The sequence below is a fragment of the Plantibacter sp. AC185 genome, from assembly GCF_979258065.1.
Genome location: NZ_OZ409831.1, coordinates 2,536,215 through 2,593,885, shown reverse-complemented (window position 1 = coordinate 2,593,885; position 57,671 = coordinate 2,536,215). Strand labels below are relative to the sequence as shown.

Annotated in this window: 42 protein-coding genes (2 of these 42 cut by a window edge); 29 read left to right on the top strand and 13 right to left on the bottom strand. The window is 62.6% G+C overall.

Annotated features, from left to right (window positions below; all coding sequences use genetic code 11):
* Together ACZZZB_RS12295 and ACZZZB_RS12290 are read right to left on the bottom strand one after the other, a co-directional pair.
* Positions 1–881, bottom strand: partial view of an NAD(P)/FAD-dependent oxidoreductase gene (locus tag ACZZZB_RS12295; RefSeq protein WP_463529821.1) — the 5' portion only. It extends 376 nt beyond the left edge of the window; the window shows 881 of its 1,257 coding nt (coding positions 1–881); the start codon lies at positions 879–881; its stop codon lies off the left edge, out of view.
* 14 nt (positions 882–895) lie between these two features.
* The gene (locus tag ACZZZB_RS12290; protein WP_079706423.1) at positions 896–1,201 is read right to left on the bottom strand and encodes a DUF3072 domain-containing protein; all 306 of its coding nucleotides are present in this window, start codon (positions 1,199–1,201) and stop codon (positions 896–898) included.
* Positions 1,202–1,337: 136 nt separating this feature from the next.
* Here ACZZZB_RS12290 and ACZZZB_RS12285 point away from each other — a divergent pair, with 136 nt between their 5' ends.
* The gene (locus ACZZZB_RS12285; protein ID WP_137244162.1) at positions 1,338–2,054 is read left to right on the top strand and encodes an NADPH-dependent F420 reductase; all 717 of its coding nucleotides are present in this window, start codon (positions 1,338–1,340) and stop codon (positions 2,052–2,054) included.
* On the opposite strand, the gene ACZZZB_RS12280 is transcribed toward ACZZZB_RS12285, so the two are convergent.
* Positions 2,051–2,836, bottom strand: coding sequence for an alpha/beta fold hydrolase (locus ACZZZB_RS12280; protein ID WP_191941989.1), 786 nt, complete (start codon positions 2,834–2,836; stop codon positions 2,051–2,053). The two genes, ACZZZB_RS12285 and ACZZZB_RS12280, sit on opposite strands and share 4 nt — an antisense overlap.
* Before the next feature lie 1,087 nt (positions 2,837–3,923).
* On the opposite strand from ACZZZB_RS12280, the gene ACZZZB_RS12275 reads away from it, so the two are divergent.
* From ACZZZB_RS12275 to ACZZZB_RS12230, 10 genes are all read left to right on the top strand, one after another.
* Positions 3,924–5,966: a Mu transposase C-terminal domain-containing protein gene (locus ACZZZB_RS12275; protein ID WP_463529820.1), complete on the top strand. Its 2,043-nt coding sequence runs from the start codon at positions 3,924–3,926 to the stop codon at positions 5,964–5,966.
* On the top strand, positions 5,963–7,012 hold the full coding sequence (locus ACZZZB_RS12270) for a TniB family NTP-binding protein (protein ID WP_463529819.1): 1,050 nt from the start codon (positions 5,963–5,965) through the stop codon (positions 7,010–7,012). The genes ACZZZB_RS12275 and ACZZZB_RS12270 overlap by 4 nt, the downstream gene beginning before the upstream one ends.
* The gene (locus ACZZZB_RS12265) at positions 7,009–8,979 is read left to right on the top strand and encodes a zinc-ribbon domain-containing protein (protein WP_463529818.1); all 1,971 of its coding nucleotides are present in this window, start codon (positions 7,009–7,011) and stop codon (positions 8,977–8,979) included. Before ACZZZB_RS12270 ends, ACZZZB_RS12265 begins: the two co-directional genes overlap by 4 nt.
* A gap of 949 nt (positions 8,980–9,928) precedes the next feature.
* Positions 9,929–10,444, top strand: a complete 516-nt coding sequence (locus tag ACZZZB_RS12260; RefSeq protein ID WP_463529817.1) for a hypothetical protein — start codon at positions 9,929–9,931, stop codon at positions 10,442–10,444.
* A gap of 708 nt (positions 10,445–11,152) precedes the next feature.
* Positions 11,153–11,290, top strand: coding sequence for a hypothetical protein (locus ACZZZB_RS12255; RefSeq protein ID WP_463529816.1), 138 nt, complete (start codon positions 11,153–11,155; stop codon positions 11,288–11,290).
* A gap of 544 nt (positions 11,291–11,834) precedes the next feature.
* The gene (locus ACZZZB_RS12250; protein WP_463529815.1) at positions 11,835–13,826 is read left to right on the top strand and encodes a GNAT family N-acetyltransferase; all 1,992 of its coding nucleotides are present in this window, start codon (positions 11,835–11,837) and stop codon (positions 13,824–13,826) included.
* A gap of 659 nt (positions 13,827–14,485) precedes the next feature.
* Positions 14,486–15,784, top strand: coding sequence for a hypothetical protein (locus ACZZZB_RS12245; RefSeq protein ID WP_463529814.1), 1,299 nt, complete (start codon positions 14,486–14,488; stop codon positions 15,782–15,784).
* A gap of 98 nt (positions 15,785–15,882) precedes the next feature.
* A complete protein-coding gene (locus ACZZZB_RS12240; protein WP_463529813.1) occupies positions 15,883–17,631 on the top strand; it encodes a hypothetical protein in 1,749 nt (582 codons plus the stop codon).
* 239 nt (positions 17,632–17,870) lie between these two features.
* Complete coding sequence (locus tag ACZZZB_RS12235) at positions 17,871–20,216, top strand: hypothetical protein (protein ID WP_463529812.1); 2,346 nt, start codon at positions 17,871–17,873, stop codon at positions 20,214–20,216.
* Between the two features lie 332 nt (positions 20,217–20,548).
* Positions 20,549–21,052, top strand: coding sequence for a hypothetical protein (locus ACZZZB_RS12230; RefSeq protein ID WP_463529811.1), 504 nt, complete (start codon positions 20,549–20,551; stop codon positions 21,050–21,052).
* A 1,086-nt stretch (positions 21,053–22,138) separates the two neighbouring features.
* Here ACZZZB_RS12230 and ACZZZB_RS12225 read toward each other — a convergent pair.
* Entirely contained in the window at positions 22,139–24,130 is a 1,992-nt protein-coding gene (locus ACZZZB_RS12225) for a hypothetical protein (protein WP_463529810.1), read from the bottom strand.
* A 463-nt stretch (positions 24,131–24,593) separates the two neighbouring features.
* Between ACZZZB_RS12225 and ACZZZB_RS12220 the strand changes: the two genes are divergently transcribed.
* From ACZZZB_RS12220 to ACZZZB_RS12210, 3 genes are all read left to right on the top strand, one after another.
* A complete protein-coding gene (locus ACZZZB_RS12220; protein ID WP_463529809.1) occupies positions 24,594–24,722 on the top strand; it encodes a hypothetical protein in 129 nt (42 codons plus the stop codon).
* A gap of 198 nt (positions 24,723–24,920) precedes the next feature.
* Positions 24,921–25,796 (top strand): DUF4238 domain-containing protein, encoded by an 876-nt coding sequence (locus tag ACZZZB_RS12215; protein ID WP_463529808.1) that lies wholly within the window; start codon positions 24,921–24,923, stop codon positions 25,794–25,796.
* A 418-nt stretch (positions 25,797–26,214) separates the two neighbouring features.
* Entirely contained in the window at positions 26,215–27,180 is a 966-nt protein-coding gene (locus tag ACZZZB_RS12210) for a hypothetical protein (protein WP_463529807.1), read from the top strand.
* 175 nt (positions 27,181–27,355) lie between these two features.
* On the opposite strand, the gene ACZZZB_RS12205 is transcribed toward ACZZZB_RS12210, so the two are convergent.
* A complete protein-coding gene (locus tag ACZZZB_RS12205; protein ID WP_463529806.1) occupies positions 27,356–28,258 on the bottom strand; it encodes a hypothetical protein in 903 nt (300 codons plus the stop codon).
* A 427-nt stretch (positions 28,259–28,685) separates the two neighbouring features.
* Between ACZZZB_RS12205 and ACZZZB_RS12200 the strand changes: the two genes are divergently transcribed.
* The 5 genes from ACZZZB_RS12200 (at position 28,686) to ACZZZB_RS12180 (ending at position 31,763) form a co-directional block, all read left to right on the top strand.
* Entirely contained in the window at positions 28,686–28,835 is a 150-nt protein-coding gene (locus ACZZZB_RS12200; protein WP_463529805.1) for a hypothetical protein, read from the top strand.
* Positions 28,801–29,196 (top strand): hypothetical protein, encoded by a 396-nt coding sequence (locus ACZZZB_RS12195; protein ID WP_463529804.1) that lies wholly within the window; start codon positions 28,801–28,803, stop codon positions 29,194–29,196. The genes ACZZZB_RS12200 and ACZZZB_RS12195 overlap by 35 nt, the downstream gene beginning before the upstream one ends.
* A 383-nt stretch (positions 29,197–29,579) precedes the next feature.
* Complete coding sequence (locus tag ACZZZB_RS12190) at positions 29,580–29,798, top strand: hypothetical protein (RefSeq protein WP_463529803.1); 219 nt, start codon at positions 29,580–29,582, stop codon at positions 29,796–29,798.
* 116 nt (positions 29,799–29,914) lie between these two features.
* Positions 29,915–31,279, top strand: coding sequence for an O-antigen ligase family protein (locus tag ACZZZB_RS12185; RefSeq protein WP_463529802.1), 1,365 nt, complete (start codon positions 29,915–29,917; stop codon positions 31,277–31,279).
* Complete coding sequence (locus tag ACZZZB_RS12180; protein WP_463529801.1) at positions 31,218–31,763, top strand: recombinase family protein; 546 nt, start codon at positions 31,218–31,220, stop codon at positions 31,761–31,763. Before ACZZZB_RS12185 ends, ACZZZB_RS12180 begins: the two co-directional genes overlap by 62 nt.
* A gap of 201 nt (positions 31,764–31,964) precedes the next feature.
* Here the strand turns inward: ACZZZB_RS12180 and ACZZZB_RS12175 are convergent, their stop codons facing one another.
* Positions 31,965–33,446 carry an ApeA N-terminal domain 1-containing protein gene (locus ACZZZB_RS12175; protein WP_463529800.1) on the bottom strand — a complete coding sequence of 494 codons (1,482 nt, stop codon included), beginning with the start codon at positions 33,444–33,446 and terminating at the stop codon, positions 31,965–31,967.
* A gap of 154 nt (positions 33,447–33,600) precedes the next feature.
* Between ACZZZB_RS12175 and ACZZZB_RS12170 the strand changes: the two genes are divergently transcribed.
* Positions 33,601–34,329, top strand: coding sequence for a potassium channel family protein (locus ACZZZB_RS12170; protein ID WP_463529799.1), 729 nt, complete (start codon positions 33,601–33,603; stop codon positions 34,327–34,329).
* 32 nt (positions 34,330–34,361) lie between these two features.
* On the opposite strand, the gene ACZZZB_RS12165 is transcribed toward ACZZZB_RS12170, so the two are convergent.
* Positions 34,362–35,699 (bottom strand): ApeA N-terminal domain 1-containing protein, encoded by a 1,338-nt coding sequence (locus ACZZZB_RS12165; protein WP_463529798.1) that lies wholly within the window; start codon positions 35,697–35,699, stop codon positions 34,362–34,364.
* A gap of 375 nt (positions 35,700–36,074) precedes the next feature.
* Between ACZZZB_RS12165 and ACZZZB_RS12160 the strand changes: the two genes are divergently transcribed.
* The 3 genes from ACZZZB_RS12160 to ACZZZB_RS12150 all read left to right on the top strand — a co-directional run bounded on the left by ACZZZB_RS12160 (position 36,075) and on the right by ACZZZB_RS12150 (position 39,479).
* Positions 36,075–37,361, top strand: coding sequence for an RES family NAD+ phosphorylase (locus ACZZZB_RS12160; RefSeq protein WP_463529797.1), 1,287 nt, complete (start codon positions 36,075–36,077; stop codon positions 37,359–37,361).
* A 393-nt stretch (positions 37,362–37,754) separates the two neighbouring features.
* Positions 37,755–38,636: a hypothetical protein gene (locus ACZZZB_RS12155; protein WP_463529796.1), complete on the top strand. Its 882-nt coding sequence runs from the start codon at positions 37,755–37,757 to the stop codon at positions 38,634–38,636.
* A gap of 465 nt (positions 38,637–39,101) precedes the next feature.
* Positions 39,102–39,479 (top strand): hypothetical protein, encoded by a 378-nt coding sequence (locus ACZZZB_RS12150; RefSeq protein WP_463529795.1) that lies wholly within the window; start codon positions 39,102–39,104, stop codon positions 39,477–39,479.
* Positions 39,480–40,828: 1,349 nt separating this feature from the next.
* On the opposite strand, the gene ACZZZB_RS12145 is transcribed toward ACZZZB_RS12150, so the two are convergent.
* Positions 40,829–41,530, bottom strand: coding sequence for a hypothetical protein (locus ACZZZB_RS12145; protein ID WP_463529794.1), 702 nt, complete (start codon positions 41,528–41,530; stop codon positions 40,829–40,831).
* Between the two features lie 216 nt (positions 41,531–41,746).
* On the opposite strand from ACZZZB_RS12145, the gene ACZZZB_RS12140 reads away from it, so the two are divergent.
* The 3 genes from ACZZZB_RS12140 to ACZZZB_RS12130 all read left to right on the top strand — a co-directional run bounded on the left by ACZZZB_RS12140 (position 41,747) and on the right by ACZZZB_RS12130 (position 44,899).
* Positions 41,747–42,187 carry a hypothetical protein gene (locus ACZZZB_RS12140; RefSeq protein WP_463529793.1) on the top strand — a complete coding sequence of 147 codons (441 nt, stop codon included), beginning with the start codon at positions 41,747–41,749 and terminating at the stop codon, positions 42,185–42,187.
* 347 nt (positions 42,188–42,534) lie between these two features.
* Positions 42,535–43,365 (top strand): phosphatase PAP2 family protein, encoded by an 831-nt coding sequence (locus ACZZZB_RS12135; protein ID WP_463529792.1) that lies wholly within the window; start codon positions 42,535–42,537, stop codon positions 43,363–43,365.
* Between the two features lie 73 nt (positions 43,366–43,438).
* Entirely contained in the window at positions 43,439–44,899 is a 1,461-nt protein-coding gene (locus tag ACZZZB_RS12130; RefSeq protein WP_463529791.1) for a peptidoglycan D,D-transpeptidase FtsI family protein, read from the top strand.
* Between the two features lie 128 nt (positions 44,900–45,027).
* Here the strand turns inward: ACZZZB_RS12130 and ACZZZB_RS12125 are convergent, their stop codons facing one another.
* Positions 45,028–46,173 carry an MFS transporter gene (locus ACZZZB_RS12125; protein WP_463529790.1) on the bottom strand — a complete coding sequence of 382 codons (1,146 nt, stop codon included), beginning with the start codon at positions 46,171–46,173 and terminating at the stop codon, positions 45,028–45,030.
* A 107-nt stretch (positions 46,174–46,280) separates the two neighbouring features.
* On the opposite strand from ACZZZB_RS12125, the gene ACZZZB_RS12120 reads away from it, so the two are divergent.
* Positions 46,281–46,955 (top strand): FadR/GntR family transcriptional regulator, encoded by a 675-nt coding sequence (locus ACZZZB_RS12120; RefSeq protein WP_463529789.1) that lies wholly within the window; start codon positions 46,281–46,283, stop codon positions 46,953–46,955.
* Positions 46,956–47,395: 440 nt separating this feature from the next.
* Positions 47,396–50,908, top strand: a complete 3,513-nt coding sequence (locus ACZZZB_RS12115) for an efflux RND transporter permease subunit (RefSeq protein ID WP_463529788.1) — start codon at positions 47,396–47,398, stop codon at positions 50,906–50,908.
* Positions 50,909–51,703: 795 nt separating this feature from the next.
* Here ACZZZB_RS12115 and ACZZZB_RS12110 read toward each other — a convergent pair.
* Positions 51,704–52,831 (bottom strand): LCP family protein, encoded by a 1,128-nt coding sequence (locus ACZZZB_RS12110; protein WP_463529787.1) that lies wholly within the window; start codon positions 52,829–52,831, stop codon positions 51,704–51,706.
* 698 nt (positions 52,832–53,529) lie between these two features.
* On the opposite strand from ACZZZB_RS12110, the gene ACZZZB_RS12105 reads away from it, so the two are divergent.
* Positions 53,530–53,949: a hypothetical protein gene (locus tag ACZZZB_RS12105; RefSeq protein ID WP_463529786.1), complete on the top strand. Its 420-nt coding sequence runs from the start codon at positions 53,530–53,532 to the stop codon at positions 53,947–53,949.
* 286 nt (positions 53,950–54,235) lie between these two features.
* On the opposite strand, the gene ACZZZB_RS12100 is transcribed toward ACZZZB_RS12105, so the two are convergent.
* The 3 genes from ACZZZB_RS12100 to ACZZZB_RS12090 form a co-directional block, all read right to left on the bottom strand.
* On the bottom strand, positions 54,236–54,679 hold the full coding sequence (locus ACZZZB_RS12100; protein ID WP_463530560.1) for an N-acetyltransferase family protein: 444 nt from the start codon (positions 54,677–54,679) through the stop codon (positions 54,236–54,238).
* 60 nt (positions 54,680–54,739) lie between these two features.
* On the bottom strand, positions 54,740–55,882 hold the full coding sequence (locus tag ACZZZB_RS12095) for a hypothetical protein (RefSeq protein ID WP_463529785.1): 1,143 nt from the start codon (positions 55,880–55,882) through the stop codon (positions 54,740–54,742).
* 704 nt (positions 55,883–56,586) lie between these two features.
* Positions 56,587–57,671 carry the 3' portion of a heparan-alpha-glucosaminide N-acetyltransferase domain-containing protein gene (locus tag ACZZZB_RS12090; RefSeq protein ID WP_463529784.1) on the bottom strand. Its footprint extends 265 nt past the window's final position, so only the last 1,085 of its 1,350 coding nucleotides appear in the window; the start codon falls outside the window, past its right edge — the gene reads right to left on this strand; its stop codon occupies positions 56,587–56,589.

The following is a 57,671-nucleotide window of genomic DNA, read 5'->3' as shown; positions in this document are numbered from 1 at the left end:
CCAGGGTTGCCGGGATCGGCGAGCGCCGTGGCCGCGAGCCAGTCGGGTGCGGACTGCGGCGGCACGGCGTGGAGGACGTCGTAGGGGATCTCCTCCCGGAGTCCGCCCGTCACGCCGTCCTGCCCGCGATCCGGCCCGTCCTGCGGGTCGGTCTGCGCGATGGCCACCACGCTCCGCTCCGGATCCACCGCGACGAGCTCGCGCGAGAACCGCACCTCGATGCCGTACTCGGCGACCTTGCGGTCGAGTTCGGCGTCGATCATCGGCATGCCGAACATCGTGGGTGTGGGCACGACGAGCACCACACGGATGTCGTCGAGGACGCCCGTCTGCCGCCAGTAGTCGCACGCGAGGTACATCGGCTTCTGTGCGGCACCCGAGCAGCTCGCGGGGCCGGCGGGCTGCGTGAACACGACGGTACCGGAGCGGACCGACCGGAGCACCCGCGAGGCCTTCTGCGCGTACTCGAACGTGTAGTTGGAGATCCCCACCGGCGACGCCATCGCCTCGGTGAGTCCGGGCACGGCGTCCCAGTCCTGCTGGATGCCCGGAGCGACGATGAGCTGGTCGTACTCGACGGCGGTGCCGGATTCGAGCGTCACCGTCTTCGCGACCGGGTCGATGGACCGGACCCGATCCTGGATCCAGGTCACGCCCTTCGGCGTCACGGCGTGCTGTGGCCTCGTGGCGACCGACGCGGACGCGGTCCCTCCGGCGACGTGCGAGAACATCGGCTGGTACCGGTGGTGCTCCCGCGGTTCGATGACCGCGACGTCATCCACGCCGTATCGCCGGAGCCTCCCGGCGACGGAGAGACCGGCGTTGCCGCCACCGATGACGACCACCTCGTGATGGAGCTGTGCCGTCCTGGGATCGGTCACGGTGGCGGCGGCGCTCAGGATCCGGACTGACCGCGACCGGTGGCGTTCTGCAGCCGGTCGATGTGCTCGGAGGCCTGCGCCTTCGTCAGGTCGGCGGGGAGCTCCTCGCCGGCCTCGCGCGCCAGGGTGTCGAGGTAGCTGCGCTGCGGGCCGGTCATCGGCTCGTCTCCGGTGACCCAGTCCTCGGGGTCCTTGCTCGCGCTCGTCGAGCTGTCGTCGCCCCGGGCTCCGAGGGTCTCCTCGGTGGCGCCGATCGTCTCGGGTGCTCCGGAGGTCGTGGCGTCAGGGGTCGTTGCATCGGTCTGTTCTGCGTCAGTCATGCGGCAACGGTACGTCGAGTGGGCGATCGGGCAGGAGGGGTTGCGCGGCCCGCGCGATCGGTGTCGGAATAGCGACGGACGACCCCCGGTTGACCCAGGCGACCGCGTGCGGCCGCACCGTCCACGAAGGAGACCCATGTCCGACACCGCTTCCGGAACCGACCGATCCGCCGACGAGCCGACTCCGTCGCAGGGCATCACCATCGGCATCCTCGGCGCCGGCAAGGTCGGCACGGTCCTGGGACGACTCGCGGTCGCCGCCGGATACCGGGTGCTCATCAGCGGATCACGCGACGCCGCCCGGATCGCCCTGACGATCGACGTCCTCGCTCCGGGTGCCGTCGCCACGACCGCCGCCGAGGCAGCGGCCCAGGCCGACCTCGTCATCCTCGCGCTGCCCCTCGGCAAGCACCGGTCGGTGCCCGTCGACGAGCTGCGCGGCAAGCTCGTCATCGACGCCATGAACTACTGGTGGGAGGTCGACGGACATCGCGACGACCTCAGCGCGCCGGAGACCTCGACGAGCGAGCTGGTCGCCGCCTTCCTGCCGGAGTCACGGGTCGTGAAGGCGTTCAACCACATGGGGTACCACGACCTCGACGGGGAGCCGCGTCCGGCCGGCACGCCGGGCCGCAAGGGTATCGCGATCGCCGGCGACGCCCCCGCGGACCGGGCAGCCGCCTCGGCCGTGGTCGACGCCCTCGGGTTCGACCCCGTCGAGATCGGACCGTTGCGCGCGGGCGTCGTCCTCGAACCCGGACACGAGCTCTTCGGGGCGAACATCGGGGCCGACGAGATCCGCGAGGTCGCCGAGGTGCGGGCATTGGCCGAAGCCGAGGCGGGCGTCCGCTAGGCGACGCGGCGGGTTCCAGCGTCAGATCGGTCTCGACCGTTCGGTCGCGGGGTGAGCGCCGCTGAGCGGATCACCTCCGCGAGCTCGCCGGCACGGCTCCACATCGGCCAGTGACCTGTCGGGAGGTCGACGACCTCGACCGTCTCGAGCCCCGCGACCTCGGCGAACATGGGGTGTCCGCCTCGGGCCAGGTCCAGCACTTGCGCGCTCGGGATCGAACAGCACACCAGGGTGGTCGGGACGGCGGCGCGGGCCTCGTTGGTCAGCTCGACAGCCTGTCGGAGGACGGACCCCGGCTCGGGGACCGCCCGGGCGCGGAACCGGTCGAGGACCTCGGCGCTCAAGCCGTCGAGGCTCGCCTGCTGGGCGAGGACGTCGAAGGCCGGGAGCGGAAGCTCGTCCACGTCGTCCGGGAGGTCCGGCGCGAAGACCGTTCCGGACGCCAGCGGGCCGGAGTCCACCCAGACCACCCGGCGGACGAGCTCCGGATGCCGGTCGAGGAGCAGGCTGACGGGCGCGTTGGCGCCGCTGTGCGCGACGATGACCGCTGGGTCGTCCGCGGAGACGTCCCGCCGGGCGAGGACCTCCGTGATCGCGGCCACTTGGTCGTCGAGGGTCCTGCTGGACCGGTCGGGATCGGCGTCGTCGAGGCCGGGCAGGGTGATCGCGACGGCGCGCGAGCGGTCGGGGTCGAGATGGTCGATGACGTCGTCCCAGGCCCAGGCGCCCAGCCAGTGGCCGGCGATGAGGATGATGGTCGGGGTGTCGTTCTGTGTGTTCATGACTCCAGCCTGAAGCGCACTCCAGGCAGCTGTGTGTCACTATTTCTGTCATGAATCTCGAACTCGTGAGCCGATGAAGCGGGCGGAGCGGCTCCACGCCTGTCGGAATCGGTGATCAATGACACACGCTCTAGGTTCATGACACTCCTGGCGGCTCAATGACACTCAGTGTCACGAAACGCCGCTCGGTTGACCTGCGCATCCGCGTTCTAACAGGAGGATCTTCGAGGGGCCACGTTGTTGCCAAAGTGACGACCCACCGGAGGCAGCATGAAACCAAGGTCTTCCGCCAAAAAAATCAGTCCGCGTCGAGCGCTCACGCAGACTGAACTGCAGTGGGTCTCTCGCAGAGGCGCCGAGACGGCGCGGGGTCACTCCGTAGGTGACGAGTGGGCCGTAGCAGACCTTGCACTCGGTGCCCGCGATTGGGCCGAGGTTGACCCTCAGCCAGTGCGATCCTCACTCGGAGTCGCCGGTTCTTTGACGCCCGCCCTGTATTACTGGCAGCGGACTGGGACGCACATTTGGTGCGAGTCCCAAGAGGAGCGCTGGCAGGTCCTCTGGCTGGATTACGGAGGACAGGTTGAGCGATTGTGGTCTCAACCCATGAGCATAAACTTCGGGATCGACTCCCAGCTATCTGGTCATTCTCATGTCCCAGACCACTTCGGTATCTTGGAGGACGGCAGTTATGCCCTGTTTGATACGAAGCACCCCGATCGTGTGGACGCCGAGGCGGAGCTTCAGTTCGGTGAAACCGCAGAGGTCTGCCGCCGGCTCGGGTGGCACTATCAGGTCCTCGCCGGCCGGAACGTCAGAGCGACCAGGAATCTGAACTGTCTATCGGCATCGAGGCATGAGCGCTGCAGGCCCACCGCCGCGATCGAGGAACAGATACTCAACGCCGCTCTCGCCGGGCGATCACGTGATGAGCTCTGCCATGTCGCATCGCCATCTCTGCCGGCACTGGCGTGTGCATGGGTGGACAACCTCGCATGGCGGCGGTTGCTTCAGGTTGATCTCACTGCAGTGATTAGCAGCGCAACTGTTTATACGACATCGGCCATCGTTCAATCGGAACGAGCCAATGTCTAAGGCCAACTCGCTGCACTTCGGCGACACCGTCACAATCGATGGAAAGACCTGGGTGCTGGAGAGCATTCGTCGCGGTACGGAGGCCAAGCTACGACTTCGGGACTCCCCGGACGACTGGATTGTCATGTCGGTGCGGGAGCTGTTGCGCCATGCGGGTACCGCACGACGCTCTTCCGCCTCTGCTCTCCGCCCGGAAGGGAGTGACTGGCCGCGAGACGTGCGAGACATGGAATCTCATCTGCTCGAGGCCTTCCGAGGTGTCCCGATGGGCGATACCGCGACAGGGCCACGGCCGCAATTCGATGCATCGACGACAACCCAGGAGCGACGTATCGCCGCAAAGATCGCTGAACTTTCCGGGACGTCGCTGCAGAGGTCTCGCAAGGCGCTTTTCGAGCTCTGGAAGGCCTACCAGTCGGACGGTATGGGCGGGCTTGACGCGCGCATGCACCGCCGTCGCTCTCAGCGGCTTGTCGCCTCAAAAATCGATCCTCGCGTGGTGGAGGTCATCGACAGCATCCTCGACACTCGACGAGACCTTGCCACGTCCAGCCGCACTCATTTCGCCGCCTTGCTGACAATTGAGCTTCAGAAGAGGTACCCCGGAGACCAAGTGTGCGACATCGCTCCCACCACGTTGATGGGTTACATCAACGAGCGGGATGCCGGGAGATACGGCTTCGACAAGGGGACGACACGTCGTACCGCGGCTAACAGCCCAGACCGCCAGTTCAACTCTGGCGATGCGAGTCAGCTAGGCGAGCGTTGCGAGATCGATTCGACAACCCTCGATGTTCAGGTGTGGGGCGAGAACGGCACTGTGCTCCGTCCCACGCTGACCGTGCTGCTCGACGTTGCAAGTCGCGTTCCCATCGCCTGGGCCATCCACGCCGACGCTCCGAATGGTTTCGATCATGCGTTGCTGCTCGCTCGCGCCATTGTGGGAAGGAAGGCCATCCCAGGCTCGGATGCTGCATTGCTGTCAGCCTCCGCGACGTTGCCGATCACGCTGATGAAGGAGGTGAACGCCTATCTTGATGACGACTCTCTCGCTGTTCCATGGATATTCCCACAATCGATAACCCTGGACGCTGGTGCAGACTTCCGCTCGTCTGTCTTCGCGAATGCGTGCTGCAGCTTTGGAATCACAATGGTCCCGGTCGCACCGGGCGACCCGACATCGAAGCCCCACGTGGAGCGCTTCTTTGGCACGGTATCCTCCACGTTCGCCACATGGCTCAAGGGATCAACAGGCAACTCCGTCGCAAACAGAGGCCGGCGCGACACGCCGACAATGACCCTCGACTCGCTGCGCATCGCCTTCGACGTATGGGTGACCAAGATCTATCTTGATACGGCACACGGTGGCCTCAAATCATCGAGGGACCCAGCTCGTCGATGGACGCCAAATCAGATGTATTCGGTCTTGTTCCAATTGGGGCCGGGGGTGCAAGTACCGTTCGGACGCGAGGAGTACTTCTCGCTGCTTCCCACCGAGCGGCGAATCATCAGCGACAGTGGAATCGAACTCCATAACCGCAGATACGACTCACCCCTGCTCAGTGATTTGCGCAACCGATCGTTGACCGGGGCAGCTCCAGGATCCAAACACGCTCGAAAGTTCCCAGTCAGCTTCGATCCGTACAACCCCGCATGTATCTGGGTTCAACACCCCGAGACCCGGACATGGATCGAATGCTGGGACACCGCCCTCGAACACGCCGCGGCGTGGATGGCGGCGGAAGCAGAGGTGCGCCTGACGGAGACCTTCGGCTCCGAAGGATCGATCACGAGAGCAAGGCAGATCCAGTTCATCGACGACGTGGAAAAGCGGGAGCGGAGACATCCCCCAACCTCCCGCAACACCTCTCAGATCGAGACAGATCGGATGGCGCTGGAGGGCAAGCTGTCCATCACGGAGCCAGCACCCGCACCGATCAAACTCAATGCCCCAGCACCGCCGATTTCCATCGATGACATTGACTGGGACTCTCCCGAGTACGACATCGTGACGCTTAGGGATCTGAACACATGAACCTTCGCCCCGCCATCTTCCACCACAACCGCAAGACGACCCTGCCGGGACTTCGGGAAGCACTCAACGCCGACCCGCCAGAGCCACCGAGGCTCTCGTTCGCGCAGTACAGGGCTCTGGAGCCGACTGAGCGTGAACTGTTCGATCAAGTCCGCGAGGACTACGTCCGCCTGAAGCTGCGAGTAGAAACGCCCGAACAAGTGCGGTGCGCTCGAATCCTCCGTCGTCTCATCGGGTCGAATCCACGACGGCAGAACTCGCGCCGCGGCCTGATGATCTCCGGACCGATGTTCTACGGGAAGACCGAGCTCGCGATGCTCCTCGCGCGGTCCGTCGAGAACCATCACGCCGGACAATACCCCGACTACATGCGCGACGGACACGTTCCTGTCGTGTGGCTCGAAATGACCGAACATTCCACGGGAAAGGCACTCCTCGCTCAGATCGTAGAATTCCTGTGCCCGACCATCGAAATCTCGCGTGCGATCACAACGGATCGCCTCCGAAAGATGGCGTTAGAGTTACTTCAGCGCCACGCTACGAAGCTCCTGATCATCGATGAAGCGCACAAGCTCGGCGGCAGTGAGCCATCCAGCATCATCAAGGCGTTGCAGAACGAGTCATCCGCAACTGTGCTGCTTGTTGGAATCGACCTACTGGGCGGTCGAGCTTTCGGAGGCGGAGACGCAAGCCAAGTGACAATGCGATGTGACGTCGTCGAACTCCGCAAGGTAGATATTCGAGACGCCCCTGGCATGGAGTTATGGCTGAGATGGACCGCCATCTTCGACCGAAATCTGCCTCTGTGTGACCACGCGCGCGGCATCCTCACCCGCAATGCTCGAGCGCTTCATACCGTCAGCGACGGACAACTCGCAGTCTTGGCTCTCATCGTCGAACGCCTCGTCGCAGAGATCCTCGATGATCCCGATCGTACAGACGAGAAGGTCGACCGTACGCGCCTCTTCGCGGTCCTAGAAAACCTGCGGCTCTCAACACCCATACGCCATCGTGTGAGGCTCGACGACCTGTACGACGCGGCATGAGCTCCGATCAAGCATGGGCCACGCGACCGAAGTGGCACCGGTTCGAGTCACTACGATCGTATGCCACCCGGCAATGCCAAGCCGCGGGGCTCCCTCTCGACATCGTGGCGCTCGGATTGACCTCGAAGGAGCAGAGATACGCCAGCCGGGTATGGCAGAACGACCTCAGAATCGCACCGATCATCGAGTCGGCCGCGGGGCGCCCAACCGGACACTACGAGCGTCTTCGACGACTCGCACAGCCCGACCCGGATCAAACCTACCCAGACAGATTCCTATGCAGGCTCTGTAGCGCTGGCGATGTGGTTACGCAAATCTCGCACGACCGAGAAAATTGGTGTCTGCGCCATCCAGGCCAACTGGTCTGGGTCGGGGCAGGAACGACGCCCGCGACTCAGCAAATCATCCCCTTCGACCATGCGCAAATGGCCGCTGAAGTCCGCTTTCGCGCACTTACTTCCGCCGGCCGCATTGACGTTCGACTACACACGGACGCCTGGGCAATGGTTCGCGACAACGCCACCCTGTCAAGGGGGTTCGAATGGAGCACATCTCTCGGCCGCCGTGATAGCACCCGAGAGCTTCACGGGCGTGCGGAACACTACCCCGAGACTGTTGTCGTCCTCGATGCACTATCCAACCCAGAAACGCTCACGCTCTGGCGGCACACATCTCCCGAAACGCTCCGTACCGTAATCGCGGGATCGTTGTCCGAAATCCATGAGCCATGCGACGTGCTCATCGAACGAATCGTACTCTGGCTACGCCCCAGCCGCCGCAGGTCTGTCGAGACCCGGCTCGAGCCTTTGAACGTTCCACTCGACTTCGTCGATGCCCAAGCCATCTTTGATCTCACCGCACCTTATCCAACTTGGATACTAAGACACCCGCAGGCAGTGTCGGAATGGGACTGGGAAAAGAACCCTCGCACTCGCGACCCTTGGGGCTCACACAAAGTCACCGCGAAAGCATGGTGGGTATGCAATCACGGGCACTCCTGGCAAGCCATTCCCGACACTCGCGGGCGTACCAGGTGTAACTGTCCGTGCTGCGCGTCGATGGCAGTGTGGCCGGGGCAAACAGACCTGATGACTCTCTACCCAGACATCGCCGCCGAGTGGGACACCACCCCAAGGGCGAACGTCGGCGACCCTAGCCACGTCAGCGCCACCGCGACGCGAACGGCCTCCTGGAGATGCCGGGACGGTCATCGGTGGCGCACGTACATTAACCAGCGAACAAGGAAAGGGACACGCTGCCCGTACTGCACAGGTCGTCGCGCAGTCCCGGAACGAACGGATATTGCGACCATCCGTCCCGATCTTGCCGCCGAATGGGACTATGACAAGAATCCATTCGCTCTGTCACCGGCAACGCTGGGCCCCGGTTCCGGCAAGCTCGTCTGGTGGAAGGGAGCGAACTGCGGCCACACGTGGAAGTCCACCATACTCAACAGAGCCGGAGGGCGCGGATGCCCGTATTGCGCGGGCAAAAGGGTGCTGCGCGGTTTCAATGATCTTTCCACCCTTCGCCCTGCTCTCGCGCACGAATGGGGCAGCGGAAACTCCCGAAACAGCCACGAGGTCACCATCGGATCCGGATATCGCGCATCATGGGTCTGCCCGCTCGGACACGAATGGGAAGCAACGGTGCAGAGCCGCGCAATCGGCAACAGTGGATGTCCCACCTGCTCCAACCGGCGGGTGCATGCGGGCTTCAACGATCTTGGTACCATAAACCCGAGACTCGCCGCTGAGTGGGATGCGCGCGATGGCGCGAACGACCGAAAGCCCATCGAGGTTACTCCGAACAGTGGATACCGCGCCAAATGGGTCTGTGCAAGGAATCATCGATGGCAGGCTACGGTGAGCAACCGAGCCTCAGGTACCGGATGCCCGACGTGCAGCAGATTCAACCCCCGCGCGATAAGAGGTTCCGCGCTCAATGACCTGTCAAGTCAGGGATAGGACTCGGGGGACCTTCATCGGCGGACACCTTCGATACGTGCGCGACTACGATCACTGAACGCAAGGTCGGTTCTGCCCCTCTCGTCCCGCTGAAGGAACCGGCTGAGGACGAACCGATACGGTACGTCGTGGCGGCACGGCAAAGGGTGCAGCAATCGGCGAGGAAGAGTGACCACGCCAGGGCGCCAACGGAGTAAGGCTTGCAGCGGGATGAAGCTAGCCAGAGCCCGACCCGTCCAGCCCAAGCCGACGCACAGGATTCGACGCGACCGGTGTCGAACATGCACCTCTCCCCTACTTGGCTCCGCGAGGACCGAGCCCTGAGTCACTTTGGGCGGCTGACGTTCAACATCTCTACCCATCCCCCTCAGCCGAATAGGCGTCAGGCCGTGAAGTCGCGACTCCCATCAATGCCCATTGCCCTGCCATGACGCTCGCGCCCAATGCGAATGACTAAGGCTGTTCGCTGAACGGATCGACGTCCGCTTCAGCCCCGGAGCGATCGCCGCAGATGAGCTCATGAAATCGAACACCTAATCAGCCAAAATGCGGTCAATCGCTCACTGAGCATCGAAGAAGTCGCGAGGCGGCTCGGCGTAGATAGTGACGAGATCGATCGCGCCTGCGCACACGAGATCTATTCGCAGTTGTCTCCGACGGGCAGCGGCACTACCCGACATGGCCGTTCACTGACAACCCACTGCAGCCTGTTCAGCCGGGGCTGGCCCAATGCATCCCGCAACCCCTGCTGTCATGCCCCCGGACTATTCTGGGCTTCATGACCTCACCGCAGGAGGATGTTCGTGTCGACGGTCAGCCTGGGATTCCCCCAGACTGGCTGCGCAACGGGGGCGACCCGCAGGTTGTCCGCGATGCTCTTGACAGCCGCCTCCAGTGGTAATCCGCTGCCGTCTCTGCACGCCGGCCACTCCCATCGATGGAGGCTTCCATGACTGACCGGCCAGCCTCTCGCGACGGGGCGCTCTCTGACGAACAGATCGCATTCCTCACTGAATCCGGTGCTTTTACGGCCGAACGACTCGCAGAGGTCTCAGCGAGAGTCGCGCGAGGCGACCTCGAAGCACGCGAGCGCAAAGCACGCGAAGACACGATCGACGCATCTTTGACGTCAAACCAGGTGGCCAAACGGCTCGGACTCGAACTGGCGGAGGTTCGACGGCGGACAGCTGAGGGTCAGCTCTACGCGTTCACCGCACAGGACGAGATGCGGTACCCGACATGGCAGTTCTCCGATGACCCGACAGCTTCAGTCCTGCCCGGGCTCGTGACCGTGATTGCGGCGTTTCCCGCTGGAATGCATCCGGCGACGATTCGGGGGTTCATGGGCACACCACAGCGACTCACGCTTGTGGATGGCGTCCGGGTCACGCCAGTGGGCTGGCTCCAGCGTGGCCGCGATCCGCAGGTCCTCGTAGACATCTTGGAGAGCTTCCTGCTGGGGTAGTTGCGTCAGCGTTCATGGACCCTCATCGACGATGTACTCGAAACTGCAGCTGCAACTGCGTCGCCCTCCGGCGATGGCCTAGCGTGCAGCTCTGGACAGCGCGTAGAGGGGGCGTCAGGTAGACGATTCCTGTAGTGGTCGGCCGAACTTACCCTAGAGTGGGCCACTAAAATATACACATCAAGACTGATTTATTCTGAAACGGTCATTACTACGTTGGAGGCGGACCCAAATGGGCCCGCATGAGCGAAGGAGACCCCTGGACGCGTTACACCGAATCAGCGTCAAGACGGTAACCGCCCCCATCGTCATCGGAGCTCTGCCATTCACGGGTTCCACTGGTGCGATGGCCCTTCCCTCGGAGGCCTTGTATGCCGGGTCCAGACAGGCGCCTTCGTCGGAGGATACGGACATGTTTCGGACTGGGGAGCCCACGTCTCGGCAGAAGCGAGCTGTTCCAATCCTCGCGATTGTCGGAGCCATCGTCGCTGGCGGAGGAGTTGCTCAGAAAGTGGGCGAAGAGGTCGGAAGACGGCTGTATCACGCGGGGGGCCGCAGGACTGAGTACCAGTCCTGAATGTGGCAGATTCGCATCCTCGCAGTCGCCTCGGGCGGCGGGATTTGGAGCGCGGCCTTCATGATGGGGCTTGAAAATCAGTTCTATTCGATGGGATGAACGTGAAATTGACCCTTGGACAGTGCAAGCACATGCTTATCGCGATCTCGATGATGTTTGCCGTCTACTCGCTGGTGGTCGGCTTTGGTGAAGGTGGCAATCCAGCCGTCGGACTTGCGATGGCTGGTGGGCTTTCCCTCGTCACAATCAGCGCCCTCCGTGCTCAATAGGCCCCTGCGGCTGTTGAGGGAGCCGACGGCGACGGACGCCACTCGATCTGAATTCGCGGCCGCCTCGCGCGGCGCCGATACCCTCCTGTGAACGCGGACGCGAAGTGTCGCTCCGAATGTGAACGGCCACGCAAAGTGTCGCCCAACGCCCAGTGAGCGAGCGGACTGCCAAATAAAGTGTCGCCGCGGTTGTCCAAATAAAGTGTCGCTCTGAACAAGTCCGCGTAGTTCCGCGGATTTGGGGCAGGTATGGGGTCATCTGGTGGCGCCTTGCGCAGTGATGCAGGGTCACGGAGGCGATCACAGCGACCACCCTCGACGGAGGCGTTGGAATTACTCAAGCCGGCGGTCACACGACATGGTCAGGTGAGTTGAGCCTTGGCGCTAGATTCGGGTTGTAACGAGGCCTCGGCGTGTTGAACGCTCGGACGGCGTTTCCTCGATGAGCGACGTGGGTGGGGGGACTCAGGTGCCAGGTGCAAGTAAACGAAACGAAGCCGGAGACGTTCGTCGGGAGCAACTCCTCGAGGTGCGGTGGTGCTGCGTGGGCTCGCTGACGTTCGACTCGGACTACGGTCGGGTGATTGAGCTTCATCGGAGCAACAAAGCGACGCTGGGTCTTCTTCCGTACGCCGCGTTTGAAGAAGCTGCTGCCACTGACCACCTCATGGTCGGCGTGATCGAGGGCGAGGTCTCGGGATATGTTCTGTTCGGCACCCCGCGCCAGCAACAGCTCAAGCTAGTTCATGTCTGCGTGGATGCTGCAGCACGAGGTACTGGGTTGGCAAAGACCATGATCGATGCAGTGATCGCGGCCAATCCCGGGCGCACGATGATGACTGCGCATTGTCGTGAGGACTACGACATCGACGGTTTCTGGAGAGCGCTCGACATGGCGCCAGTGGGTCAGCGCCCGGGACGGGCTGCCAAAGGCTCGATTTTGACTATCTGGGCGCGTCGTATAGGGCAACTCGATCTCTTCGAGGCCGCTCTCTATGACTCTGCGAATCCGCTCGCCGTGCTCGACACGAACGTCATCATCGATCTCTTCGCAAGCGAGGCGATGCCTCGTCCCGATCGTCCTGAATCGCTCGGACTGGGCGCAGACTGGCTCGTAGACGTGTTGGAGCTCGCAATCTCGCCCGAAGTCACCGCTGACGTCAAGCAGCTCGACCCGGGAGAACGAGAACACGTTCAGCAACGTCTCGACGGCCTCGTCACGTTGAGACGGGAGTCCGGCATGCGAGCAACGGCGAAGGAACTGGAGCGGCTGATGCCGGCCGAACTTCTCGCTCGTGACCGGAGCCTCCAGGACGACGCAAGACATCTCGCGGATGCCATCCTGGCCGGAGCAGACTACTTCGTCACCCGCGACGTTAACCTCATCAATGCGACGACCGACTGGATACAACCCGCCTACGGAATCGAGGTCGTGCGCCCGGTCGACTTGATCCGCCGGTTCATTCCGCCGAGCGCGCCCACCACATTCCGATCCGGACACCTGGAGTCTGTCGGCCTGTCCTGGGTCCCTTTGCCCGTCGACCTTCACGAGGTTTCCGAACGGTTTGTGAACTCAGGGCGCCGGGAGAAGGCATCCCATCTCAAGCGCGCCCTGCAGGCCGCCCTCGCGGCGCCAGCAACCGCGCAGGTCGAGGTGCTCGTGGACGATCGCGACCGTGAATGGGCGCTACTCGCCACTGAGGTCGATTCAGAGGGCCTCGTCGTGCCGGTAATGCGAGTCGCTCGCGGATACCTCGGCGAAACCATCTCGTTCCAACTGGTGCGATACCTGCGCTCTCTGGCGCTGGCGCGCGGTTTGACGTCGCTTACGATCACCGACCCGATGCTCGACCCGATTCTCCAAAGGGCGCTCGAACGAGATGGACTTGCCGGCTCGCCGCCGACGACGATGTTGGCCGCACATCCATCGGAGGCAGAAGTCTCCCACATCACTGACCCAGCTGATGTCGCTGAATACGAGCGCACGCACTGGCCCCAGATCCTGCTCGACCGTCAGATCCCAAGCTGGATCGTGCCTATTCAGCCTCGTTACGCCCGTGAACTTCTCGGATTCAACCCGACGCTCATCACGGTCAGAGACCAACGCACGCTCGGCTTCGCCCGTGAGTTCGTGTACTTCGCGTCTCCTACAATTAGGTCCTGGGCCCCACCTTCTCGGGTGCTTTGGTACGTCACGAAGGACCCGGGATCGCCAGAACCAACGGCCGTTCGCGCCATCGTCGCGCAGTCCAGGGTCGTAGGCGCAGAAGTACTCCCAGTCGACGAGGCTGTGACAAACTACCGCTCCCTCGGCACGCTTCGCGCCCACGAGATCGAAAACTACTCACATCGAGGGAAGGTCCTTGTCCTGCATTTCGAAGACACACAAACGTTCGAGGTGCCGGTCGGGCGGACGACCTTGTACTCGATACTCCGGGCTCACGGGCTGACCACATCACTCATGACCACGCGCGCAGCAACGCCACAGGCATTCGACGCCCTCCTACGCACTCAGCCGGGATGGGACGGCCGTTGAGTCGCGCACTGTTGCTCTCAATCAAGCCAGCCTTCGCGCGTGCGATCTTGGATGGCAGGAAAACGGCCGAGGTTCGCCGGCGGTTCCCCTCCGTTCCTGAGGGAACCGAAATCTTCTTGTACTCCAGCTCCCCTGAACGCGCTGTCCTCGGAACCGTAACCCTACGCCGCGCTGTTCAAATCGACCCAAAAGAGGTCTGGGGCCAGTACGCCAGCAAGATTGTGATCGATCGTGCTGCTTTGGAGGCATACCTCCTCGGCGCCACGTCGTCCACCATCCTTGAGGTCGAACGCCCCAACGCTTGGCCGAACCCCCTGTCGCTAGCGCGGCTCAGGTCGCTCCTTCGCCTCGAGCCCCCGCAGAGCTTTCGCTATCTGGCTTCAAGCCAGGTAGCTGTCATGCAACAGCAGGCACGTGACTAGCGCAAGTGCCGTCGTTCGAAAGACCTGGTCGCACTGCCACGGCAGACCAGTTTCGATTGATAGGCCGACTTGGTAGTTGGCTATTATTCCTTCACGGCCGAGCACCACACGACTACTGTCGGCGTGCTCCATCAGATCGCAGAACGCGCTTCCACTTAGTCGAACTGTAGCCGACCACCCGAGCGAAAACGCCTCACACGTACACTGAGCGACGAGCATTGGACAGCGATTGGACGTATGTTGAGCGACTTCTTCGAAGCTGTTGCGTACCCGCGAGTGCTGGTCCGAGGTCTGACTGACGAAGAAATGGCGGCCATCGCGCCGCTCTGTGGAAGCATCTCGCGCCTTGGCCCAGACGAACAGTTCCACCCTGAAGAACACGACGTACTCATCCACACCGACGAAGAGTACTTCTCGTCCACGGAGATCCCTCGACGTATCGTGTTCATGAGGGAGCCCGAGGTCTCTGAGCCCGGTCAAGGTGGTCGAATAGTCGAATCCGGCCGGAGCTTCGGCACGATGCCGTTCTCGAAGGCTTTAACGCAGTTGCAACCAGCGCGTCGGCTTGATGTCACAGATTTTGCGGAAGAGCAGGGCATCGCCCACCTCGTTCGTCTGAGTTGCGTCCCCGACTCCCGTCAGCTGTACCGCGGCGTGCGACTCCCAGTGCACCCCACACGCAACGCGCTCCCACTGTTGCAGGAACGACTTACAGATCCAATGGTGCTCGCTGCGATCTTTGAGGCAGAGGCGGGAACCCGATTCGACGAGTCAGTCCTCTGGCTGCCCCAGAGCGCGCGATCGTATCTGGTCGATTGGCTCCGATTCGCGTGCGCACGTTGGCGCCGGAGCGCAGCGACGTTATTTCCGGAATCGGCAGAGTGGTCGCGCTCAGACGAGTGGGCTTCTTCAACGGAACGGAAGGCTCGATCAGATCTCAAGACCTTCGACGTGGATGAAGATGCTCGACAAGCAAACATCGCCCAGCAGCGCCGTGATCTCCTCCTTGCCGTCGAGGCCGCGGAACTCACTGGTGACCAGGATCGAGAACTACTCGTGGCGTCCGGAGATGAGCTCGTTCGCAGCGTAATGAGGGCTCTGACCGCGCTCGGGTTTGATGTAGTCGACGCTGACCAACTACCACAGCACAAAGGTGCCAAACGCGAAGACCTACGCGTCATGGATGGCACTTGGACGGCGCTGGTCGAAGTCAAAGGGTACGGAAAGGCCGCAAAGTCCAACGACCTGCTGCAGATCGGCAGTGCCGCAGTACCTTTCGCGATTGCCGAGAGACGCAGCCCGGACGCTCTTTGGTACATCGTGAACACATTCACAAGCCTTGATCCGTCGCAACGCCCTCCGGTCCTGCAAGGTCGATCCGAAGACGTGGACTCATTCGCAAACCAACACCAGGGCACGGTAATCGATACCCGCGAGCTCTACAAGCTGTGGCAGCGCGTATCAAGCCGCCACGTGTCGGCGAGCGAAGCGCGCGCCGCACTTCGATCCAACCGGGGCCATTTCAAATCGCCCTGACCTACGGCACGACAACGACCCCTAGTTGTAGTTCCCTGGGACGCTGCGAGCCCCCTCTACGATGAAGACGCACACAGACTCATCGGGGAGAAGCGCTGATGGCCATTGGTTACCGCACGATATTGACTGCAGATCCGTCCGAGGACAATCTCAACGACATCATCAACGCACTGGACGGCTGGGCCACCGCGAAGAAGGGCTACTCCGAGCTTCCGACCTCCGGAATGCTGACACACCCGACCGGCGCCACACTCGCAGCCACTAGCTACGCCAGCGCCGACGGCAGCATCAGCGCGAAACGTTGGACGCTGGTCGAGGACTGGCCGCCTCCCAAGTGGTACGAGAATCTCGACACGTCGCGCACCGGCGTGACCAATGTCACTCTTGCCCTCGCCGAGAACAAGCTCTGGCTGTGGGTCGACGTCGAGTCGCCAACGCTCGTCTGGACCAACCACCTCGGTCGCGAAGTCGAGGAGGTACAGCCGAGCGGGCGTCCGACCTTCGTGCGAGACATCCTCAACACCGTCAATATGAGCGATGGGGCCGCTGAGCCGCTCTCCGACTTTCAGGTCATCGCGAGTCAGAGCCATGTGGAGGAGCTGGCGCACATCCTCGCGGACTCGGGACGCATGGGTGCGGTATTCGTCACTGCGACACCCGATGGTGTCGACGCAAATGAATGGGCCGACAAGATCACGAAGCTCGCCGGTCAGATTCAGGGCATGGGGATCGGCTACGCGCTCACTCCGGAAGCCCGCAGCGTCTTCAACCGTCAATACGGCGGGGCCGGCCACTGGATCTCCCCCGGGGCCATGCGCACCTTCCTTCCCGGCGTCGACCTGACGGACCCGCAAGATGCGTTCAAGCATCGCCTCCTCCACGCATCAACGCTCCGCGAATCCCCTGAACCACGTATCCGGCGTATTCTCCGCAACGCTCAACTGAAGCGCCTCAACGCTTTGCGCATCCCGGACGTCCTCCGAGAGGTCGACTACGAATTCTTGCGCAAGGAACGCCTTCAACCGTTCGCCGCGCTGCATGAGCCCGTCTCTGCCGAGCAACCCGTCGAGGACGAAGCCGCTGTCTGGAGAGCACTCGCGGAATTCGCAGAAAGCGAGGTCACTAAGGGGCTCAAAGAGAACAAGGCTCTCGCTCGACGCGCGGCGGCGGCCGAGGACCTGCTCGACGGAGTCCAAGCCGAAAACGACGAACACTACGCGCTGCTCACCAGCGCACGAGCGGAAGCCGGAGCGCTCTCCCGTGAGGTGGAATACCTGCGTCGCAAACTTGCCGACCTTGGCGCGGAAGGCGCAATGGCGGCCTGGTCCTTCGCCGATGAAGAGGCCCCGAAGGAATACCCCGGGACCTTCGCTGAGCTGCTCGACCGGGTGAAAGAGCTCACTGGGGTCAGCTTCACCGGAGACATTGAAGACGCACTCGAGTTGGACGAGCACACCGTTCTTGGTCAAGCAGCGGTGATGAAGACGTGGGATGCCCTGGTGACCTTCGACACCTACGCTCGTGCCCGAAAAGACGGAGCCTTCGAGCAATCGCTCAGCCACTTCGTCACGCACCAAAAGGATCACACCCACCGCGTGCAGATCGGCAAGATCGTCTGGTCCGAGGGCGAGACCGTCAAGAACAACGACCGGTACCGCACTCAACGCACACTGCCCGTGCATACGAAGGTCGACCCGGCCGGCAAAACCCTCATGGTGGCGCATCTGAAACTCTCCAACCTCACTGGTGTGGCACCCCGCCTATACTTCCTGGATACCTTCTCCGACGTCGGCTACGTGACCGTCGGATATCTCGGTGCTCACATGGACAACACCCTCACCAACTGACCGGTACGAGCCCGCCACCTCTCGCATCGCAACCGTTACCGAGGCGCCCTCACGTTGTCCGCCGGGTTCGACTCCAACTCAAGGAACACCGCCGGGGATCGGGCTGTCGCCGCCATTCTCTGATCGCCTGACGCCGAGATCGGCCTCGTGGCTGTAGCCTGCAGTCACCTGTGCGTCAGGCCGCACCACCGGGGCTGTGCGGCGATCCGATCGGGCACGGGTGTACCGAGGGGGCGTTGATGGAGGGGTTGCTTGATGACGACCTGTTGTCCGACGCACACGAGGTCGTCGTCAATCTGCGTCCAGAACGCGTCCTGAGGTTGGTGTCGACCGTTGAGGAAGCTGTTGACACAGTGACATTCCTCTGCCAGGTGTGGGGCGGCACGGGCGCACCTCTGGTACCGATTTCCGGTGGTGCTGCTGACGAGTATCTCCTGCAGGCAGCGCTTGACGGCGAGGTAGACGGCGTCCTCGGAGAGCTCCCCGACGCAGCAGGTGCCTCTCGATATCTCGAGGACGTGCATAGGGTCCAGGACTATCCCGCAGCGATGATCGCGGCGCACAAACGCCGCGACGAGTACCGCCCGATTGAAGTGGTCGACCTGTCACCCGGGGACCCCTGGCGTCTCGCCTACTTGGGGGTGCTCGGTACTGTTCCCGATGAGCTCGATGAGCTCCTCTGCCAGCGGGCAAACGTTGAGCCGTTCCGGCACGATGAAGTCCTCCCTATCGAGCGAACGAGCGCTGTCGGTAGTCTCGATGACCTTCTCGCGCGATTGCGGACGGGCGCACCCGCGACGCCGCGTGAAATGTGTTCCTACTTCCTCGGATCAGGGCAGGACCCGAACACGGGGTTCTTCGGCGGGCAATCCGCAGTTCCTGAACGATGGGCGACTGCGCAAGCCGCTGGACCGAACATCATCGTGGTCATGAGCGACAACAACGTGAACGACTTCGCTCTGCTCTGGAACCTCCGCGGTGCTTGGGGTGACTCACGAGCCATGCCCATTGGCGTCCCTCGCCAGTTCCTGACTGCCGAGGCACTTCGGACGCTCCACGAACCCGGAGTGACAACATTCTTCGGCTGGTCTGGTGGTCATCTGTACCTCACCAGCGCGTCTCTCGGGCGTGAGGAGCTGTCGGAGCTTGCCGCTCAAAGCTCCGCAGTCGAGGTGGCTGACCCGACAGAGCTCCTCCGATTGGGGTCCGCGCCGGCTAGAAGCCATCGCACGGTGCAGACCTGGTCGGCTGGAGCGGCAAGTATTGTGCCGCTGACAGATGCAGATTGGCGTGTGCTTGGCGCGGCTGGCCGGATGCCGTCGCTGCGAGCGGCCGTCCAAGTCCCCGACCGACCCGTCCCGTCGCTCGGCTCGTTGCGGGGACGCTTCTCGCCGGGCATGGTCGGGGGAGCAGCCCTCCGACAGGTACCTACCCGCCGAAGTGGCGTCGTCGACGTGCGGTGGCCAAGTGGATGGACGATGCTGAGCGCGGCAGCCGAGGACCGCGGCCTGGAGGTGCGTGCATCGCAACCCGGCATCGCGGCGATGGCCTTACTTCGCGCCCTGGGTGACGTACACGACGCCTACTACCTCAGTCACCCCGAGATCGTTTCCATGCTGTATTCGCTGGCCGAGCTCAGCGGCATGTCCTGGTGGAAGAACCGGTGGCAGCGCGTCGAATCGGATCTACGTCAGTCGGACCATTCGCCGGCGGAAATCGAACGGTTGGCTACCGCGCACGGGCGTGATGATCCAGTGGTTGCACCCCCGCACGAGGGCAGGACCCTTTCGTTTTCAGCGATCAGGAGCCGCATCGGTGACCAAAGGGCCACCGAAAAGTGGATCACCTGGGCTCTTGATCGACGACTGTTGGTTAAGGGCGTCGATCTGAACTGTGTGCACTGCCGTGCATCGTTCTGGGTCCCCGTCGACGAACTCGCGCCCCCGCACGTGTGTCCCGGCTGCGGCAGAACTATCGCTCAACCATTCCGCGTCGACACCCTGACCTTCTCGTATCGCCTCGGCGAAGTCGTACGCCGGTGCCTCGAACTCGACGCAATCGGACACGTCCTCGCTCTGCGGTGGCTGGTTGACCTGTTCGGCGACTACGGGCTCATTGGCGCACACCCCGGCGTGGAATTTATCCGCGACGGGACCGTTGTCGCGGAAATAGATGTCGTGATTCTCCTGGGTGATGGGTCCCTGGTGCCGGTTGAGGTGAAGCGCAGAGGAGCGGGCTTCGATGCCATCGCCGCAGCTCAACTTGACGGAATCTCCGAGCTGATCGATGCGCCATTCGATGTTGCTGCCGTCCTTGATTCCGTGCCGGGGGACAGCGCACTCTGGTCGAGTGTGCCGAAGCTACCCGAGCGACCGCGATTCCTGCTCACCGCCGAGCACTTCAACACCTCGCGCATTGTCTGGGCCATGAGCGCCAACCCCTTTGATAGGCCACGAGCGGATGGAGACCTCGCCGCAGCCCAACATCAAGAATGGGTTCGCGCCGTGACCTCCATCGGAGAACGCCCAGCAGATCCGTTCGCCATCACCGTGGCCCTCTGGCGAGACCGGCGAAACCAGGATTAGTGACCTGGCATCTGGTCTCAGTGAGCGACGCGCAATCCCGACCGATGAGCGCCGAACCGTCACCTCTCCCAGCGCCACTGGAACGGGTCGACGACGCACTGCCCCGACTGCGTGGTGACGTGCGGCATCATCGAACACCGAACGGATTGTCGAAGGCGCCGACCGTAACGTGGAGATTCAGCAAAACTCCCAAGCGAACTCGCCGACGCAGAGAGGGTAGTTGCGACGACTTAAGAGGCGGGCCGCGGTTGCCCGAGAAAGGCTCGCTGCTCTCAAGTCAGACCGGTACCGTTGGCTCACGACCACACCCCGCCCTTACGAATGGAGCTCGCGTGACCCTGAATAGCGAAGAGGCCGTTAAGAAAGCGCTCGGGATCGACTCCTTCCGCGAGATGTCGAAGGAAAAGATGTTGGCTTTCGCCGCCTCGATGCCCGACATGGCCAAAGAGGTCCGGATTAAACTGATCGAGCAGATCCCCGGCTTTCAGAAGTTCGTGACGGACGCGGTCAACGTTGCGGAGCGAACGTTCAAGGAAACACTCTCCAATGAGGACAACCGTGGCGAGCGCCTGCACAACTCGATGACCGATGTTCGCGACTCAATCAAGACACAACTGGCGGAGCCGAATATCAGCGAAGAACATTCCCGTTTCCTCAACGAGAAGCTGATCGAGACAGGGTCAATCGAGGCAGACGGCCAGAAAGACAGCCGTGCCCATGACGCGAAGCAGGCCGATGAGACAAGGAAGACCGTCGTAGCCCTGGCGGGTATCGGTCTGCTAACGGCAGTTGTGCTCGCCGGCGGCAAAATTTTGCTCGTTCGCCCTCAGGCCTGACCGAAGACCCCTGGTACGCCGAGCACCAGCTCATTGGAAGCCTCTACGGGTTCGATTGCTCCTGATCGACGAGAGCGCTCCAGACGACGGCGGAGATGTCGCGAATCACCGCTTCCTCTGCGGGGAGAACCTCACCGGCAAGGACGGGCTCTTGTCGACTCGGAACATTGTCCACGCACTGCCCGCCGCTGCCCAACATCTCGGCGGGCTCCGTCGATAGCCCCACTCACCAGACCGCTCGCAGTAGCAGTCGAGGTGTGAGCAGCGGGTCGAAGGGTTGTATGCGGGTCCAACAAGACGGTTGCCATCGAAGAGCGACCCGCGGTGACTATCCCTGCGCCTAACCCCGGGAAGCCAGCTGTACGAGCCACATGCCGATCTAGTGCGTGCGCTCGTTCGCCGCCGAGGCCGCGCAGAACTTCGCAGCTGGGCAGGGCTAAGCCCCGACGACGATTCTCGTGCCAGTGCGCCGCCGAGACCAGGCAGGCGAAGAGTGGGTGTTCGTTGTTCGGACTGGATCGCAGTTCGGGGCCGGCTTGGAAGCCGATGGAGAACGGGTGCACGTCGCGGTCGAGTTCGACGTTTCGTCCAGCGGCTGGCTGCACGAGGCAGCCAGCCGCTGGACACGCGATCAGCTCCGGGTTGCCCGCGTCGGCGCTGGCGGTGTTGTCCATGAACGCCTGTGACGCACCGGAACCCCTAGACGGAGGGCAACCCGTTTCTCCAGCTGGTCAATGGTCGCGTTGGGCGTGTCAGCGCGCAGCGGGATGACCCAATAGCTCGACCAACGCTCGCGCTTGGATGGCTCGCGAAGGTGTTGACGCAACCGCACCGCGGCGACATCGTCACCCCTGCCCTGTGGCCGGGTCTGTCCGACGTAGCAGCACTTCCCGTCGGTGTTGATCACAATGTAGACCGCGCGGGCCTCATCCCCTCGTGGTCGCTGCCACGTAGCCTGCCCGAAAGTCTCCGGCGCTGGGCGGGACTCGAGCAACCACGTTCCGGCAAGGCTCGCCAGGTGTTCATAACGTTCTGACGTCATCTCGAGGGCCCCACCCCACGTGGGTGCCGGCTTCATCACGGTGCTCATGAAAGCGTTGGAGGCGCGGTGATAGCGGCGAGGTTATCGCGCAGTTCTACCAGAGTTTGCAGGCAGGACTGGGCATCCGCGTGTGGCAGCCGATCCGTGATGTGTTCGGCTTCGCGCACGGAGAGAAGAAATTTCATGGCCTCCAAGGCGACCTGGACTCGATCGTAGAGCTGATCCGCCGCAGCAGTTTGCTTCCCCTCCGCGGTCTCCTCGACGGCGGGTAGAGCGCCGTTGTAGATTCGCTGTCGCAGGCGTGCGTTGAACATGGACTTGGATTCTGCGAAGTCTACGAGCGTCTCGGAAGCTTCGTCCCAGAAGCGGAGTCGCTTTCCGGCTCGGGCGCGCTTAATCGCATCTCCGAGCAACGTGATGCCCCATGGCAGGCTGAGCAACTTCTCGACGATAGAGCCGACGGCGCTGCGGTCGACCTTCCCCTGGGCCTGTGTCTCTGCGGACCCGCCAGGCGAGAGCAGGTGGCCCGTCGTCGTCAGCGCGAAGAGGGCGAGCACACCAATCAGCCGAGCCTCAGGTGTTGGGGCTCCCAGCGATGCGAGAGCGGACGCAACAAGATCGTCAATCTTCTCGTCCGTGTCGACATTAGTGACTTCCCACGGTCCGGTGGTCAGATCCTGCCAGAGCGGGGAGGAGGCCAGCGCTTGCCGAACCCGTGCGAGCTGATCAGTTGGACGAGCAGCGTCGGGGTCGCGAAGTGCGTTGGTGTATCCACGGAGTGCGAGTTCTGCGACAGGCCCATTGCGATGCTTCAGGAAGATCTTTGTCACGTTCATCTTGGCGCGCAGGACAGCGTTGCGTGCCGGGTCGTTTCGGGTCAGTTCGCGCACAACGACCGCAGCTCGCAGATCGGGCAGCGACGGCTCGAGGCCCAACGCGGTCATGCTTGCCGCCACGTCGGTTCGTCCGACGAGCACACGCAACTGGTCCGCGGAGATCTCTTTGGCTTCTTGCAGGCCCACCGCAATCTCCTCGGCGATGACTGCGTTCTTCGAGCCTTCCTCGAACGGTTTCACCGACACGTTCATGCGCAGGAGCAGTCCTCGAACGGCGGATGAGAACCGCGTCTGGTCCGTGTCGCGATCATCCTGGTAGCCGACGATGATCTCGGCCGGCACAGTGAGGGAGTTCAACGCCATTGCGGCTTGGTTTCGCCTGTCGAGCGAGGTTGCCTCGACCAGCTCCGTCGAGTACCACTTCACGAGTTCGCGGGTGAACTTGCGTCGTTCAACAAACGACATGTTCATGAGTGTCGACGGGAGGATCTCACGGCTCGATCGGGCATCCTGCTGGCGTCGGGGGAGCACGCCGCTCGGGAAGTGCAGTCGGGCAAAGGCTGAAGAGAGTCTGCAGTTCCCGTCGACCGCTGTGAGCTCCAATCCGTTCTCGAGCTTCGAGTCTCCAGCTCGACGAGTCGCGACCAACGTGATCGGACGTTCCACGAGCCGCACACCGACGTCCTGCGGGTTGTCAGCGAGAACAGCACGGAAGTTATTGTCGGCCGCGGACAGCAGCGCACCATTGTCTTCCCTGTATCGAAGCGATGACTCCGCGCCGCTCGACGCGGGCATGCTGATCTGGGCGTTCGAGGTAGGCAGGGACGTCGGATCCGCGTCATAGGTCGCCGTGCCGAGCATCCGGTCATTGGCATAGGCCACGTTGGCGAGCGAGGTGAAGATGCGAGTCTCGAGCGTCCACAACCAACCGCTTTCTGTGCGGTGCTTCAGCAGTGGCGCGCCTGTAATGTCGGCCGGTGAGACCGCTGACCGGCAGATCTGTTCGATGGCGTCGTCATCCAGGTATACGCGTCCGAGGTCACGCTGATCTCGGAGGTACTTGATGGCCTTATCCGCCGCGTTCTGCGGTGGGACGCGAAGCTCCCAGGAACCGTCACGCTCCCGGCTGTCATCGAGGGGGACGACCAGTACGGTGTCGGCCGCAGTGGCGATCTTGCTATTGCTTGAGACAGTGCTCATGGGTAATTGTCCTTTAGTGCGGACCATTCGGCGAACGGTCGGATGACACGCATGAGAGGCGTCATCTGGACAACCACGCATCTACCGTTCCGAACTGACCTCGGTCAGAAACCTCACGGGAGCACTGTCGAATAGCAGATCCGCAGCAGGGTCCAAACCCTGTCTCACCCCGCCGTGGCCGCAGCCCGAGCGAGAGACTTCACCGCACTCCGAAAAGTGACGATGGATCAACGATACAGGAACCAAATATGTTTGTCAACCTTCATTCGACTCCAGCCCTGAATGAGTCCATCCCGGGGGGCGGCAGTAGGCGTTATCTCAACGGTTTCAGCCAACAGGGCGATCGCACGATCCCTCGAGTGGACGCTTCCGGCCAGAATGGCCGTGACTGATAGCGTCCTACTTCATGCGACGTCTCTCACTTCTCTCTCTGGCTGTCTTCGGACTCCTTTCGGCGTTCGCGATGTTCGACTCGACAATCGGTGTCGCGCCGAAGACACTCATCGCAGCGGCGTTCTTCGCCGTTGCCGCCCTCATCCTCGCGATCCTCACCCGGCATGAGGCCCACCCGAGCAACAACCCGCGCGACTAGCGCAACGACCTTCCCCGACTGGCTGCGACCCATGCGCGAGTCCAAGGTTGAGTACTCCCATGCAAGGGAATATGATCGTGCGCGAACTCGAAAGTCACGAAGAGGTGCGCGACGAGGGACTGCCTCGCCTGGCTCACCCCAGATGAAGGAGCTCCCTTCGAAGCGTGAGGCTCAGCTTCACGCAACTCTTGGAACACCATGGTGAAACGACGCCATCACTACCTGTCTCAATTTCTCCTCGCGCCCTTCGCAGAGGACGGTGTCTTCCGAGTCATTCCGCTCGACGGCTCGGCCGAACGGCCCGGAACAACGAAAAGCATCGCCTTCCGTCGTGACGCGCATCGTGCCGAACTGATCGTCCCCGATCCGGACACCTTCGAAAACGCGCAGGCCGACCTCGAGAAACGCGCGGCGCCAATCATCAGACGCCTCATATCGCAAGGACATACAGACATCCCTGATGCCGAGCGCGAGACACTCGAACGCCTGATCGTGCTGCACCTGCAGCGGCACCCCGTCATGATGCAGTACGCAAGCTCGACCGTTGCAGACGAGCAAGCCCACCTCCGAGAACATCCGCTCTTCGAACGCGCACACGCCGACTACCTCTCGCACGCGGTGTCATTCGCCGCCCTCCTAGACGAGCCCACCTACGCTTATGGCGGCAATGAAGCAGAACGCTGGACGCGGTACCGCCATGAGCTCGCGCAATACAGGTGGAGCGTCATCTCATTCGACCGCCCATCACTCGTGATCTCAGACACATGGGTGTGTGCGTCGCGACTCACGACCCACGGCGGTGTCCCTGCACGCACGTTCGGGTTCGTCGGCATCGCGGACGCCGAACGCATCACCATCCCTTTGAGCCCGACCACAGGGCTGCTTCTGTCCCGGCCAGGACGCACCTGGTTGCGGGCAGAATCCTTCAACCGCACCTCTATCCGCTCGGGGACGGACTTCATCGCGCACCCGCCCAGTTGGCCGACCAGCGCGCCCAAACTTCATGCACACGCCCAGATGACTGTTCGCGAGCACCTGTCATCTCAGTCAGCAAGCTCGAACCATCTGCCGTGACGCCGGATGCCGGCCCTCCACCAAATAGACGCTGGTGACCCCGATGCTGCACTCCGCGCTGCGCTCAAGGCACTCCCGGCGACGCTACTGCCCCCGGGTCGAGCGATCTCGCCGTATGCAGACGAGCTCACACCGAGTTCGCCCACCCGGTGAAGGGCCGCATCACGTGCAGCACGTCCCCTCCGGCTGCTGCGCACACGATTTCTCAGGATTCGCCGAGTTGATCCGCGGACCAGTTCCACAGAGATTTCCGGGGCACGCGCGATGTCGTAGAGGCCAAGGATAGCGATCGCGCCCCGGGCCTCGGTGTCCAGTGCCGATCAGATATTGTCGGGACATGCAACGAGCGGCCGAGATAGCAGCCCAAGTATTCACCGCTCGCGATGCCCTCCTGCGCGATCGGCAAGAGGATCTCCGTGTGGCGTTCCTGCTGTTCGACAGTGCCACCGAAACGCTCATGGTCCGTGCCATCAACAGTGCGCTCACAATGGGTCTGTGGGACTGGGGTCGGTACGCGTACAAGCCAGAGTGGGCAGCGGTCGCAATGGATTTGAACGACCTTGGTCAGAGGCAACGTCTGACATCGGAGTCAGAAGACGGCCACGTGTCATGGCAGCTCTCCGACACCCAGAGACGGTCCATAACCCGGGAGTTCGCGACCAAGCTTCGCGTTCTCGCCTGGAACGGCGACATTCCGGCTGAGTATGTGCCAGTGATCTCACGCCTCCACGACTATCGCAACGAGATGTACCACCGGGAGGAAGCACGACCGAACGCCCTTCGGATCCTGGCGCACCTCTACGCCTGGCTCACCGCCGACCTTCTCGAACGCCTCAGCCCCGGCATATTCGGTCGCTCGAGCGGTGACCCAGACGACCTCGTGGAACGCACGTATGAACGCATGGGTGTCGCAGTACCCGACAGCCGCCGCTTCGACGGATTTCTCATTCAGAAACATATGGCTGCAGCGCTGCGTGACGGCCTGGACCTGGCAACTGCCCCGGAGCTCCTAGCCGACTACGCGGCGGAACGCGTGGAGGCGGTACACGACGCAATCGAGTTCGCGGGAGAGTACATCGGAGACGAACAACGGGTCAGCAAGGTCACCGAGATGGACATCGTGCGGCTGATCTATCACACGGGCGATCCGAGGCTCAGCCTCATCGACATGCGAAAAGCGAAGGCGCCGGTCACGCGGGCGATGATCGCCCGGTGGGACGAGTGGCCCGAAGGGATCAGGGCAACCTCGGGAGCCGTCGAGGCATTCCGGTCGCTGGCAGAGCTGGAAGCGGAGTTTGAAGATTTCGAGACTCGGGTGCATGAAGTAGCCCGACAAGTCGATCATGCGATTCAGTCCGCAATCGACTGGGCTCGCGGAAAGTAGAGTGCCCAGCGATCACCAATGATCGCCCGCGAGATCGTCGGTGGCGGGGTTGAAACCCTGAAAAGAGAGCATGAGAACTAGGTCGTGCTCTGGCTCCGCTACCGTTAGCGTTGGCCGCCGGCGAGGCCCTGCCGCACTGAACGGGCGCTGAGTGCTGGTGATCCGAATACCGGCGTTAGTCCTGGCTGTCCGACCAGATACTCCCCGTGATCGGAGACAGCGCTTGGAGTGAACGCCCCATCGCCGCCTCGAGTAGCTCGATATGCCGAGCCTGATCTCCATAGAACTCGACGAATGCGCGGGAGGTTCCGTAGAGCGCAGCGACGAGTTGTCCGGCCATGTCGATCACCACGGGCCGCGGAGCCGCTAGACCTGTGATCTCGCCATGCTCGGTCGTAGTGATGAACGTGTTGATCCCCAGCCGGTGCGCGTGCGCTACGGACGAGAGGGCGGAGTAGCGCTTTCGCCCGTCGTTCTGCTGCATCTCAGCATCGAGCATGGCGGCCACCATCAGCGATAGGTCGGTTTTTGCAGGCGCCGGCAACCCTAAGCGCGCCAGTTCGCCGGCATAGAACGCGCGCTTCGCAACTGGGTCGACTGGATCACCGTCTCTGGTGTTGACGGTCTCATCGAGGAGCGCGGGGTAGCGAAGGTCCGAGTGCAGCAGCGAGATCGTGCGGTGGAAGAAGTTTTCTTCGGCATCTTCCAGGAGATACCAAGTGCGCGCCAGTGATTCCAGTGTGCCTCGTGCCACTGTCGCAAGCGCAGTTGATCGGACGGTCGCGGTGCGGACGAGCGCCACAAACCCTCGAACGTGATCGTAAGCGGACATGTTCGCGAACTGCATCGTGATGAAGCCGTCGATTGCATGTCCCTTCTGCACGCCGTAGAGACGATGCGCTTCGGACTGAGTTGGCGGCGCGACACTGGCCGTTTCGAAGGTGATCTTCTCGGCAGCAGTGGTGAGGAGTAACAGAGCACGGCTGACGCGCTGAACATCATCACCTGCCAGCTCCGCCGGACCGTTGTAGCCCGGAACGGACTGCAAGTAACCTCGACCTGAATTATTGATGCCCATGTCCGCTCATACTTCCAGAAGCGCGAGGGGAGCTTGCCGCGGCCGGACCCGCACCACTATTCGCTCTGCTCACGAAGGTCTCCTCGACCACGCGGCGAGGCGGTCTGGGTCATGCTGGTGTTGGAACAACCCACGCCCGTAGGGGTAACCGTCGGCGTCGGTCCGGATCCCGGGGACTGCAGAACTGACCGCTTGGACATCGTTGTCGAGCCGCGCTTGGGGCGGGGGCGCTCCGGTGGACTGACCAACGCCGCGCCTCAGGCTGGGGCACACGCAGATCGGTCGAGGTCGGAATAGGCTCGAGCTCATGTCTGAAACACCGAGGAACCACCCTCCTGCAGCGCGGCACGATCGTCCCGACCTCGAGGCTCGTCGGGCGGACCTTATGCGAGCCGTAAGCATGTCGCCGAATCCAATGATCCTGGGGATGGTGATGGACATCGAGGCCGGGCTGATCCTCCAGAGCGCGCTGGCGTCCTACGCGGGCGCGGTCGATGTTGCAGCCATCATCACTGCACATGCGAGCTGCGAGCGGGATCTCCATGGCTCGCGCCGTGCATTGGGAGGAAGAGCGTGATCCCGAGCCACCAAGAAGATTCGAGCTGTGGGGTCTTGGAAAGCTTCTCGGCTATTACAGACCTCGGCTCGCGGATGAGCTCGCTGACGGGCTCGAACGGTTGAATGTGCGTCGGCGGACCCTGTATCACTATGGTCACTCGGACGGTGAAAGCGGTCTTCGCGAAGCAACACGAACGTATGTCCAGCTCAAAGGAGAAGCCGCACTCTACGACACCTACAAACGTCGTCATGGGAACTACCCCGACCAGGGAAGACTTCTGACGTTCGCCACGGACGAATTGCTCCGAGAACACGCACTGGAGGCCATCGAGACCGCTCTCGCCACCCGCGCTTGGGCAATCGGCCAACAGGAACTCTAATCTCTCATCGCAGCACTTGCACGCCTGCTGATCGGTCACGACGGCCTGCGTCAGGTATCAGCACCTGGCAATGAGAGTAGTGGCGCTCTAGACGGCGAGTCTCCCCGTCCAGCGGGCTGCGCGACCGGGACAAACAGCAGCTTCATGTCGTCGGCTGCGATCTCCGGGGATGAGCTGTACTGCTCAGTTGGTGTCGCTGAAGGGCCAGGGCACTCTTGGTGAATCGCGTCCTGACGACCAGCGGCGGGCGTGTGGCTGCACCCCTGGGGGCAGACGCCGAGGCTCTGTCACCGTTGCTGCAGCCGGTCCTCGGGCCACTCGACGCCCCGTCAGAACAGGGAGGGCGCATCTATCCGAGCAGCGGGACGTTGGGTAGCCGGCGGGTGGAACTGCACTATGATCTCGGCCGTACCTACTTTCTCGTCCAACTCGACTCCGCGGCGGAGACGAGTTATGAGAGCCTGCAACTCGGTGATCGAACGGCGGTCCTGACCTTGAAACGGCCCTCCGAAAGCCTCGTGGTCGAGATCAACCTCGATGACTACCCGGTCCACACCGCCTCCGAGCTCGGTGAGGCCATCGACCGCGGAGGCAGGCCCTAATCACCTACCTTTCGACCGGTGCTGATGAGCTTCTCTCGCGAACGGTCGGTAGGGTATCGAAGTTCGTCTGGGATGAACTCAGCGGCTGAAGTTGAAGTTTCGGGGGGACGTAGTACGTGGATTTGCTGAGTAACCAGCAGGCCGCTGGGCGATCACGCATCATGAATCTGGCGGCTACTTGGGCGTTGTTTGTCGCGTTCGCCGGATCGGCCTGGACGAATCTCTTCACCATCTGGGGATACGGCGTTATCGCACTTGGCTCCGTCGTTCTGCTCGCCGTACTGTCGCGCCGTTCGCCTCTCGCTTTCCCTCTGCGGCGTTTACCGTGGGGGCTGGCGTGTTATATCGGCCTGGCTCTGGTGTCGATCACGTGGTCGGCCTACCGTGTCGGTACGGCGGTGACGCTGCTAGGCCTGTTGATGTGCACGGCGGCCGGCGTCTTCGTGGCACGGCGCCTGACCTGGGCAGATGTGCTGACGGCGATCCAGCGGGCGGCGGGCAGTGTCCTTGTGCTGTCGTTGCTGTTCGAGGTGTTCGTATCCCTCGTGATCCGTCATCCCGTGCTGCCATTCTTCACCGACTACGGCGACAAGGAGCCGCCGCTGCTTGCGTACTGGTCGAGAGACGTTCTCCTCCAGGGAGGCCGGATCCAGGGGGTACCTGGCAACGCAAACTTGCTGGCGTTTGTGGCCGCGGTCGCCTTGATCGTCAGTGTTGCGCGGCTTGCGACGCTCTCTCATCGGGCGGAGGCACTCGGCAGCGTTCTGCTGGCTCTCCTGATGCTCTGGCTCACTCGCTCGTCCACCGTCCTCGTGGCGTTACTCGCAGTGGGTGCGATTGTCGTGGCGGTCGCCGCTCTACTCGCGTTGCGCCCTGGGCGGCCCAGACATGCCGGGACTGCCGCAATCCTGCTCATCACAGCGGTCGGGGTAAGCGCGGCGATCTTCCACTGGCGGCTGATCCTCAGCGGTTTCGGGAAAAGCGCCGACCTCACTGGACGCACCGAGATCTGGGCAAAGGTCATAGAACGCGTTGAAGAACGCCCAGTCCTCGGGTGGGGTTTCTCGAGCCCCTGGGCCAGCTGGGAACCGCAGTTCTCCGAGTTCGTGATCCGCAACGGTGTCCGTCAGCTCCAAGCGCACAACGCATGGCTCGACGTGACAATGCAGCTCGGGCTGGTCGGTGCAGTCGTCTTCCTGATCCTCATCGTCCAGACGACTCACGGGACACTGTCGCTCCTCGCATACCGAGTAACAAGGTTTACGTTCAGCACCTTCTTTCCGGCCGCTGCACCGTTCTCACTGCTCCTGCTCCTGGTGTTGCAGAGCCTCACAGAGAGCCGCCCGCTCATTGAGTCAGGGTGGATTCTCTTGGTAGTCCTCGCAGTCAAGACCCGCACGACCGACAGTCCGCTGCCGCATGGGCGTGCCGACGACGAGGCGGCACTCCCACGCGCAATCAGCAGGCTGCGTAGCCGTTGAGCACGTACCAATTCGTGACGCATCGAATTTGCACATCAATCAGGCCACGGTGGCGCGTGCGCTTCGGAATCTCTGCGAAACGCGTTTGGCGTTCCGCCGGCGCGGGCGCTCTCTCGTTGACGTCCTCAACACCGTCGAGTTCTTGCGCGGCCGCGGGATCCACGTGCGATCACTCTCAGACGGGGCCGACCCTGCGACGTCGATTGGCCGGCTGATGCTCCACATGCTCGCCACCCTGGCCGAGTACGGGCGAGAGCTCATCGTCGAACGTGTCAACGCCGGCATCGCCGCAGCACGCGAATTAGGCACCCGCTTCGGGCGCCCACCCGTGAACCCCGACATCATCGTCGAGAAGCTCGCCGTCGTAGCCGAGGCCCGCAGCCGCGGCCACACGGCATCGGAAGCTGCTGCGCTCGTCGGCTGGAGCCGCGCGACGCTCTATCGACGCCAGACCGGCACCTCGAGCAGAACCCCAACAGCCTGACGTTTCGAGCAGTTCGGTTTCGACAACGAGTTCTGAGCACCCAACGCCCGCAGAACCTCGCTACGGCGTCGGGTCAATCGAAACCCGCTTAGAAACGATCGTTCCCGAACGAGTTGGTGTACCCGTAGGGCCCGCCTAGATACCTAGTGGAGACACTTCTATAATTGGCGCGTCTCACAAGCGGTTGGACCGTGCCAGCGATCAGCTCATTGAGGAGTCTGAGAGGACAGTTCGCGCGAGTGTGGCGGCGAACGAGAGCCGCGGATGTTCCTCGACCGCGAGAGTCAGCCGTTCTTCTGCGACTCCCAGCTCCGAGAGCAGGTTCAGAATGACGACCGCGGCCGTCACCTCGACTACCGCGTGCAGCCGGCCGACATCTGTGTCCGTCGGACCAACGTGCGCGATCAGATTGCGTGCGTCCTTTGCCGCTTTGGCCCAGCGGATTGGGTCACCCACCAGCTTTTCCCCCGGTGAACCGATCCGCGTAGCTAGGTCGATGAGTCGTTGTTTCAGCGTGGGAACGTTTGAGTGCTCGGTGAGACGATCGGCCACCCATGCCCGACGTTCAGCAGGCGCTGCTGCAAGCAGCGTCTTGCGTAGCTGCTTGAACTCGGCGGGTGGAATTGGGGACGCCGTGTCGAGGGCTCGATGCATCGACTCGGCTGCTGCTACAGCCGTCACGACCTTGGTTTCGATGTAGCCGCTGGTGACATACTGCAAGCCCAGCACCATGCTGCGCGCAGCGGCGAACCTCTCGTGGACCTCGAGCCAACGCGGGAGAAGTACGTTGAAAGGAAGGTCGTCGAGTGTGAGCAGTAGGTCACGGCACTCTGCGGCGAAGGTGGACGGTTTCGCTCTGACGAGTTGACGCTGGTAGACCTCCACCGAGTGACGTTCATTTCGCAGAGGATGATCGTCCGGGTAACGCTCGGGTGTTGGCGGAAGGTACACGCGGGACGTGATCACTCCACACGCGCTCAGGCTAGATAGAGAGACGAGATCAGCGACGCTCCCGAGCAGTTCTAGCCAGTAGCTGAAGGTTTGGCCCGCATCGGTCGCAAACTCGATTGAAGAGTGTTCGTCTACGGTCGCTCTCCGACCTTCGCGAATGTCTTCAGCGGTTGGAAGCCAGCCGAGATGGTGAAGGCTCATTGTGAGTTCACCATGCCGAGCAGTCAGGGGATCGAGCCGCTGCAGGTCGATTTGACCGGAAAGGCCACTCGGATCAGCGCGGGAGATGTCGCGCACAGCGATCGCAGTCCGCTTGGACCAGACGGTGAGATTCTCGATCGTCGCGGCTCCTGCCACGAATGAGGGCTGTGCTGCGTCGGCGAGGTGGCACCCGATGAGGGCTGTCGAAACGTACAGGTCCAATTTGTCGGGGCCGGCGGTCAGGCGAAGGCCGTGAGTCATCGCGTTGGCAAGCTGGGCGTCGAACAGGGTGATGCGCTTGCCGTTAGCGATGCCCAGTACCGTGTCCCAGCTCTGGACCTGGTCAGTGAGAACGACAGATCCGTTGGCCGTCTTCTCTCTCACTCGGTAGTCCCACCCGCCGATCAACCGCAGGAAAAGTCCGTCGTCGGGGCTGTACGTCAACACACCCGGGATCGTGCGCTCGGGAGACTCGGGAAGCCACCAGTGTCCGGTCCAGTCTTGGGGCTCGCTTAGGAGGGGTTCGCTCACCTCTCCATCATGTCCGCAACTGTCGGAAACCGCTCGCTACCCATCTGTCCCGGCGAGAGCACTCCTTCACAGCGGGCGCTATCGAGCAGGCGCGGCGCCAGGACATTCCGCCGGACAGATCAACGCTGACCACTACTCCAGATACGCTCGCGGCATGACCCAGGCACGTTGGCAGAAGCTCACTGAATGGCCTCTCGCGATCGCGGCGGTCGTCTTCCTCGCGGCGTACTCCTACGAGGTGATCGCCGAACCCGGCGGAAGCGTCGCCGAGGTCGTCATCGCGGCGACGTGGGTGGTCTTCGTGGCCGACTACGTCGTCAATCTGGTGCTCGCGAAACCGCGATGGCGCTGGTTCTACACGCACCTTCTCGATCTCGCGATCGTCGTCCTCCCGATGCTCCGGCCGTTGCGCCTGCTCCGGCTCGTCACGCTCCTGGCGATCCTGAACCGGACCGCCGGCGCCGCCTTCCGAGGACGGGTCATCATCTATGCCGCCGGCGCATCCACGCTCCTGGTGTACGTCGCCGGTCTTGCGGTCCTTGATGCTGAACGCGGCGGTGAGGGCTCGATCCAGACACTTGGTCAAGCCCTCTGGTGGGCATTCGTCACCATCACCACCGTCGGCTACGGCGACTACTTCCCCGTGACGTACACCGGACAGCTGGTTGCCGTCGGAGTCATGATCGGTGGGATCGCCCTCATCGGTGTCGTCACTGCCACTCTTGCCTCATGGATTGTCGAGCGCGTCGAGCAGAGGGAGGCCGTTTCCGAAGCGATCACCAGTGCGCACATCGAAGCACTCACGACCGAGATCGCGTCACTTCGGCAGCTCATCGAAGGGCGAGTGAGCGAGACACTTCCAGACGGCGCATCTTCGAAGTAGGAAACGACGGAGCGCCGCCGCACGATTGCACGCTAGCTCCAGCTCACGCCGTGGCGCTGCAGACGCAGCGCGCCAGCCGCCTGGAGGACTCCCGCGGCTCGGCGTAGCCCAGCCTCGGGCACCCCGAAGTACTGCAGCACGATTAACGTGAGAACTGCGCGGGTGTATGCGTCGACGCGATACAGATCAGCAACGGCGTCCTCGCTTCTCATATCCACGTGCGATCCGGTATGGGCGAGCTTGTTGCGAGCCTCCCGCACCTTGGCGTGCCAGATCTCCGCGGCAAAACCGAGGTCGCCGAAGATGGCTGGGCCTAGCGATTCTGCCAGTTCCGTCAACCGTGTCGCGAGGGTGGGGCGCACCGTCACTGAGTCCTCGAGAAGTTGCAAGTACTGCGCGTCTTCCGCTTCAGTGAACAGCTCGCGCAGTTGCTTTCGTTTTCGGCTGAGGTACCCCGAAGTGAACTGCTTCTTCGTCTTTCCAACCTTCTCGTGCATCCGCTCGGTCGCGGCGATCGCGCTGCTGGCAGACGATTCAACGAAACCTCGGCTGCCGTAGAACTCTTTCGAGAGAATCTGTGTGACCGGATAGATTTCATCGACGGCTGGCCACCACGCCTCAATGATCTGCTTGAAGGGCAGGTCATCGGCGGTGAGGATCATGTCATCTCGATTGGTAACTCCCTCACCTTCCCCAACGCGGAGCCGGCGGATCACCTCGATCGCATTTTGCTCGCCGTCCCTCCAGCAGAACTCGGCGGTGACGTAAGCCGCTCTCTGATAGGTAAAGGTCATCAGCGCCTGGAGGTCGAAACTGAGCAGATCCAGCAACTTCAGCTTCGCTGCGGGGTGCACCCCCGCAAGGAAGTGCACCGCATGACCGTCCCACTCGTAGAGATTCTCTCCGGCGGCGTGAACTCGCTGAGGATGTCGGAGGTGGAACTCGAGTTGATGACTATCGACAGATACCCTGGCCGGAGCATGCTGTGGCCGCGCCGACTCGTCGGTCTCCGGAGACAAGGGCGTGGTGATCTGACTCCAACCTGCGAGCGATTGGAACGCGACGCCCCACGATGTGAACTGCGCGTCGTCGTAATCACCTTCGTGCACTCCGATCAAGGCCCAATCGAATGTGCGATGGTGCCGCTGCCATTTGGAGCTGTCTCGGCCAAGCTTCGCAGGCCACCCCTTGCGACACCAGAGAGTTACGAGCGTACCGTTGTCAAGCTCGCCGAGTACTGTTTCGGATCGAAGGAGAGCCGAAACTTGATACCCCTCGAGTGGCGCCCGCAGAGTCAGTTGAGACTCGCCCCTCGAAAATCGGAGCGTCCCGCCGATTCGATCCCTCGGCGACCCTGGCGCCCAGAACATACCCCTAAATTTTGAAGTTCGATCGACTCGGGCACGAAGGACTCGACCATCAGGTTCCATCCACAAAGAGTAATGTCCGAAGCCACAGCCCGCGGAGTCTCGAAGAACGCAGGCTCAGATTCCAGCGCTAGTCAGGGACATCGAACCGACCGATCGTGTACAAATTCGCCGCGAATCTGCACGAACCGGTACGGCCGCACTGCTCGACGAAGAGCAACCGAGTCGCACCGGCGGCCGACACACTGGTCGTCGCTTGGAGCCGTGCGAAACCATAGAGTCATCAGACGAGCCCGACCAGACTGGCAGCTACTTAAAAGCAATCGTTTCGGACCCTCCCGCGTGGTTGGATCAACCATGGGCCACGCGAGTGAATACATGACCGAAGCCGGCGAACGAGGCTGGAACGATGTAGCCGGGACGATCTGCCTTGACCACATCCTTGATTCGATCGTCGCCAAAGCTGCAGGAACCCCCACATCCGAGGTTTGCACATTCTGTGATCGCGTTTCCGACGGCGAGCTGTTCGCCGTCGAGCTTCAAGCGATTATGCCGACGTTCATGGGCGCGTTCTGGAACTACAACGGTCCAATCGAGACGGCGACCTACCTCGGTGGCGAAAGCATCGGTGTCAGCGACACCCTGGACGCCGTCAATGAACTCGCGGATGGCGTTTTTGAGGACGACGACGTCCTCGTTCAGGTGGTGGAGCTGATCGCCGAGGCGATCGGATCCTCGGAGGTCAACCGGTGGGGTACACGGATGGATACCGATTACCTGACGTTCGAGTGGGAGCGTTTCGCCCATATCGCCAAGCACATTTCGCGCTTCCTCGTGCCGGACACCAACTCTGGTCGATCCCCGATGGCAGATGCCCGCGGCTTTCTCGACGATCTGCTCATCTACGTTGATGGACCCCACAACCTGGTCACCAATACGCGCCCCGGCTCCACCTTCTTCCGCGGGAGACTCGTCGAAGACGCCACCGGGGACGTGCCGACATCGGCGAACGAGCTGGGACCGGCTCCGGGGGAAAAGGCGACGGCAAACCGTATGTCTGCCGCGGGAATCGCTATGTTCTACGGGTCGGAGGACGTAGAAACCGCGATCGCGGAGATCGCAGGCCACGGCCTTGAGCCGTTGGCGTCCGTGGGTGCTTTCGTAGCCAACATCCAACTGAGGATCCTGGACCTCACGGTGGTCCGTTCGCAGCCGTCGCCATTTGACCTCGATCGGCTCCAGGACGCCGTCATGTTGTCGTTTCTGGACGAGTTCGCGAGGGAGATGACGCGCCCGATCATCCCGGATGGACGACAACACGTCGACTATGCACCGACACAAGTGCTTACAGAGTTCTTTCGGTGGGCGCCGCGAACAGCACTGGACGGAATCGCGCTGCGCAGCTCCCAAACGGGTAAAAAGACGTTCGTTCTGTTCGTTGACGCCGAGCGGATCGACTCGACTGGATCGCCCTGGGTTGCGCCTCCGCCGCTGCCATTTTTCCAGGACGAAGGCGCGGACCCGGCGATGGCGGGCCCGATCCTGACGATGGATGATGCGCGGACAGCGTTGTACACGATCAACCGAACAGTGCGGCCGAAGGCTGTCGGGTTTCGGGCCGGTGGGTCGTGGCTTATGACGCCGAGCTCAATTCAGTCCATCTGACTTCGCGCATCATAAGTATCGGCATGCTTACCGGTCACGTCGCACATACATGGGTCGCAAGTTCACCTCGTCGATGAATGCCGCCACGTGAAGCAATGCCGACGCGATGCAGAGGATCTGATCCAAGCACTCCCCAAGGACGAGTGCAATAACTGTGCCCCCCCCCCCCCGGGCCACCCCCTGGCCGGGAAGGGATTCCGATCCATGCCTTGGCCCGGAGCCAAAGACGATCTCGCACTCCCCCCCCCCCCCCTCAGATCGGCCTGGATGTGCGCCTAGGTTGCCGTCGACCCTGCACAGCTTTGTTACTGAAGCTTAATCTGATGAGCGTAGCAACTGCATATATGTTTGAAGTTCAGGCGCGACGATGCGCGCCCGGGAAAGGAATAATGCATGTCGCGGATGAAACAAGGAATCGGTTTCGGAGTTGCTGTCGCGTTGACAGCGTCGCTCGCGCTGGGTGGCGGAGGGGCCGCGGTGGCACAGCCGGGAGGTGCGGCATCTTCTCCGGAAGCTGCCGCATTGGAGTCGTTGGGTGTCCTGCAGAACGCCGGAAGCCAACGCTCTGACGCGCTCTCAGGTAGCTACCTGGATGCAGATCACGGTCTCCTAATTCCGTCGGACGCTGAGCAGCCGCTTCAGGTGGCCCCCGAAGACGCAAACGCGCCGGTACAGGATGCGTCCGGCCTGCTGGTTTACAACGAGGACGACTCGTTCTCCTACGCCCTGAGCGACGAGAGCCTCGGAGTCGCGGCAGGCTACTCAATCCTGTTCGACGAGAACGCCCCGACAGAGTTCCGCTACAGCATGACCCTCGGCGACTTCGAGGCCACGTTGAAACTCACCGAGGGCGGCGGAGTGAACGTGCTCGCGGCTGACGGGTCGACGGCGAACATCGTTCTCCCGCCATGGGCTTTCGACGCGAATGGGGCAGCAGTCCCAACCAGCTACAGTATCGATGGCAACGTCCTCATTCAGCACGTTGAGCACGCGGTTGCAGCCTACCCAGTTGTGGCTGACCCGACTTTCGGCTGCGATGCGATCTGGTGCACTGCTCTTCTTACCCGCGGTGAGAACGCAAAGGTTGCCGACAACGCGATCAACGCCAGCCTCCTGTGCAGTTTCACTGGCCCCTTCGCTCCAATCTGCGGAGCGATGATCGGCCTCATCTGGGCCAAGGCAAATGAGGCCCGCAATATTAGGAAGTGCGCCGGGATCCGGTGGTGGAGAATCAACGGAGCGTTCATGCATCCCGTGATCGAATCGTGCCGGTAATCAGGATCGGAGATTGTCGTGGCCTCTTGGCAGACTGAACTCAAGCTAGCCGTCCGCCGCGGCCCCTTCGCCTACATCTACTGGGGCGTTGTGGCGTGTGGACTCATCGTGGTCGTAGGTTCGTTCTGGACATCGGACCAGTTCCGTTCGATTTCGGGACCGATCGTCTTCGGAGTCGTTCTGGTCCTGCTGGCCGCTCGGTACTGGATCGCAGTGAGGCGCAGCAAGCGGCCCGAGCAGAGGAGCGGATCTCAGCAGGACCAGGTGTGATCGTGGCGTGAGGGTCTTCGCCTTCGCTGGCCCTCGATCCTGACGTCCTCGCGGACTCTGCCGTAGCGGCGCCGTCACCAGACGTCGCTACGGCCTCCACAGAACTGCAGTGCCTTGGGGTCCGTAAGTTCCACTACGGTGCGGCAGCGGCCTTCCCAGTTGTCGCAGCCTGCTAGCCCGAGAACGGAGAATCCGATGAACACACAGGACACACCGTCCACGGGGACGTCTGCCGGCGCAATCGGCATCGTCCTCGCTGGCATGACCCTTGCCGTCGGGATCTCCGCGGCGATTTCTTCTGGAGCTGCCCCTCCGGCCTGGTTCGTTGGCAGCTCCTTTGTCGCTATCACCGTTGTCTTCGCTCCCGGTCTCATCAAGCCAGGTCCCGCTCGATGGCGCAGGGCCGTCGACACAGGCACGACTCGCCTGCTGCTCGGCGCTGGTCTCGTAATCGCCGCTATCGCCCTCTCGTCCGCACTGATCGGACTGCCTCCGATGGCCACGATGGCAATCGCGGCAGTAATGGCCGGCTACACCATCGGGACATTTCTGACCCTCATCAAACGGACGTAGCGGCAAGAGCCTTGCAGCGAGCACATCGGGCGCAGCATGTGGGGTGCATGCCCGAGTGCTGCGCCCGACGCGTGTCTGTGATTGGACCTCAAACACAGCTTGGCGATGCGCCGTCGCACGATAGTTGCTCGTGCGAGAGATAGTCCTCATGGTGATAAGCCGCATATCCAGTCCCTTCTTTGCGGCCGCTGCACCGTTCTCACTGCTCCTGCTCCTGGTGTTGCAGAGCCTCACAGAGAGCCGCCCGCTCATTGAGTCAGGGTGGATTCTCTTGGTAGTCCTCGCAGTCAAGACCCGCACGACCGACAGTCCGCTGCCGCATGGGCGTGCCGACGACGAGGCGGCACTCCCACGCGCAATCAGCAGGCTGCGTAGCCGTTGGGCACGTACCTTTTGGTGACGTTGTTATTGATGGCGGCACCAGGCTGGATCGTCCGACATGCTGTCGTGGAGCCACTCTGCAAGCCGGCGATCTTGAACTTGCCGTTGATCGGGTAACTGCACTTGTTGCGCAGCGTCTGCGTGTACGTGCCCCCCCCCCCCCCCCACCCGAGCGTCGCTGTAGGCGTATCAGGACGCCGGGGCTGCAGACAGCTGTCCGGCATTCGCGGGACCTGCGATACCGGCCATACCAACCACAACAGCTCCCAAGGACGGCGAGACGAGCGAAACCAACCTTGATCCTCATATGTCTATCCCTTGTTCGATGGCGATTAGCGCCGCGAACAAGATAGATGGGGCGACATTTTGGCATCCAGACACCACGTGAGTAAGTGAGAAAGTGAGTGACAGCGGTAATGGGCGACGAAGAAATTTCGCAGCGAGCGCTGTACCTCGAGGCAGCCAGACGAATTGAGGATGAGGTACTCCGTTCGAACTACTGCGACAACGAACGCCTGCCCTCTGCTCTCGATGTTGCATCGAGTTTGCAGATCAATCAGGCCGCGGCGGCGCGTGCGCTTCAGAGTCTCTGCGAAACCTATGTGGCGTTCCGCCGGCGCGGGCTCGGCCACTTCGTCGTTCCAGGAGCCTTAGACCAACTACACGAGGCCAGAGCGCGACAGTTCGTCCGCGAGTTCGTTCGTCCTCTGCTCGCTGAAGCTCGCCTTCTCGCCCTCATCTGCACACTCGGCGATGAAGCTCCGAGCAGACCGGCTCCAGACGCTGATCTCAGCGTCCAACATCGTCCGGCCTGCGTTGCCCTCAGACACGTCGACGAAGCCACCGCATCCATGGTCGAACCTTGCAGCAGAAGAAAGCCACGCACCAACCCGCCTTCTTAGAAAACCGAGACATCAGCTACCTCTACCACCAGGGTTGATGCGCTTTGTAACGCAAATCAGTGTTTCTTAGGCCCGGGGTTCTCGCGGGGCACGGTACGCCCAGGCGGCCTGTATGGACCGCAGTTGACGGGCCGAAAGGCCGTCGAGAGATGCGAAGCCGTGTGCCGGGAAATTGTGGTCGACCTCGTGCAAGCGAGGCGTGTCGTCTATGTAGCTCGCTGCGCCTGCTTCAACCAGATCGTGTTGCGAGAGCCTCACCTCGGGCTCGTTGTCATGCCACGATCCCAAGACGATGTCCTCGCTTGCAACGAAGTGGAACAAATTGATGATCGACTCAATCGGAACCTCGAGGAGCCGCGTTCGTTTTGTGCGATCTGATCCGACCAGCACCCCAGTGAGGTTTCGATCGTCGTCGAAAGCGAGCATGAGCACGAATGAGTGGATGAATTCGTTCACAAGTGAGCGAACGTCGAGCTCGCTACGCTGCCCTGACTCGAGGTCATAATGGTCCCACGACTGCCAACGATCGAATGCGCGGGGCTCATCGCCTGTCAGTGGACGCACCTTCACCTCGTAACGGCGCGCTTCAAGTCGACTCGAGGTCTTGGAAGACTCAATCAGCCGACGGATCGCGTAGAAACCGACCATGAGGTCTTTCTCGACGAGAAAGAAGGTGCGCTCGTGCCAGCGTCGCTGTGCAAGGCGACTTTCGAGCCGCGAGCCAGTTCGCGCGAGATCTTCGCGCCATGGGCCGGAGTCGTTGATCATGAACCAAGTTCATCAGCATTTGATGCATCCGGTCTTCTCGAACGCCCTTTGACTGAGGATGCGATCGACAATGCGAGCTCGGCGTGCGCGGCCGATGGCGGGCTGTGCGGTGCCGCCCGGTGAGTGCCCTCCCCGATTCTGGCGACGCGCATTTGAAAGAATCGCTTGACACGGTAGACCGTCGAGAGGAGTGGGGTAGCCATGTTGGTATGGAGCGTGCAGAACACCATCGTTCTGGATCGCCTGCTTGAGGGGCACGTCCACCGCGTCCCCTGGGCGCAAGTCGCTACCGCCGACAAGAAGCCCTTCGAGGCCATGGCGGACGCGATGCGGGCTGCGGGGAGCGAGTTCGACACGGCGCCAATCTGGGCCTGGCGAGATGAGAGCTCGAACGCATCGATGGCAGAGGTGTGTCAGTTGCTGCTCAGCGAACGCGACCGCGAGGCCAACATCGTCATCCTCAGGCTTCGGGTTCCAGCCCGGCTCGCTCACCTCTCGAGCTACTCCAGATGGCAGGACTTCTATCTCGGCGGCGACGGCGCCCAGACATGGTCGGAGCTGGCCGACGCGGGCGACGATGCATTGCAAGTCACCCTGCCTCACCTTGAACCTAGCTGGCTCGTCGAGTCCCTCCCGGTACCGCCACCGTTGTACTGACGATATCCCCGACGGCGACATCTAGCCGCACCGTTGGCGGCAGGAGGGCATGTGGCGCTGTCGCCGGAGCCTCCTCCTAAGTGCGCCGCATGTCGACCTATCTCAGATGCTTACCATCTCAACGGGTTACAGTCGGTGGCGATCGAGAAGCTGTGGGAAGAGGAGGTGCATCGTGAGAGGTGAGAGTCGGCGAGTCGCATCGGGTGGCTGTCGTTCGTCTGGCGAAAGCCGCGCGCGAGGACCCTTCTGTTCACCCGTGTCGAGGCCTGCGAGAGGTCGTTGGAGGCCTCGCGCGACGGAAACGGGTCGTCCTCTCGGGCGGTCGCTGATGTTTACGGTGAGCCGACGTGACTGAAGCATCCGCGCTGAGTATGCGAAGCATGGGCAGGCGCCGCGATGTCGATGCTCGACGTCGCTCGGGCCTGATGGCGATTGTCGCCGCAGGGCTGGCCGTGGCGATCTATCACCTTGGTGGATCGAGTGTGCGAGGGCGGGCGTTCGAGGCGCGTGCGCTAGAGGCTGCTCAATTCTCTACGGATCCGGGTTTCCCACTCGCGCTGGTGAGCGTGCCTGCATTGCTCGTGGCAGCGAGCGGCCTGGGCCTATGCGCGCTTGTTCGCGGGCGGGTTGCGGACGCGCTTCGTGTGCTGAGCGCGATTGCACTCGCGAACCTCCTTGGACAGGGGCTGAAGGGTGTCCTCTCGCATCCGCTTGCATCTGAGTTGCCCCACGCGTCCGGTACGTTCCCGAGCGGGCATGCAATCGCAATCAGCTCCATCGTGGCGGGAGTCCTGCTGACCCTTCCCGCGGCCTTGAGCGTCTTGGTGGCTATCCCTGGGGTCGTGATTCTCAGTATGAGCGCCACGCATCTACTCCACTTTGGATGGCATCGAGGCAGCGACGTGCTCGGCGGAATCGCTATCGTCTTGTGCGTCTTCGGCTGCGTGTACCTGTTCGGCCCACAAGCCGCCACCGCCACTCGCCGACGCCCGATGCTGCTGCTCAGTCGACTCTTGCGCGTCTTCGCGTTCGCTTGCGGCGTCATCGGCGGGCTGCAACTCATCATCCATGCACTCGACGGTGGAGGCGAAAGTGCCCTTGGCGCGTTGACGCTGATGTCCGTGTCCTTCGCGACCATGGCCGTCGCCTGCATCATGTCCATTCGTGCCGATCGCTGAGCGGCCGGAGAGCACCGTCCCAGAGACGACCCCTCAGCCCGTCGGCTGGGAGCGAGGGAAATGAGGAGGCTGCATGGAAAGAGAAACCCGAATCGTCGCGGCAGCGACGACCGTGATGTTCGCGGCGATGTTCGCTTCGGCATCGTATATTCAGGTCATCCAAGCCGACGAGCTCGCTGCTTCATCGTTCAATACCCGGACGGTGCTGCACGACCTCGACAAACCGCGCGGACGACTATTGGTTGGCGGTAGGCCCATCGCGGAGTCCGTTCCGAGTGGTGACTCGTACGGGTACCTCAGGACCTACCCAGAAGGTGCGATGTACGCACCCGTGACCGGGTACTCCACTGTGCTGCCGAGTTCCACCGGCCTTGAACGTGCGCTCGGGACTGAGCTCACCGGCTCCGGTTCCGCACTCCAGTTCCGCCGGTTGCAACGAATGTTCAGTGGCGCGCCTGACGCAACAAGCGATATCGCTCTGACGTTGCATCCCGGTGTACAGCAGGCCGCCTATGACGCGCTGACCATTCGCGGTCTCACCGGATCTGTTGTGGCGCTCGAACCGTCCACAGGTCGCGTCCTTGCGATGGTCTCAACGCCGTCATTCGACCCGAATGATCTCGCAGGACACGACCCCGAGCAGGTCCAGTCGGCCTACTCCGAGCTTGAGAGTTCCCCCGCGGGCCCCCTCCACAATCGTGCGATTGCTGGCTCCCTGAACCCCCCGGGATCGGTGTTCAAACTCGTCACCGTCGCTGCCGCCCTCGAGAGCGGCGCCTTCGGGCCAGACAGCTTGTTCGACAACCCCGCGCGCATACCCCTTCCTGGCACCGACCAGTTTGTGCGCAACACCACGGGCCGCAGTTGTGGACCAGGTGATGCCGTCACCCTCCAACGGGCAGTTGCGGACTCGTGCAACATCCCCTTCGTGCAGCTCGGCGCGGCTTTGGGAGAGCCGGCGCTGGTGAGTATGGCGAACGGCTTCGGTTTTGCCCAACCGCTCGATATCCCCCTCACAGTCACTCCGAGCACACTCCGATCGGGGATGAGCGAAGCGCAGCTCGCGCTGTCGGCGTTCGGCCAGGACGATGTCCGTGTGACGCCGATGCAGATCGCGATGGTCGCTGCCACTGTCGCCAACGGTGGGACATTGATGAAGCCCACGCTCGTCGACAGCATCATCAACCCGCACGATGGAAGCTCGGAATCCTTCGCCCCGGAAGCCCTCGCCCAGCCCATCAGCGCGGCCACAAGCGAGATCATGACGCGAATGATGCAACTCGGCGTTGAATCTGGAGCTGCCGCCAACGCCGCCATCGCCGGCGTCGATGTTGCCGGGAAGACCGGAACGGCCGAGAACGGTGAAGACGATCCCTTCACGTTGTGGTTCACCGGCTTCGCCCCGGCACAGAGTCCACGCATCGCGGTCGCAGTCGTCATCGAGGACGGTGGCGGTCTTGGTCAGCGCGGCTCGGGTAGTGAAATCGCCGCGCCCATCGCAGCGGAAGTGCTCGCATCCCTGACCCAGGGATGATGCATGATCGACCCGAGAACCGTCTGTCGACGCTTCTCGGGTCGATCATGCGCCCGTTTCGCCACAGCAGACGCGTGGGGCCGGTAGGCGCCGAAGACGATCCAGGCACCTACCCGCGGTCGAGAGCTTCAGCTCTCGACGCTGGTTGATGCTCTCTTCGTGAATGCCAAGCCCAGCACGAGCTGCAGCATGGCGAACAGTAGGAGCACACCCATCGGCAGCGCCCATCCGCCAGTCAACGTCCCCAGGAGTCCGAAGAGCGTCGAGCCCACCGCTGCTACCAGGTATCCGACTGACTGCGCGAGCGCTGATACCGCGGTCACTTCCGCGGCGGTGGTGCCGCTACGGCTGATGGTGGCCAAAATCAGCGGGAACGAGCACAGACCCACTCCGACCAACGTGACCCACACCACAGTCCCCGAGGCCGGCGCGACCAACAGGCCGGTGAAGCCGGCAATCATTGACACCGAAACCACCAGGAACGCCAGACGCGTCCGCTCGGGAGTTGAAGTGAGCGCGAGGACGATGAACGTCGTCGGAATGCCGACGCCTTGCATCACCGCGAGCAGCAAACCCGACGAAACCGCGCTGACACCCGAGTCACCAAGCAACGACGGAAGCCACCCGATCATGACGTAGCAGTTCAGTGCCTGCACTGCGAAATAGCCCGTGATCAAGCGCCCAAAGCGCGTTCTGGCGACATCACGCAGCTTCACCGCAGCGTCACTCGCCGTTGCCGCTCCCGTTCCCCGTGCCGCGACGAACGGAATCCATGCAATCGCCGCGACGATCGCCGGCAAAGCCCACGTTGCCAGCCCGAGCGACGAGGATCCCAGGAGCGTCGCCAGAGGCACGCTCGATGCCGCAGCGATTGTCGCTCCCGCCGCCATCATCGTGGTGTAGATGCTGGTCATGAACGACACTCGGCCGGGGAAATGCTGCCGGATGAAAGCCGGCAATGCGACATTGCACACAGCCAGCCCCAACATACCGACCGCAGTGCCCAGCACGAGCGACCAGCTCACCGGCACTCCGCGCAGAGCCAGCCCAACGCCCAAGGTGACCAGAGCCAAGCACAACGTTCGCCCCAGACCGAGACGCGCAACGAAACGGGCAGTACAGACACCTCCCACCGCGAAAGCCAGAAGCGGCAGAGCAGTCACGGACGACACCACGACTGGATCGAGCGCCAGGTCTTTGGACAACGAGTCAAGCAAAGCTGAGGCACTGCTGATGGACGCCCGCAGGTTGAGGGCGAGCAGGACGACGGCCAAGCCCGCGACAAGCGCAGGTTGACGATTCTGGGATGACTTGCAGAACAACATAATGAGCAAAATGGTATAACATCATACCAATTCTGGCAACCGGTTAGACTGCGCGTATGGAACTACAGTCGACGAGCCGGCCCGCCGTCACGACGGAGATCATTGGGCAGCTGCAGCGCATGATTCATGACGGCGTGTGGCCGGTAGGGTCCCGTATTCCGACGGAGCGGGTCCTCGGCGAGGAGTTGGGCGTCGGACGAGGGACGGTGCGGGAGGCAATCGGCGCTCTCGCGTATGCGGGTGTCCTGGAGGTGCGCCGAGGAGATGGGACCTACGTCGCGTCACTCAGTGAACTAACCGGCTCGGTGCGCCGCTTGCGGGAGACATCCACGGGGATGGGCAGTCTCCTTGAGGTTCGGGGGGCCCTGGATGTACTCGCCGCACGGCTGGCCGCAGCCCGTCACTCTGAGTCCGACCTGGAGGAACTGCGATCGGCGACCGCGGCACGAGATGCTGCATCGGCGGATGTCGCCTCCTGGGTAGACGCCGATTGGCGCTTCCATCTCCTCGTTGCACACGCGTCGCGCAACCCGCTGCTTGTCGAGCTGTATCGATCGCTCGAAACGACGATCCGAGACGAGATGATCGCCTCTTGGGGAGAGGACGGTTTCTCGCCTGCTTCACCCATCGGCCACGCAGACCTCGTTGAGGCCATTGCTGATGGCGACGGGGAACGTGCCGGCCGGCTTGCGCAGAGCAACCTCGACGAGACATCCCGCTGGGCAGGATGATCGCGACAAGGACCCATCGCGCAAGCGAAATATGCTCGCGGTCGCGGGAACCATGGCTGGGGCTGGCAGGTTGCGATCATTCCTGCCAACGAGCGTGAGCTGAAACCGACCCCTTTCGTTGCGGGGTGCCACTTGAGGAGCGCGATCCAGTGCGGCAACGCTGGCCTGCTCTCCGACGGTCCGACAGTGATGCGAGCACCTCGCCCGCACGCAGTCTTCTCGCTCGAGGTCGTGATGGAGCTGACGGGATTCCACTGCGTAACGATCCTCGATTGCTTCTCGCCGAACTCCTGCGCCCTGCCGCTGTTGTGGTCCCGCAGTCGAGTCCATCTCATTCGACAGTATGATTTGATGCTGAGATTTTAGCTGTAACGTCATGGGACGTATGAATCACTGGGTCCAGAGCCTGGTGAGCTGTCCCGTGTGTTTGGAGCGCCCTGATGACCATGTTGACCCGCTTGAGCTTGCACAATCGCCTGATTGTGGGGCTGATTACCGTGGCAATTCTTGGGTTTGGGGTGTTCGTCGCGGGAACGTTGAAGCAGGAGCTGTGGCCGTCGACGACCCCTCCTGGAGCCTATGTGTCGATCGATTATCCGGGGGCATCGCCAGCATCGGTGGAGAAGGATGCCACTGCGCCGTTGGAGCAGGCAATCAGCGCGGTCTCGGGCGTATCGAAGGTTGAGTCCATCTCTCAGGACGGCGCCGCCTACATCATCGTGAACTGGGATTTCGGGAAGGATGTGTCCCGGATTGAGGCCGAGATTCGCGCGGCAGTTACTGGAGTGAAGTCGTCGCTCCCGGCAACCGCGACTGCGGAAGTGTTCGCGGGCGCTCGAGATGCGCATGCCGCGATGGAGCTCACGATCGGGGCGTCGAAAGATCCTGGGGAGCTGGCTGAGCGAGTGTCCACGGTGGTGTTGCCGGCGTTGAAAGCGGTTCCTGGGGTGGCGGATGCGAAGGTAGCCGGGCAGGACGCCGCTGAACTCTCCGTCGCGATTCTGCCAGCTGAGTTGCACGCGCGAGGACTGACCGCGGAAGCGGTGTCCACGGCGATTCGGGAAAGCGGGCAGAGCGTAGCGGCCGGGACGAGCACTGATGGCGCCGACCACCTCTCCATTCAGGTCAAGAGCGGCGCGATCGATACTTTGGAGGGTCTGCGCGCGCTGCCGTTGCAGCACAAAGAGGGCCCATCCCCTCTGTCGGCTGTCGCTGATGTACAGTCCATTCGAGCCGACCGGACAACGATCGCCCGCGCCAATGGCATGCCGTCGCTGAACGTGTCGATCACGAAGGACGCCTCGGGGAACCTCGTTCAGATTTCCCATGCGGTCCGGGCATTGTTCCCTGAGCTCGAGAGCGCACTGGGATCATCGGCGTCGATCACCGCGGTCGCCGACCAGGCACCAGAGATCGAGCATTCCGTTGCCGACCTGGCAGTCGAGGGCGGGCTGGGGTTGTTGTTCGCAGTGATCGTGATTCTGGTGTTCCTGGCATCGCTGCGGTCGACGTTGATTGCAGCGGTGTCCATCCCGCTCTCGCTACTGATCACGTTGATTGTGTTGTGGCTAATGGACGCCACGCTGAACGTGTTCAGCCTCGCCGCCCTGACGGTGGCGGTGGGGCGCGTCGTGGACGACTCAATCGTGGTGATCGAGAACATCGTTCGTCGAGGCAGGCAGACGCCAATGACGGTGCCTGCGTTGATCGAGTCGGTGCGTCAGGTCGCTGGCGCGGTGATCGCGTCGACGTTGACGACAGTCGCCGTGTTCTTGCCGATCGCCTTCGTGCCTGGAGCGACCGGCGAGCTGTTCCGGCCCTTCGCTGCAACAGTGTCGATCGCGTTGCTGGCGTCGCTGGTAGTGTCGCTGACCATTGTGCCGGTGTTCGCCTACTGGTTCCTCCGCCGTGGCTCGAGCCAGAGCGATGCAGTCGTTCAGGAGGATCTCGAGTCAGCGGACAACGATGAGGCTGAGCGGCGTCCGTCTCGGTTGGAGCGTTGGTATCTGCCGGTACTTGACCACGCGTTGCGGCGCCCGATCGCTGCCGGCCTCGTAGCGGTCCTCGTGTTCGGTGGCACGGTCGCGGCGATCCCGCTCCTGAAGCAAGACTTCCTCGGCGACACTGCGGCCAAGGACCGGGTTGACATCTTCCAAGAGCTGGAAAGCGGCGCGAGCCTTGGCCAGACCGACGTTGCGGCTCAGCAGGTTGAACACGTCCTCTCCGCACATAAGAGCGTCGAGAGCTACCTCACCACGGTCGGAGCCGCGGATGCACCAAACACGGCATACTTCACCGTCCAACTCCGGGAGGGCTCCGACCGGGGAAGCGTCGAAAAAGACATCCGGTCTGCGGTGAAAAAGTTGACCGACGTCGGTCGAGTGAACGTCGGCAATGGTGGCGGCGCCGGTGGGGGCGGGGGCGATCTTGGAGCCGAACAGGCCAGCTTCATGATCGATCTGCAAGGCAACGATGCTGGTTCGCTCGCGGTGGCGAGTGCGGCGGTGACGAAAATGATTGGCGACATCAATGGGCTGGTGGATCCGTGGAGCGATCTGGCCAATGAATCGCCCATGCTTGCGGTGAACGTTGACCGGACTGCGGCCGCGAGATACGGCTTCACCGTCGAACAGATCGGTGCTGCCGTATCAACCGCGTTGCGTGGCACTGAGGCGGGCACCATCGTCCTCGACGGGAAAGAGCATCGGATCCTGTTGCACGGCACCTCTGTGGGCAGCACTCCGGCCGATATCGCGGCAATGCCGCTCCCAATCAGCGCGACCCAACAAGAGGCCGCGGTCAAAGCCGCCACGGATGCCATCCAGGCGGAAATGGACGAACGCGCACAAGTGGCCAAGAACGAAGCTGCCGCAGCGCAGACGAAAGCACGAAAGGAAGCACGCACTGCTCGGGCCGAGGCGATCGCTCAACTCCAAGAAGCGCAAGCGCAACTGGATGCATACCTCGCCTCGCCAGGAGACAACGCTTCATCGTCGGTCCCGGATACGAACGGGCAAGCAGGACCGCTTGACGAGTTGCGTTCTGCGGTTGAAGCGGCGCAGGCTGCGGTCGCCGGGGCGAATGAGCAGCTGAGCCTGATGGATAAGCAGGATGCCGAAGCAGTCGCGCAGGAAGCTCAGGCGGTGAAGGACAAGCAGGCACAGGATGCGATCTCGACGCTGCAGGCCGCACCAATCCCGATCAGCGCGGTCGCAGATGTCGTACGCGAGAACGCACCGGCACAGATTCGTCGAGTTGACGGCATCCGAACGGTCACCATCAGTGCGGGTATCGCCGACGCCGAGCTCTCGACGGTCAAAGCCGCAGTGCGTGACCGACTCCAGAGCCTCGATCTGCCAAGCGGTGTGACGCCGGTGCTCGGCGGTGTCGCTCAGGAACAGGAGGAGTCGTTCGATTCCCTCGGAGCAGCCATGCTCGTGGCGCTGTTGCTCGTGTTCATCATCCTGGTCGCCATGTTCCGCAGCCTCACCCAAACGTTGATGCTGCTGGTGTCGGTGCCGTTCGCTGCCACTGGCGCCGTGGGCGGGCTGCTCATCACTGGGACCGCACTCGGGACGCCGGCGCTGATCGGGTTGCTGATGCTGATCGGCATCGTCGTCACCAATGCGATTGTGCTCCTCGACCTGGTGAATTCATCCCGAAGGAATGGAATGAGTATTCGCGATGCGGTGCGTCATGGAGCTCGGCTTCGTCTGCGACCGATCATCATGACCGCGTGCGCGACCGTCGGCGCGTTGGTCCCCATGGCTCTCGGATTGACCGGTGGAGGCGCATTCATCTCCCAGTCGCTCGCGATTGTTGTGATCGGCGGACTGGCCTCCTCCACCCTGCTCACGCTGGTGCTGGTCCCTGTCCTCTACACCTGCATCGAACGAGGCAAGGAGCGCCGACACCTCAACCGCACAGGATCCGAAGTCACACCAGCCGGTTGAGAAGCCAGCCACTGCCGATCGACCCAGCACGCGGGGGCTGGTCTCCACAGGACTGCTGCCCGCTCACGCGTGCTGGGTCGCCCGAGGCTCACCAAAGGGGATAGCCAGCCGGATGGCGGGTCGGCTTCGCCGCGAGCCTCCGCTGAATCCTGACGAGACGGACGGTGGTGGGGGCGCCGTGCCTGCAAGACGAGCCCGGCCAGCCGGTGATCGAGTCAGAGTGCCGCCGCTGAGGGTGTCTGCCCTGTTTACGATGTCGTGGCGCCATTTCCCTGCCTGGGAAGGATGGCATGGCAGCAGGACGCGTTTGCCCTCATGCCGTGGTCGCCCGTTGTGCCGCCCCGAGATCGCTGAACTGGGAACAGCTGGGCACGGACATCGACTGTTCGGGGGCGGAGCGTCTTCCGTGACAATCAGCTGCCTAACGTCAGCGAGACCGAAGTGGCGCACTGCGACGAGGGGCCCATACGAGAGAGCCGCCGTGCGGGGAGCAAGGGCACTTGCCCGCTCAGCTCCCGCACGACGGCTTTCTGTCGACCTTCGTCAGCTCCTATCGCCGCTCGGCGAGGAGCGCCCCCGTTGTCCGAAGCGAACGGCCCGGATGAGGACAAGGCGTGCGCTGCAGATCAACACCGCCTGATGTGGCATCAGGTCGACGTCTCGCATCGGGAAGTGCCGTACCGCTCTGGGGATGGGGCTGTGTATCTCGCCGAGCGCCACGTTCGGTCAGTCCGGAGCTATCCCAGACAGAGCGACCACCGGGCGCCGGATAAAGCTCCTGTGGCGCTTCCGCTGCTAGTCCACGCACGGCACGGATCCCGATCGGAGGATCGCTCTGTCCTGCGGGACGCTCGCATCACCATCCTCTGACGGAGCGACTTCAGGCTGAGAGTCGGCAGCGACCTCGCCAGGCTCCACGGGGGTACCCGCCGGTGGACTGAGCACACTCTGTACGAGTGCGTGCACTTCGGCCAGGTTCATCAGAATGACATCCTGCCCGTCCACTTCGGCGAAGCTGTCATGCGGCAGTGTGGTGAAGGCCACACCGTCGCTCGCGATCGCAGCGAAGCGCGGCGCGAGTCCGACGACGTCGAACTGCGTGTCGAAGGCCATGAAGCGCGAGCCGGCATCGAGCAGCGCCTTCAATCGAGGAACGTTCGTGAGCGTATCGACCGACTTCAGCTTGACCGCTAGAGAGATCAGAAACGCTTGCTGGCGGCGAGTGCGATCAAGGTCATCCAGGTTCAGATCGCTCGGCCCGGTGTCTCGCCGCTGCCTCACAAAGCTCATGGCTTCGGCCGCGGAGATCTGCTGCTCGCCAGCGACAAACGCCGCGCCAGAATACTCGTCCTCGGTGTCCGCGTTGAGGCACACCGTCAGGGGCGCGGTGGCCGCAGCGACTTCATAGAACGCCCCCATCGTGATCTCGACGAAGTGGTCGATGCGAACGTCGCCGAGTAGGTGCGCGACGGTATCCGTTTGTGCCTGTCGAGCTGCTGCTCGGGCGGCCTGATACGCGTCCTCGCTGCCATCCGAGTCGGAGAGGTGGGCTGCGAACGTCCGCCCATACGCTTCCTTGACTTTGCCCTCGGCTGCGTCGGGGACGCCCACATAGTCGACGAACGCATCGCGGGGAATGGAGATGCTCGTGGCCTGTCCTTCGCGAGGGATGTGGACGAACATCAACACGTTGGAGTTGTAGCCACCATCATCGGCTCCTCCTGCGTGCAGCGCCTCGTACATCTCCGCGGGGAACGGATCGCCGTTCTGATCGACTCGGCTGTCCAGACCGATCACGAGGATGTTCTGATCTTCGGTTGGCGCGCTGAGAGGCTCACCGGCGATCGACTTGAGCTCAGACCGAGTCAACGTCCCGAGGTAGTTGTTGACGTACGCGATTGTTCCACCGACGACGGTGAGCACGACAAGCGCAGAGATCAGGGGCAGGAGCCGGCGCTTCCGGCGACTCCTCCGGCGGTCTTCGACCTCGACGAAGGGTTGTTGTGGCCTGCGTTGCATTCTGACTCCCGAGGTGAGGTGGCAAAAGGTGGTGAGCCCATGCGAGGGCATCCAATCGGGCCGCTCTGTCGCGGCGCTTGTTTGCGAAGTGGATTACGGATCGACCGTCTGAGCGGGCTGGGTGCGTTATGCACCCCAAACCCGCAGCGAGAGTGGCACGTAGCCAGCAAACCATTTGTGTACTAAAGCTTCAGACGGTCACTCAACATGATGCCTCGAGAAGCTGGGCGAACGCCGATGGACAAGCCTGCAACCCGAGCACACTCATGCTCGGTCACGAGGGTCAGGTCCGCCTTAGTGGTCCGTGCACTGGCGGGTGCCCGGGAATCAGTGAACAGGAGCCGATGGATCTACCTAAGCATAAATATTGATATATTTATGCTCGCTCGCAATAATGAACGCCGTAATTGGGTGACGCATTGCGGTGCGCTAGATGCGCGGTCGTGACGGTCCCTCAGATGAGCTGGACCCGCTCTGAGGCTGGGGTGTGCTGTCGGAGGAATTCGAGCAGAGCTGTGCCGAATTCTTCGCGCAGGTCTGCGTGATCGATGGCGAACTGGGCGTCTTTCTTGATCGGTGAGTTCAAGTCTTGGGGTGGGAGCATGGTTGATGAAGAAGACGAGCGAACGTTGCAGGCGTTGTTGGTGTTGCGGTTGCGAAAGCATGGGGGCGTGGGGGCGACTGCTGAGAGTCTTGCAATGGGGGCAATGAGCGCCGAGCGGTGGCGCGCGTTGGCTCGCGCCGCGGCTTCTGAGTTGAGGCGTCCGGTGAGGACCTTTGCGCATGCGGGCAGTGTCTGGGCGCAGTTGGCGGATTGGCCGGCGAACGAGGTCGAGGAGACACTGCATCGAGAGCAGCTGCGTTGTGCTGCCGAAGGGGCCGCCTTGCTGTCGGCGCTCGATGAGCGAGCAGGCAATGCGGAGGTGGTGCAGTTGTTCTGCAGCCGAGGCGACGGGGCAGCGGGTGATCGCGAAGCTGCGCATGAGGTGGGATCGCAGACACACGTCGGGCACCACACGTAGGCATGTGCCTGAAGCTGCCCCCGATGTGCTTTCCGCAGGACTCTTGCCGCTACTTCCGTTTGACGAGGGTCAGAGTTGTCTCAAGGGTCACGCCGGCCATCTCGGCCGCGATTGCCGGCGTGACCATTGGCGGTAATTCGATCAGCGTGTGGCTGCCGCGTGGGGGTTCGGTCGCCGCCGGGTAGCAGCGGTCTCGTTCTCGAGCGACGAAGGTGCGTCCATCGATCGGGTGCCGCCCGTGTCCGCGGTCGCTGCAGAAGGCGGTAGTCAGGTGGGCATCAATCGGTCAGCTTCGGGCCCGAGGCGCCCGTCGGACGAACCGGTACATGCCACCGTCGACCCCCTCATCGACCCAGTGGGCTGATTCGAAGAATGCCCGCGCTGCGAGATTGACGGGGTCAATAAACGCAGCCCAACCTCGTGAGGGTGGGTGTCCTTGCCAGGTGATCGCGGTTGAGAGGACGGCTCTACCAAGGCCGGTCCCTCGCAGCGGCGGGGCGATAGCGATGTCTGTGACGACGTGTCGGTCTCCGGCGGGGTCCCACACGATTCCCGCCAGGCCGACTGGCCGGTCGTCTTGCTCAACGACGAGCTGCACGCCGTGCGTGTCAGTGAGCACGGCGTGCAGCCACTCTGCCTCAACGGGGCCGAGCGCAGCATTCAGGGTCCCGTCACGGAACCACTGTCTCGTCCAACTCCAGTCCGCGATCGTGAAGCAACGCGCGAACAATGGGCCGATGTGTCGTCGATGCAAGTCAGGCCATTGTCGATGACCAGGCGTCTGGCGCGCTCACTCGCTCACTTCTGCCGCTGCGTACCGGTTGACGATGTCGTCGACGACGTCATCCGTAGGAGCCTCGGAAACCCCTGTCGCTGCACGAAGCGAAGCAAACGGCGTCATTCCGGCTCCCTGCGGGGCAGGTTCGATGTCGAGCTTCCACTCGGGGCGGATCTGGTCGAGCAAGAATCCCAGTTGCGCGCCGGTGTAATAGCTGGCGGTGCGCTCCAGCGTGGTCCGCTGGTCCGGATCCGACCACAGAACGTCGAGCGCTGCGGCGAAGTTCAATGGTTGCGGGCGCACGCCCTGCGTGATCTGGTAGGCGCGCTCAACATACTTGGCGGTTCCTTCGATCGCCTCCGCATTGTCCTGTGCGCTGAGCTGTGGCCAGCGCGCGTAACGCGCCTCTCGGATTTGCGCGAGGTCCGTCGCCAGGGCGTTCAGTTGAGCGCGGTCCGGTTCGGCGTCGTCCAGGGCCGTCTCTACCTGACCGAGAATCGCGTATTCGGCCTGCAGCAGCCGGAAGTGCTCGTCGGTGTACGGGTAGTCGAAGATTCGATCGCCGGCGTCCTTGTCATAGGTCCAGTCGGCCTGCTTGTTGACGTGGAACGCTTCGTGCATCGAGAACAGATCGAAGGGGAGACCGTCCGGCGGAGCGTCGGAGAACATTGCGGGGTTGTACTTGAACAGCAGCACTTCGCGGTCGCCGATGGTGTCCACGGTGAAGTTGGCGGGGAGCAGCAGGTCGAAGTTGGTCAGCTCGAAGGTGTTGCTCACGCGAACGTCCGTCAGGTTCGGATACTGGTCGAAGGACACCTGGCGCATCTGGCTGGTGTCCACGAGCTCGCTCATGTTGATGAGGTAGGTGTAGCGCGAGACGACGCTGCGGTCGGTGTCGGTGCGGACAAGCACGAGCGGTTCCTGGTCATACCGATAGGTTTCAGTCCAGATTTTCTGTGGCTCCGTCGAAAACGCCTCGTACTGCGCGGCGAGTTGGTCGAACATGGTGCGGTCGACGTCATCGAGCCCCGCATAGTCATCGGCAGGGAGGGCCCGATAGATTGCAAGCGCCGTAGCGCCGGTGCCGATGAGCAGGGCGAAGACCACCAGGGCGGTGGTCCACTTCCTGCGACGGCTTCGCTTCTTGGTGTTCATTGACATCCCTTCTGGTCGGGGCGCGAGGAGCGGTGATCATGACGACACCGAAGTGCGTCAACGTCGGCGGTCCGCTCGATGCCCCTGAGGGTGTCTGAGCGGAATCGTCAGTGTAAAAGGCTCCTGGCGCTTGGGGTAGTGGTTGCGATTTTCGATCGTGTTTCAGTGTGTGCCGGTACTCGGCAGGCGAGAATGACAGCGTCTCGGGCGGGGACTGCGACGCAGGTTGTTCCGCCACAGAGATCGCTGGGCACAGCGACTTGCTTCACTCCTAGTCACGGAGATCGCCTCCGGCGAGGAGGACGACTGGATTTCCATCCTCGATTTTGCAGAGGAGGAAGACCCCTTTGGTTCTGCGTTTGAGGAGAAATCCTCGTTCGACATGGTGACGGAGCTCGTTCGTGGTGGGCCAGCGGATGCCCCCGCATTCGTCTCCGCAAGGGTCGATCGCGAGTGGCGTTCCTTGCTCGACGAGGTCTTTCGCCTCCATGCGGCTCAGGAGGCGAACTGCCCTGCTCTGCAGGGGGAGAGATGGTGTGTTGTGCACGATTGCCCTCCTTGGGGTTCCTGGTGAATTCGAGACGATCCGCGGCTCGAGGGGCGGTGCGGTGCAGCGCTGTCCGGTGTTCGCCGAACTCACGCTTGGTGTTACGGGGCGTGTGCGGGGCGCGAACTGCGATGCCCGGTGAGCATGGCAAGTGAGATCACCAGATGGAATCGTCCTCTCGGTCCTGGGCCCGATTTGCCCGGGTGTCAGGTGCTTGATCTCCTTGGTCGGTTGATTCCAGCGTCTTCGAGGTGCCGGTTCTGTGCCGCTTCGTTGGCACCTTGACGGTTGGCCGTGGAAGCTTGACCTTCGGCAGGCGCACGAGGCGCGCAGTGTGTCGCGAAATGATGCTGACGATGCTCTCCAGAGGTCCGCGTCGCCCAAGGATGGTGAGAGTGAGGCCGAGCAGCAGCATCATGCCGACCTGGAAGGGGAACGCCCACGCTCCGAAGTGCCACCACGCGCTCAGCGGGTCCCCGGCGGCGAACATCGGCGCTGCCAGACCAGCTGACACGGCGTGGAGGGTGTAGATCGTGAGTGACGCGGCACCTGTTCCAGCCAGCACTCGGAGGAGAAAACTCGGGGTACCGACTCGGGAGAGGGCCATTTGCACTGCCCCGATGATCGCCAGTGACACCCCAACGCCGCGCGCGATGTCGACGACTGTTCCGGAATGTCCTGAGGTGTTGAGGGCGGTGAACATCGCATCGAACGGGTTGCCGTCGGTGTTCCCAACATTGATCCAGAAGCCCCCCTGCCCGGTCACTGAGATGAGGACCATGGCGCCGGCGATCAGGCCTGCACCACTGGCGAGGAGTGTCAGACCGAAGGCGAAGTCCGTCGAGCCCTTGGCGGAGCGGGTCCGCCAAGATGAGGAGTCCGTTCGCCACTTCGCCATGGCCATACCGACCAGCATGTAGACCAACCACGTGATGACCGGGTACTGCCCGGTCACGAAGACCGTGGCAAGCGTCTCGATCGGGCTGCCATGGGTGAGCATCAACTGAGTGGGCTCATCCCCGAATCCCATGTGGTCTCGCACGAAGGTGCTGAGCGGTGATCCGGCGATGGCGAGGAGGCTGGCAACGATGATCAGCATGAGTGGCCGCAGTCGCAGGAGCAGTGCAGCGACCATGATGCTCGCACCGAAGTAGATCAGCACGATCATCACCAAACTTGGGCCGGCGAGTTCTAGGGCGACCCCGAGGATCACAACCAGAGCGCCCCGAGTCGCGACAGCGA

What these genes read in the sequence shown, in the direction of transcription:
- ACZZZB_RS12165 (WP_463529798.1), bottom strand. Translation starts at nt 35,699, where the DNA reads ATGTTCTGGGCGCCAGGGTCGCCGAGGGATCGAATCGGCGGGACGCTC.
- ACZZZB_RS12195 (WP_463529804.1), top strand. Translation starts at nt 28,801, where the DNA reads ATGGCTCGCGCCGTGCATTGGGAGGAAGAGCGTGATCCCGAGCCACCA.
- ACZZZB_RS12145 (WP_463529794.1), bottom strand. Translation starts at nt 41,530, where the DNA reads ATGATCAACGACTCCGGCCCATGGCGCGAAGATCTCGCGCGAACTGGC.
- ACZZZB_RS12270 (WP_463529819.1), top strand. Translation starts at nt 5,963, where the DNA reads ATGAACCTTCGCCCCGCCATCTTCCACCACAACCGCAAGACGACCCTG.
- ACZZZB_RS12170 (WP_463529799.1), top strand. Translation starts at nt 33,601, where the DNA reads ATGACCCAGGCACGTTGGCAGAAGCTCACTGAATGGCCTCTCGCGATC.
- ACZZZB_RS12225 (WP_463529810.1), bottom strand. Translation starts at nt 24,130, where the DNA reads ATGAGCACTGTCTCAAGCAATAGCAAGATCGCCACTGCGGCCGACACC.
- ACZZZB_RS12130 (WP_463529791.1), top strand. Translation starts at nt 43,439, where the DNA reads ATGGAAAGAGAAACCCGAATCGTCGCGGCAGCGACGACCGTGATGTTC.
- ACZZZB_RS12240 (WP_463529813.1), top strand. Translation starts at nt 15,883, where the DNA reads ATGGCCATTGGTTACCGCACGATATTGACTGCAGATCCGTCCGAGGAC.
- ACZZZB_RS12285 (WP_137244162.1), top strand. Translation starts at nt 1,338, where the DNA reads ATGTCCGACACCGCTTCCGGAACCGACCGATCCGCCGACGAGCCGACT.
- ACZZZB_RS12235 (WP_463529812.1), top strand. Translation starts at nt 17,871, where the DNA reads ATGGAGGGGTTGCTTGATGACGACCTGTTGTCCGACGCACACGAGGTC.
- ACZZZB_RS12215 (WP_463529808.1), top strand. Translation starts at nt 24,921, where the DNA reads ATGGTGAAACGACGCCATCACTACCTGTCTCAATTTCTCCTCGCGCCC.
- ACZZZB_RS12115 (WP_463529788.1), top strand. Translation starts at nt 47,396, where the DNA reads ATGACCATGTTGACCCGCTTGAGCTTGCACAATCGCCTGATTGTGGGG.
- ACZZZB_RS12095 (WP_463529785.1), bottom strand. Translation starts at nt 55,882, where the DNA reads ATGAACACCAAGAAGCGAAGCCGTCGCAGGAAGTGGACCACCGCCCTG.
- ACZZZB_RS12290 (WP_079706423.1), bottom strand. Translation starts at nt 1,201, where the DNA reads ATGACTGACGCAGAACAGACCGATGCAACGACCCCTGACGCCACGACC.
- ACZZZB_RS12275 (WP_463529820.1), top strand. Translation starts at nt 3,924, where the DNA reads ATGTCTAAGGCCAACTCGCTGCACTTCGGCGACACCGTCACAATCGAT.
- ACZZZB_RS12265 (WP_463529818.1), top strand. Translation starts at nt 7,009, where the DNA reads ATGAGCTCCGATCAAGCATGGGCCACGCGACCGAAGTGGCACCGGTTC.
- ACZZZB_RS12245 (WP_463529814.1), top strand. Translation starts at nt 14,486, where the DNA reads ATGTTGAGCGACTTCTTCGAAGCTGTTGCGTACCCGCGAGTGCTGGTC.
- ACZZZB_RS12180 (WP_463529801.1), top strand. Translation starts at nt 31,218, where the DNA reads ATGGGCGTGCCGACGACGAGGCGGCACTCCCACGCGCAATCAGCAGGC.
- ACZZZB_RS12220 (WP_463529809.1), top strand. Translation starts at nt 24,594, where the DNA reads ATGTTCGACTCGACAATCGGTGTCGCGCCGAAGACACTCATCGCAGCG.
- ACZZZB_RS12160 (WP_463529797.1), top strand. Translation starts at nt 36,075, where the DNA reads ATGACCGAAGCCGGCGAACGAGGCTGGAACGATGTAGCCGGGACGATC.
- ACZZZB_RS12150 (WP_463529795.1), top strand. Translation starts at nt 39,102, where the DNA reads ATGAACACACAGGACACACCGTCCACGGGGACGTCTGCCGGCGCAATC.
- ACZZZB_RS12105 (WP_463529786.1), top strand. Translation starts at nt 53,530, where the DNA reads ATGGTTGATGAAGAAGACGAGCGAACGTTGCAGGCGTTGTTGGTGTTG.
- ACZZZB_RS12120 (WP_463529789.1), top strand. Translation starts at nt 46,281, where the DNA reads ATGGAACTACAGTCGACGAGCCGGCCCGCCGTCACGACGGAGATCATT.
- ACZZZB_RS12200 (WP_463529805.1), top strand. Translation starts at nt 28,686, where the DNA reads ATGGTGATGGACATCGAGGCCGGGCTGATCCTCCAGAGCGCGCTGGCG.
- ACZZZB_RS12280 (WP_191941989.1), bottom strand. Translation starts at nt 2,836, where the DNA reads ATGAACACACAGAACGACACCCCGACCATCATCCTCATCGCCGGCCAC.
- ACZZZB_RS12260 (WP_463529817.1), top strand. Translation starts at nt 9,929, where the DNA reads ATGACTGACCGGCCAGCCTCTCGCGACGGGGCGCTCTCTGACGAACAG.
- ACZZZB_RS12155 (WP_463529796.1), top strand. Translation starts at nt 37,755, where the DNA reads ATGTCGCGGATGAAACAAGGAATCGGTTTCGGAGTTGCTGTCGCGTTG.
- ACZZZB_RS12255 (WP_463529816.1), top strand. Translation starts at nt 11,153, where the DNA reads ATGCTTATCGCGATCTCGATGATGTTTGCCGTCTACTCGCTGGTGGTC.
- ACZZZB_RS12205 (WP_463529806.1), bottom strand. Translation starts at nt 28,258, where the DNA reads ATGGGCATCAATAATTCAGGTCGAGGTTACTTGCAGTCCGTTCCGGGC.